Source organism: Actinomadura sp. 7K534, assembly GCF_004348575.1.
GTDB lineage: Bacteria > Actinomycetota > Actinomycetes > Streptosporangiales > Streptosporangiaceae > Spirillospora > Spirillospora livida.
Genome location: NZ_SMKB01000001.1, coordinates 113473 through 159970, shown reverse-complemented (window position 1 = coordinate 159970; position 46498 = coordinate 113473). Strand labels below are relative to the sequence as shown.

37 protein-coding genes and 2 tRNA genes are annotated in these 46498 nt (G+C 69.7%); 16 read left to right on the top strand and 23 right to left on the bottom strand.

The genetic code is table 11. From position 1 onward, the window contains the following. A partial coding sequence (locus E1266_RS00710; RefSeq protein WP_347876696.1) for an MFS transporter occupies positions 1 to 1328 on the bottom strand: 1328 nt, incomplete at its 3' end. 216 nt (positions 1329 to 1544) lie between these two features. On the opposite strand from E1266_RS00710, the gene E1266_RS00705 reads away from it, so the two are divergent. Further along, a complete protein-coding gene (locus tag E1266_RS00705; RefSeq protein WP_132042544.1) occupies positions 1545 to 1925 on the top strand; it encodes a MarR family transcriptional regulator in 381 nt (126 codons plus the stop codon). A 122-nt stretch (positions 1926 to 2047) separates the two neighbouring features. Here the strand turns inward: E1266_RS00705 and E1266_RS00700 are convergent, their stop codons facing one another. The 3 genes from E1266_RS00700 to E1266_RS00690 all read right to left on the bottom strand — a co-directional run bounded on the left by E1266_RS00700 (position 2048) and on the right by E1266_RS00690 (position 4321). Continuing rightward, positions 2048 to 2566, bottom strand: a complete 519-nt coding sequence (locus E1266_RS00700) for a hypothetical protein (protein WP_132042542.1) — start codon at positions 2564 to 2566, stop codon at positions 2048 to 2050. 135 nt (positions 2567 to 2701) lie between these two features. Further along, positions 2702 to 2774, bottom strand: a tRNA-Thr gene (locus E1266_RS00695). A 65-nt stretch (positions 2775 to 2839) separates the two neighbouring features. Then, positions 2840 to 4321 carry an alpha/beta hydrolase gene (locus E1266_RS00690; RefSeq protein ID WP_132042539.1) on the bottom strand — a complete coding sequence of 494 codons (1482 nt, stop codon included), beginning with the start codon at positions 4319 to 4321 and terminating at the stop codon, positions 2840 to 2842. Positions 4322 to 4614: 293 nt separating this feature from the next. Here E1266_RS00690 and E1266_RS00685 point away from each other — a divergent pair, with 293 nt between their 5' ends. Then, the gene (locus E1266_RS00685) at positions 4615 to 5694 is read left to right on the top strand and encodes a ferredoxin reductase (protein WP_243718144.1); all 1080 of its coding nucleotides are present in this window, start codon (positions 4615 to 4617) and stop codon (positions 5692 to 5694) included. A 13-nt stretch (positions 5695 to 5707) separates the two neighbouring features. Next, positions 5708 to 6817, top strand: coding sequence for an acyl-CoA desaturase (locus tag E1266_RS00680; protein WP_132042535.1), 1110 nt, complete (start codon positions 5708 to 5710; stop codon positions 6815 to 6817). A 10-nt stretch (positions 6818 to 6827) separates the two neighbouring features. Here the strand turns inward: E1266_RS00680 and E1266_RS00675 are convergent, their stop codons facing one another. The 9 genes from E1266_RS00675 to topA all read right to left on the bottom strand — a co-directional run bounded on the left by E1266_RS00675 (position 6828) and on the right by topA (position 19024). Continuing rightward, a complete protein-coding gene (locus E1266_RS00675; RefSeq protein WP_165965884.1) occupies positions 6828 to 7631 on the bottom strand; it encodes a GNAT family N-acetyltransferase in 804 nt (267 codons plus the stop codon). A gap of 72 nt (positions 7632 to 7703) precedes the next feature. After that, positions 7704 to 8543 carry a regulatory iron-sulfur-containing complex subunit RicT gene (gene ricT, locus E1266_RS00670; RefSeq protein ID WP_132042578.1) on the bottom strand — a complete coding sequence of 280 codons (840 nt, stop codon included), beginning with the start codon at positions 8541 to 8543 and terminating at the stop codon, positions 7704 to 7706. Positions 8544 to 8608: 65 nt separating this feature from the next. Beyond that, a complete protein-coding gene (locus tag E1266_RS00665; protein ID WP_132042530.1) occupies positions 8609 to 9619 on the bottom strand; it encodes a hypothetical protein in 1011 nt (336 codons plus the stop codon). 89 nt (positions 9620 to 9708) lie between these two features. Beyond that, positions 9709 to 10551: a fructosamine kinase family protein gene (locus E1266_RS00660; protein ID WP_243718143.1), complete on the bottom strand. Its 843-nt coding sequence runs from the start codon at positions 10549 to 10551 to the stop codon at positions 9709 to 9711. Further along, the gene (locus tag E1266_RS00655) at positions 10535 to 11035 is read right to left on the bottom strand and encodes a low molecular weight protein-tyrosine-phosphatase (RefSeq protein ID WP_132042526.1); all 501 of its coding nucleotides are present in this window, start codon (positions 11033 to 11035) and stop codon (positions 10535 to 10537) included. The genes E1266_RS00660 and E1266_RS00655 overlap by 17 nt, the downstream gene beginning before the upstream one ends. Positions 11036 to 11164: 129 nt before the next feature. Further along, on the bottom strand, positions 11165 to 12829 hold the full coding sequence (locus E1266_RS00650) for a S8 family serine peptidase (protein WP_243718142.1): 1665 nt from the start codon (positions 12827 to 12829) through the stop codon (positions 11165 to 11167). Positions 12830 to 13002: 173 nt separating this feature from the next. Beyond that, a complete protein-coding gene (locus E1266_RS00645) occupies positions 13003 to 14142 on the bottom strand; it encodes a DNA polymerase III subunit delta' (protein WP_132042522.1) in 1140 nt (379 codons plus the stop codon). 27 nt (positions 14143 to 14169) lie between these two features. Further along, positions 14170 to 16266: a dTMP kinase gene (tmk, locus tag E1266_RS00640; RefSeq protein WP_132042520.1), complete on the bottom strand. Its 2097-nt coding sequence runs from the start codon at positions 16264 to 16266 to the stop codon at positions 14170 to 14172. A gap of 28 nt (positions 16267 to 16294) precedes the next feature. After that, a complete protein-coding gene (gene topA, locus E1266_RS00635; protein ID WP_132042518.1) occupies positions 16295 to 19024 on the bottom strand; it encodes a type I DNA topoisomerase in 2730 nt (909 codons plus the stop codon). A 247-nt stretch (positions 19025 to 19271) separates the two neighbouring features. On the opposite strand from topA, the gene E1266_RS00630 reads away from it, so the two are divergent. Further along, a complete protein-coding gene (locus E1266_RS00630; RefSeq protein ID WP_021596264.1) occupies positions 19272 to 19457 on the top strand; it encodes a DUF5703 family protein in 186 nt (61 codons plus the stop codon). Positions 19458 to 19620: 163 nt separating this feature from the next. Here E1266_RS00630 and E1266_RS00625 read toward each other — a convergent pair whose 3' ends face one another. From E1266_RS00625 to E1266_RS00615, 3 genes are all read right to left on the bottom strand, one after another. After that, positions 19621 to 21474, bottom strand: a complete 1854-nt coding sequence (locus tag E1266_RS00625) for a chaplin family protein (RefSeq protein WP_165965883.1) — start codon at positions 21472 to 21474, stop codon at positions 19621 to 19623. A gap of 166 nt (positions 21475 to 21640) precedes the next feature. Further along, complete coding sequence (locus E1266_RS00620; protein ID WP_132042514.1) at positions 21641 to 22303, bottom strand: hypothetical protein; 663 nt, start codon at positions 22301 to 22303, stop codon at positions 21641 to 21643. Between the two features lie 79 nt (positions 22304 to 22382). Next, a complete protein-coding gene (locus E1266_RS00615) occupies positions 22383 to 23702 on the bottom strand; it encodes a M20/M25/M40 family metallo-hydrolase (protein WP_132042512.1) in 1320 nt (439 codons plus the stop codon). 117 nt (positions 23703 to 23819) lie between these two features. On the opposite strand from E1266_RS00615, the gene E1266_RS00610 reads away from it, so the two are divergent. Further along, a tRNA-Leu gene (locus tag E1266_RS00610) sits at positions 23820 to 23905 on the top strand. Positions 23906 to 23910: 5 nt separating this feature from the next. Here E1266_RS00610 and E1266_RS00605 read toward each other — a convergent pair. After that, on the bottom strand, positions 23911 to 25083 hold the full coding sequence (locus E1266_RS00605) for a recombinase family protein (protein WP_207945339.1): 1173 nt from the start codon (positions 25081 to 25083) through the stop codon (positions 23911 to 23913). A gap of 487 nt (positions 25084 to 25570) precedes the next feature. Between E1266_RS00605 and E1266_RS00600 the strand changes: the two genes are divergently transcribed. Both E1266_RS00600 and E1266_RS00595 read left to right on the top strand, forming a co-directional pair. Continuing rightward, on the top strand, positions 25571 to 26572 hold the full coding sequence (locus tag E1266_RS00600) for a hypothetical protein (RefSeq protein WP_132042509.1): 1002 nt from the start codon (positions 25571 to 25573) through the stop codon (positions 26570 to 26572). Positions 26573 to 26676: 104 nt separating this feature from the next. Next, positions 26677 to 28110: an ATP-binding protein gene (locus tag E1266_RS00595; RefSeq protein WP_132042576.1), complete on the top strand. Its 1434-nt coding sequence runs from the start codon at positions 26677 to 26679 to the stop codon at positions 28108 to 28110. Positions 28111 to 28237: 127 nt separating this feature from the next. On the opposite strand, the gene E1266_RS00590 is transcribed toward E1266_RS00595, so the two are convergent. Both E1266_RS00590 and E1266_RS00585 read right to left on the bottom strand, forming a co-directional pair. After that, positions 28238 to 29158: a hypothetical protein gene (locus E1266_RS00590; protein WP_132042507.1), complete on the bottom strand. Its 921-nt coding sequence runs from the start codon at positions 29156 to 29158 to the stop codon at positions 28238 to 28240. 1217 nt (positions 29159 to 30375) lie between these two features. Continuing rightward, entirely contained in the window at positions 30376 to 31305 is a 930-nt protein-coding gene (locus E1266_RS00585) for a type II CAAX endopeptidase family protein (RefSeq protein ID WP_243718141.1), read from the bottom strand. 417 nt (positions 31306 to 31722) lie between these two features. Here E1266_RS00585 and E1266_RS39160 point away from each other — a divergent pair, with 417 nt between their 5' ends. After that, positions 31723 to 32925, top strand: a complete 1203-nt coding sequence (locus E1266_RS39160; RefSeq protein ID WP_243718140.1) for a histidine kinase — start codon at positions 31723 to 31725, stop codon at positions 32923 to 32925. Beyond that, positions 32922 to 33620 (top strand): response regulator transcription factor, encoded by a 699-nt coding sequence (locus E1266_RS00575; protein WP_165965882.1) that lies wholly within the window; start codon positions 32922 to 32924, stop codon positions 33618 to 33620. The genes E1266_RS39160 and E1266_RS00575 overlap by 4 nt, the downstream gene beginning before the upstream one ends. A 125-nt stretch (positions 33621 to 33745) precedes the next feature. Here E1266_RS00575 and E1266_RS00570 read toward each other — a convergent pair whose 3' ends face one another. Continuing rightward, a complete protein-coding gene (locus E1266_RS00570) occupies positions 33746 to 35248 on the bottom strand; it encodes a cryptochrome/photolyase family protein (protein WP_132042503.1) in 1503 nt (500 codons plus the stop codon). A gap of 249 nt (positions 35249 to 35497) precedes the next feature. On the opposite strand from E1266_RS00570, the gene E1266_RS00565 reads away from it, so the two are divergent. Further along, positions 35498 to 36733: an NAD(P)/FAD-dependent oxidoreductase gene (locus tag E1266_RS00565; RefSeq protein WP_132042501.1), complete on the top strand. Its 1236-nt coding sequence runs from the start codon at positions 35498 to 35500 to the stop codon at positions 36731 to 36733. Between the two features lie 95 nt (positions 36734 to 36828). Here the strand turns inward: E1266_RS00565 and E1266_RS00560 are convergent, their stop codons facing one another. Then, positions 36829 to 37077, bottom strand: a complete 249-nt coding sequence (locus E1266_RS00560) for an aldo/keto reductase (RefSeq protein WP_243718139.1) — start codon at positions 37075 to 37077, stop codon at positions 36829 to 36831. Positions 37078 to 37227: 150 nt separating this feature from the next. After that, the gene (locus E1266_RS00555) at positions 37228 to 37413 is read right to left on the bottom strand and encodes a hypothetical protein (protein ID WP_132042499.1); all 186 of its coding nucleotides are present in this window, start codon (positions 37411 to 37413) and stop codon (positions 37228 to 37230) included. A gap of 731 nt (positions 37414 to 38144) precedes the next feature. Here E1266_RS00555 and E1266_RS00550 point away from each other — a divergent pair. The 5 genes from E1266_RS00550 (at position 38145) to E1266_RS00530 (ending at position 44608) form a co-directional block, all read left to right on the top strand. Next, positions 38145 to 38858: a Crp/Fnr family transcriptional regulator gene (locus E1266_RS00550; RefSeq protein ID WP_132042497.1), complete on the top strand. Its 714-nt coding sequence runs from the start codon at positions 38145 to 38147 to the stop codon at positions 38856 to 38858. A gap of 258 nt (positions 38859 to 39116) precedes the next feature. Continuing rightward, positions 39117 to 39848 carry a hypothetical protein gene (locus E1266_RS00545; RefSeq protein WP_132042495.1) on the top strand — a complete coding sequence of 244 codons (732 nt, stop codon included), beginning with the start codon at positions 39117 to 39119 and terminating at the stop codon, positions 39846 to 39848. A 4-nt stretch (positions 39849 to 39852) separates the two neighbouring features. Beyond that, complete coding sequence (locus tag E1266_RS00540) at positions 39853 to 41976, top strand: hypothetical protein (RefSeq protein WP_132042493.1); 2124 nt, start codon at positions 39853 to 39855, stop codon at positions 41974 to 41976. Then, positions 41973 to 43262 carry a hypothetical protein gene (locus E1266_RS00535; protein ID WP_132042491.1) on the top strand — a complete coding sequence of 430 codons (1290 nt, stop codon included), beginning with the start codon at positions 41973 to 41975 and terminating at the stop codon, positions 43260 to 43262. Before E1266_RS00540 ends, E1266_RS00535 begins: the two co-directional genes overlap by 4 nt. Further along, positions 43262 to 44608: a DUF4407 domain-containing protein gene (locus tag E1266_RS00530; RefSeq protein WP_132042489.1), complete on the top strand. Its 1347-nt coding sequence runs from the start codon at positions 43262 to 43264 to the stop codon at positions 44606 to 44608. Before E1266_RS00535 ends, E1266_RS00530 begins: the two co-directional genes overlap by 1 nt. Before the next feature lie 261 nt (positions 44609 to 44869). On the opposite strand, the gene E1266_RS00525 is transcribed toward E1266_RS00530, so the two are convergent. Beyond that, entirely contained in the window at positions 44870 to 45715 is an 846-nt protein-coding gene (locus E1266_RS00525) for an alpha/beta fold hydrolase (protein WP_132042487.1), read from the bottom strand. Positions 45716 to 45889: 174 nt separating this feature from the next. Here E1266_RS00525 and E1266_RS00520 point away from each other — a divergent pair, with 174 nt between their 5' ends. Next, positions 45890 to 46456: a TetR/AcrR family transcriptional regulator gene (locus tag E1266_RS00520; protein ID WP_132042485.1), complete on the top strand. Its 567-nt coding sequence runs from the start codon at positions 45890 to 45892 to the stop codon at positions 46454 to 46456. The last annotated feature ends 42 nt before the right edge of the window (positions 46457 to 46498 follow it).

Here is a 46498-nt window from a genome sequence, read left to right as displayed (position 1 = left end):
GTGTGGTGGGTGGGGCGGCGGCGGAGGGCGAGGAGGTTCAAGAGGAGGCCGGTTACGGCTACGGCGCTGACCAGGTTGACGCCTGGGGTGAAGTCGGAGAAGCCGTCTCCGCCGGTGGTGGTTCCGGTCGCGACCAGGGCGGTCACGACTGCGAGGACCAGGGCGGCGCCGACCTGGCCCGAGGTGTTGACCAGACCGGAGGCGAGGCCCTGCTCGGAGTCGTCGATGCCGTCCGTCGCCTGGCTCATGATCGAGCTGAACCCGAACGCGAACCCGCCGCCCAGCAGCAGCATCGTCGGCAGGATGGTCAGGACGTAGTGGGGGGCGTTCCCCGCCGTGGCCAGGAACCATCCGTACCCGAGGGTCAGGGACGTCATGGAGGTGATGATCAAGCGGGCCGTCCCGTAGCGGTCGATCAGGCGGCCGACGAACGGCGACCCGAAGGCCACGAAGAGCCCCGCGGGCAGCAGCGCCATCGCCATCTTCAGCGGCGACCAGCCGAGCACGTCCTGCAGGTAGAGCGTCATCATGAACTGGAAGCTGAGGTACGAGCCGAACAGCGCGACGATGCTCAGATTGGCCTGGACGACCGCCCCGATTCGCAGGATTCCCAGCCGGACCAGCGGGTGCCGCACCCGGTTCTCGGTGACGAAGAAGGCGACCAGCAACGCGGCCGCCGACGCGGCGACGGCGAGCGTGACCGGGTCGAGCCACCCCCGATCCGGGGCGGAGACGACGGTGTAGACGGCGAGCAGCATGCCGCCGCTCAAGGTCACAGCGCCGACGAGGTCGTGACCGCCGCTCGCCGCCGGCTTGTCCCGGGGAATCAGCGCGGCGCCCGCGACCAGGGCGATGAGGGCGATCGGCACGGGCGTGAGGAAGGTCCAGCGCCACCCGAATCCGGTGAGCAGCCCACCGAGGATCAGGCCGGACGAGTAGCCGCTGGCGCCGAAGACCGAGAACACGGACAGCGCCCGGTTGCGTGCGGGCCCCTCATGGAAGGTGGTGGTCAGGATGGAAAGTGCGGTCGGTGCGGTGAACGCGGCTGCCAGTCCCTTGACGAAACGGGTGGCGATCAGGAGCACCCCGTTGTCCACGAGGCCGCCGACCAGGGAGGCGAGGGCGAACACGCCCAGTGCGGTGAGGAAGACCCGGCGGCGTCCCAGCAGGTCGGCGGTGCGCCCGCCCAGCAGGAGCAGGCCACCGTAACCGAGCACGTAGCCGTTCACGATCCACTGCAACGAAGTCGTCGAAAGGCCAAGCTCGGCACCGATCGACGGGAGCGCCACGCCCACCATCGAGACGTCGAGCGCATCGAGGAACAACACGGCGCACAGCACCGCGAGGACCCCCCAGAGCCGGGGGGTCCAGGCCTGTCCGGCCGCATCCGAGGCGGCCGGCCCGCGGACTGCAGAAGCGGTTGAGGTGTCAGTGATAGTCACGTCGGAGGACGGTACATGCGTGTGCATCAGATGTCCACGCACTAGATTCTCAGGAATTTAATGACTGAGCATCTGATGCGTGCACATGCTAGGATGCGCGCCATGAAGGTGGAGGCTGACCTGATCGTCCGGTGGCGCGAGCTCGCGACCTGCTACAACGCGGTTGCGTGTGCCCTCGAGCGCGCCCTGCAGGACGCTCACGGCCTCACCATGAGCGAGTACGAGACACTCGACCGCCTTGTCGACCTCAACAGTGTGAAGTGCCGCATGCAGGAGGTCGCCGCGGCCATGTACCTGAGCCAGAGCGCCCTGTCCCGCACCGTCGCCCGCCTGGAGAAACAGGGTTACGTCCAGCGAGCCCTATGCCAGAACGACCGCCGCGGCATCTTCGTCGAACTCACCGACGCAGGCCGCCGCCACCACACCGAGGCCCGCGAAACCCACCTGAAGATCCTCGCCGAGCACCTGACCCCGAAGCCCTAGCCCTGGCCTTACCGCTCGCCCCTACCCCCTCACCGCCCGCCTCTACAGGCGTTGGCAAGCCACCCGACCACCTCCGTTCATGACCGGACGGGTGGCGGATGGGCCCGGCCGGCCGTTTGCGGTCACGCTTCTTGGGCCGCGAGTTCCGCGAGGCCGGGGGCGGCCGTGGGGGCGCGTAGCGCGATCTCTGCGCCGTCCTCGGTGGTCAGCCCTACGCCGTGCAGGCCTGCTGGGCCGTCGATGAACCGGAGTGGAAGCGCGGCGAACGTCTCGGGGCCCACGTGCTCCTCCAGTTCGGACGGGTCGCCACCTACCTCCAACCAGGAGATCTCGCGCAGCGGGTGCTCGTGGGTCATCGGGGCACGGCGCGCGGGGTGCTGCGTCAGGTCCTCATGGAAGTACCAGTTCGGCAGTCCCCGCGACCACGTCACCGCAGCGTCGCCCGGAGCCATGATCGTCGTTGTGGTGGTGCCGTCGGGTCGCCGGGCACCCGGGGCCGTCACCACCTCGCCGCCGAAGCGCCGAGCGACCTCTTCCAGGTCGACGCGTCTGCGGGCCCTCAGGTTCCAGGTCATCCAGTGGTTCCCGCGGCGGGTCGTCTCCGCGAACCAGGTGCGGAACGCGTCCACCCCGGGCGGCATGGCCCTGACCCGCCAGCCGGACTGACGGCCGCTGCGTGCCGGGGAGACTGACGTGGCGGTGGTGATTCGCTCCCCTCCATGCCACCCGAACAACCAGAGGCCCCTTCCGGGAGTGGAAGGGGCCTCTGACGTGGGAGCCGCCTATCGGAATCGAACCGATGACCTATTCATTACGAGTGAATCGCTCTGCCGACTGAGCTAAGGCGGCTTGCCGGGTCGGGCACGGCGGGAAAGAGTCTACCGGGTCCGCGGGGGTGGGTGTGCACTGGTTATTCAGCGGCACTTGGTTCCGTTGTCGGGCGGGTCGCCGGTGATCAGGTAGTCGCCGGTGGCCTTGGTGATGCAGGGGTTGCCCTGGAGGTAGGCGGTGTGGCCGTCGCCGTCGTAGGTGAGCAGGACGCCGCTGGAGAGCTGGTCGGCGAGGTTCTCGGACCACTTGTACGGGGTGGCGGGGTCGCGGGTGGTGCCGATGACGAGGATGGGGGCGGCGCCGTTGGCGGTGAGGGGTTTGGGTTCCTGGTCGGTCTGGGTGGGCCAGTAGACGCAGGGGATGCCGCCCCAGACGACGAAGGGGCCGAAGCGGGGGGCGACCTTCTTGGCTTCGGCGGCGGCCTCGCCGTAGGTGGCGAGGTCCGGGGGGTTGGGCTTGTCGACGCAGTTGACGGCCATGTTGGCGTCGGTCTGGTTGCTGTAGGTGCCGTCGGGTTCGCGTTCGACCATCTCGTCCGCGAGGCCGAGGAGGGTGGTGCCGTCCTTGTTCTGCATGGCCGCGGTCAGGGCCTGGCGGAGGACGGGCCAGTACTCCTTGACGTACAGGGACCGGGCGATGCCCATCACGGCCAGGGACTCGGTCACCTTGCGGGAGTCCCGGGAGCTGGTGAGGGGCTGCTTGTCGGTTTCGGCGAGGAAGGTGGAGATGCTCTCGATGACGGCGTCGGCGGAGGTGCCGAAGGGGCAGTTGCCCGTCCCGACGCAGTCTTCGGCGAAGGCGCGCAGGGCCGTCTCGAAGCCCTTGGCCTGTTCGATCAGGAGGTCGGTCGAGGAGAGGTTGGGGTCGACGGCGCCGTCCAGGACGAGGGCGCGGAAGTTCTTGGGGAACTGCTCGGCGTAGAAGGCGCCGAGGTAGGTGCCGTAGGAGGCGCCGTAGTAGGTGAGCTTGTCGTCGCCCAGGGCGGCGCGGAGGATGTCCATGTCGCGGGCGGCGTTGACAGTGCCCACGTAGGGGAGCTTGTCCTCGGCCTTGGTCTCGCAGTTCTGCGCGAACTTCTCGCCTTGGGCGCCGAGGCGGTCGGTCTCGCGCTGGTCGTCCGGGGAGGCGTCGGTGGCGAAGAAGGCGTCGAGCTGGGCGCCGGTGTTGCAGCGGACCGCGGCGCTGTCGGCGACGCCGCGGGGGTCGAAGCCGACGAGGTCGAAGCGGCTGCGGAGGTCGGCGCCGAAGGCGCGGGCGGCCTGGCGGATGAAGTCGACGCCGGAGCCGCCGGGGCCGCCCGGGTTGGTGAGCAGCGAGCCGATCCGGTTGGAGCCGTCCGAGGCCGGGAGCCGGATGACGGAGATCCCGATCTTCTCGCTGGACGGCTTGGAGTAGTCCAGCGGCACCTGGACGGTGGCGCACTCGAAATCGTCCTTGCAGTCCTTCCAGGACGGCTTCTGCTCGTAGAACGTGTCGAGCCCGGTGGGGACGGCGGACCGGGCGGTGTTCTCGCCGCCCCCGTCGCTGCACCCGGCGACCGCCGTGAACGCAAGCACGGTGGCCACGCCGATGGTCTTCGCTGCCCGCACCCTTGACCCCGTCTCGTCGTAGCGGCACGTACGCCGCCGCCTACGCTACGTCGGCGCGGGCGCCGGCGGCCACTTCCCGGTGTTCGTGTTCCATCCCTTCGGGCACGGAGTCTCAAACACCCGGCCAAGAAACCGGGGCGATGACACCGCCGGATGAAACATCAGCTGATGGTGTGATTCCGATCGCTTTAGCGGCGGATGTCTTGAAACCTCTGGTTACCTCTCCGTAGCTTACGGAACCGTAAGTTACGCGCCATCGGGGAGGCATCTTGGCCGCCGCAACCCGGAACACACCCACCACCGCGAGCCGGGGCACGGTCGCGCAGCGGCTCACGGCGTTCGCGCGGCAGCTGACCACGCCGCTGCTGCCGGAGGACTACCTCGGCCTGGTGAACCCGCTGCTGTCCACGGAGGAGCTCCGGGGCCGGGTCGAGGCCGTCCGGCACGAGGCGCCGTCCGTGGCGACCCTGCTGATCAGGCCGGGCCGGATGTGGCGGGGGCACCGGCCGGGCCAGTGGGTCAAGGTCGGGGTCGACATCGACGGCGTCCGGCACTGGCGGACGTTCTCCCTGTCGTCCCCGCCGAAGCCGGACGGCCGCATCACGATCACGGTCAAGGCGGCGCCGGACGGTTTCGTCTCCGCGCATCTCGTCCGCGAGATGCGGCCGGGCACGATCGTCCGGCTCGCTCCGGCGGAGGGCGACTTCGTGCTGCCCTCGCCCGTCCCGGCGAAGCTGCTGTTCGTCACGGCGGGCAGCGGGATCACGCCGGTCATGGCGATGCTGCGGCACCTGCGCGGCGCGTCCGACGTGGTGCTCGTCCACTCGGACCGGACGGGCGGCGACGTGATCTTCGGCGCCGAGCTCCGCCGGATGGACGGGGTGCGGCTGCACGAGCGGCACACGGCGGCGGACGGCCGCGTCAAGCCGTCCGACCTGCCGGAGATCTGCCCCGACTGGGCCGAGCGCGAGGCGTGGGCCTGCGGCCCCGGCGCGATGCTGGACGACCTCGCCGAGCACTGGCGGGCGGCCGGAGCCGAGGAACGCCTGCGCGTGGAACGTTTTCAGACCGTCCTGGCGGGCGGTACCGGTGAGGGCGGGCGCGTCACGTTCAGCAAGAGCGGGATCGAGGTGGACGCGGACGGGTCCACCCCGCTGCTGGTCGCCGGCGAGGAGGCCGGGGCGCTGCTGCCGAGCGGCTGCCGGATGGGCATCTGCTACAGCTGCGTCGGCCGGCTGTGCTCCGGCAAGGTCCGCGACCTGCGCACCGGCGAGGTCCACGGCGACGAGGGCGAGATCGTCCAGACCTGCGTCTCGGCCGCCGCCGGCCCGGTGGAGATCGAACTTTGAGAGGAGCACGACGATGACCGTCACCACGACCAAGACCCCGGAGGCCGGTACCGCGGACCGGCTCACGCCCGAGGACTACGAGACCATCGCCCGCGAGCTCGACGCACTCCGCGACGAGATCACCGAGACGCTCGGGGCGCGCGACGCCGCCTACATCCGGCGGGTGATCCGCTGGCAGCGCGGCCTGGAGGCCGGCGGCCGCGCGCTGCTGATGGCGTCCTCGCTGCCGCCCGCCTGGGTCGCCGGGACCGCGACGCTCGCCGTCGCGAAGATCCTGGAGAACATGGAGATCGGGCACAACGTCATGCACGGCCAGTGGGACTGGATGCGCGACCCGAAGATCCACTCGACGACGTGGGAGTGGGACAACGTCTCCCCCGCCGAGCAGTGGAAGCACTCGCACAACTTCGTCCACCACACGTTCACCAACGTGCTCGGCAAGGACAACGACGTCGGCTACGGCATCCTGCGGATCGCGCCCGAGCAGAAGTGGGCCCCGGTCTACATCGCGCAGCCCCTCTACAACCTGCTGCTCGCGATGTTCTTCGAGTACGGGGTCGCGGTGCACGACCTGGAGATCGACAAGATCCGGACGGGCCGGCACGACGAAGAGGTCACCAAGGAGAAGCTGCGCGCGATCGGCCGCAAGATCCGCCGCCAGTGGGGCAAGGACTACCTGGCGTTCCCGCTGCTCACCGGCCCGCAGTTCGTCTCCACGCTGGCGGCGAACTTCACCGCGAACGTCGTCCGCAACTTCTGGGCCCACATGATCATCTTTTGCGGGCACTTCCCCGGGGACGTGGAGCTGTTCGAGGAGGAGCGGCTGGAGGGCGAGACGAAGGGCGAGTGGTACGTCCGGCAGCTCTGCGGGTCGGCCAACATCACGGGCGGGCCGCTGTTCCACCTGATGAGCGGCAACCTCAGCCACCAGATCGAGCACCACCTGTTCCCGGACCTGCCGAGCAACCGCTACGCCGAGATCGCCCCGCGCGTCCGGCAGCTCTGCGAGAAGTACGACCTGCCGTACCACACGGGGTCGCTGTCCAAGCAGGTCACGAGCACGTGGAAGAAGATCTTCCGGTACGCCCTGCCCGGTGGGGCGCGCACGGCGAAGGCCGGCTGAGCGGCGCGGTTCAGCCGAGGGCCTGCGCCACGGGCAGGAAGAGGCGGGACGGGTCGTTCGCGACGGGAGCGCCGAACTCCATGATCGTGGTGGTGAACGCGGGACGCAGGCCGTGCCGCTCCGCCCAGTCGATCAGCTCAGGGTGCCGGTGGTCGATGTCGAGCCTCACCATGCCTTCGGGGACGACCTCGTCCACCAGCGTGAGCGCGGTTTCGGCGTCCTGCGCGATGACGGGGCCGATGACGACCTGGTCGCCGTTGCGCCACGCACCGCCGTAGCCGGCGATACCTGGCCCGTCCCGGACGACCCGTAGCGTCTCGCAGAACGAAGGCAATCCCTCGACCACCTGCGAGCGGTCGGCGCCGAACACCTCGGTATCGAGTGCGTGGACGGCGGCCATGTCGGCTTCCTCTACCGGCTTGGACACGCTCCCCTTGGACGACCCCCTGGACACTCCCGTGTACGTGGTGCACAGCCCCATGGACCTGAAGCCCATCCGCTCGTACAGAGGACGTCCGTAGTCCGTGGCGGTCAGGCAGATGCTGGCGGTTCCGGCCTCGTCCATCACGTGGCGCATCATCCGTCCGCCCAGGCCGCGCCGCTCGAAGCGTTTGGCGACCAGCACCATGCTGATGGCGGCGATGTCCTTCCCGTATGGGGTGCACACCACCGTCCCGGCGAGTTCGCCGTTCCCGTCGTCCACGCCGTAGACGTGTCCGACGGAGAACAGGAAGCGCCACTTGTGGTCCTCCGGCCCCCACCCCCGGTCCTTGGCTAGCCGCTGGCAGGCACCGAGCTCGTCGATTCCGAGCAATCGCACATCCCCATACACGGGACGCGACCATAGATCTGCCCCGGACCGTGCCACAACTGGATTTGCGGCCGGTCAGGTCGCGTCGCCGGTGCCTTCGCCGTCGTTGTAGTGCGCGTCGTGCTGGCGGCGCGGCGAGCAGACCGAGGCGGACGGGCAGGAGCAGCGCCCGCCGCCGTTGAGCCGGACGGTGACCTTGTCGGACGGCACGTTCCGCCCCACGACCTGCCCGGGCCCGCTGGGGGTCTCCACGCGGGAGCCGAGGGCGGGCATCCGCTCGTGCGCCTTGACGTAGAGGGGGTGCTCGTACTTGAGGCAGCACATCAGGCGGCCGCACGCCCCGGCGATGCGCAGCGGGTTGACCGGCAGGTCCTGCTCCTTCGCCATGCGGACGGAGACCGGCTCGAAGTCCTTGAGGAAGGTGGCGCAGCACAGGTCGCGGCCGCAGGGGCCGATGCCGCCCTGGAGGCGGGCCTCGTCGCGGGGGCCGACCTGCCGCAGCTCGACGCGGGCCTTGATGCCGCGGGCCAGGTCGCGGACGAGGGCGCGGAAGTCGACGCGGTGCGGCGCCGTGAAGTAGATCTTGAAGACGTTGTCGGTGTCGAGGTAGTCGACGCCGATGACCTTCATCGGGAGGTCGTGCTTGCGTATGAGCCGCTTCGCGATCGAGCGGCCCTCGGCCCGGCGGCGGCGGTTGGTCTCGTCGCGGGCGAGGTGCTCGTCGGTGGCGGGGCCGGCGCATTCGGGGAGGCCGCCGATGTCGTCGGAGACCCACTGCGGCGCCCACACGCACTCGGCGACCTCGGGGCCCGAGTCGGTCGGGACGAGGACCTTGTCGCCGACCTTCGGGGTGTGCGGACCTGGGTCGAGGTAGTAGAGCCGGCCGTAACGGGTGAAGCTGACTGCCATCACCATGCCCACGGTTTCGCTCCGTTCGCCCGGTTTCGTGCGATCCACTTTAGGCCGTCCAGGCGGGCCGCTCACCAGGCGGCGTCGGTGAGGTCCTCTCCGGGAACGGGGTGCGTGCCTTGTGGATAGAGGTCGCCGGCGGTGGCGAGGAAGGCATTGCCCATGGGGGTCGCGTCAAGGTCGGTGAGGTCGCCCTTCACGTTCTGCTGCCACACGACCTCGCCGGGCTGCCCCTCCAGCGTGTACACCTGAACGGAGAGCTGGGAGTCCTTCATGATGCCGACGGCGATGCCCTTGCCGTAGAAGACCGCCGCCGTGCCGTCCTCGGGGAGGGGCATGAGTGCCTTGCTCACCCTCAGGTCGCCCCCGGCACCGTCCGTGTCGAGCGTGCGGACCTCGTGCTTGGTCTCCTTGACCTCGCCGCCCACCGCCCGGACAGGGCTCCAGACGAACGACAGCGTCGCACCCGACCACGAGAGGCTTCCGATACGGCCGGGCGACTTCGTCGTCCACACCTTGCGGGCACCGTCCTGGAACGACACGACCTCCACGCGGGCGCGCATGCCCTTGTAGGTGACGTAGGCGAAGCGGTCGCCGTTCGAGCTCACGGCGAGTTCCGACCACTTGGTGGACGCGCCCGTGCCGGAGATGCCGGCCTTCGCGATGTCCTCCAGGGACTTGGGGCGCCCGTCCTCATCCAGGAAGAAGCGCTGGAACGTCACGTCCCGGCCGGCGTAGGACGCGACGACGTACGAGCCGTCCCGCGCGGGGGCGACGCGGTGGAAGCGGCGGTCCGGCGGCGCGGCGACGGGGAGGCCGACGTCGTCACCGGTCTGCGTGTCCCGGACGACGAGCGCGGCACCGGACTCGGTGATGCCGACGACGTAGCGCGCCGGGCTCTGCGCGGCCTCCGCCGAGGTCTTGGCCTCGCGTTCCTTCTTCGCGGCGCGCTGGTGGCTCCGCACCACGTCCACGCCCGCGCCGATGACCAGCGCCGCGGCGGCGGCGACGCCGATGGGGACGAGTCCCTTCCACGAGCCGAGGCTCGTCCCGGGGGGTGGATCCTCGCGCCTGTCGCTCATGGGGTCGACCCGCACCTGCCCTTCCGTTGCCCGTGCCCGTCGTTTCTACCTCATGCGAGCGCCGCTCCGCACCGGAGTCGCGGGCGGCGTCAGCCGAGCGCCGCCCGCGCGGCATCGACCAGGGAAGCACGATACGACGCGCCGAAGAGCGCCACGTGCACGAGGAGCGGATGCAGCTGGTGCAGCGGGACCCGTGCGCGCCAGCCGTCCGCCAGGGGCGCGGCCTCGTCGTAGGCGGCGAGGACGCGTTCCAGGTGCGGCGTCCCGAACAGCGCCATCATCGCCAGATCGGTCTCGCGGTGGCCGCCGTGCGCGGCCGGGTCGATGAGCATCGCCCGGTCGCCGGTCCACAGGACGTTGCCCGACCACAGGTCGCCGTGGATGCGGCTCGGCGGCTCCGGCGGCCCGGCGAGCGCCTCGACGTCCGCCATCACCCGCTCGACCAGCCGGACGTCGCCGGACGAGAGGTGCCGGGCGCCGCGGCGGAGGAACGGTTCGAGCCGGCGCTCGGCGTACCAGCGGGGCCAGCCGCGGTCGTCGGGCGTGTTGTCCAACGGCAGGTCGGCGATGTAGCCGTCCCAGGGCGCCCCGTAGGCCCGCGGGCGGGCGCCGGTGTGCAGGGCGGCCAGTTCGCGCCCGAGGCGCTCGGCGGCGGCCGGGGTGGGCGACGCGGACGGCAGCCAGGGCAGGACGAGCATGCCGCCGTCCGCCGCGACGACCTCGGGAACGGGCGTCCCGGGGCCCGCCTCCCCCAGCCATCGCAGCCCGGCTGCCTCTGCCGCGAAGACGTCCTCCTGGTCAGAGGCGGCTTTCACGAAGACTTCGCGGCCGTCGGCCAGGGACGCGCGGTGCAGCGTCCAGGAGTGGCTGGACCCCAGGTCGGTCAGGTCGTCGACCGGTGTTCCGAGCAGGCGCTCAAGCCCGTCCCTCACCCGGCTCAGCCTCCTTGAGCGCGGCGCGGATCTCCTCCAGGAGGCCCGGCATGGCCGCCTCCACCTGCTCCATGACGAGGTCGAAGTCGTCGCGGCCGCCGTAGTAGGGGTCGGGGACGTCGAGATCGGGGCCCGCGTCCGGGTCGAACTCGCGCAGCATCCGGATCCTGCCGCGCGCCTCCTCGTCCGGCGCCATCGCCCGCAGTGCGCGCTTGTGGCCCTCGTCCAGCGCGAGGATCAGGTCGTAGCGGTCGAACCAGTCGGCCTCGAACTGGCGGGCGATGTGCGCGGAGCGGTATCCCGCGCGCGCCAGCGCGGCTACGGTCCGCTCGTCGGCGTCGTTGCCCACGTGCCAGTTCCCGGTGCCCGAACTGTCCACCTCGACGTCCAACCCCTCCTCCTCCACGTGATGGCGCAGGACCCACTCGGCCATGGGCGAGCGGCAGATGTTGCCGGTGCAGACGAACGTGACTCGGTACGACATGCCCTCATCATGCCCGAGGCATCAAAACCGGAGCCCGCCCATGCCGCGGCCCAGGGGCTGAGCAAAGAACGCGGCCCCCGGCCACGTGGGCTGGGGGCCGCGTCCCTGGGGTGGGTCTCAGGCCAGGGTTCAGCGGACGGCGTTAAGCGCGTCCACGATGCCGTTGCCGAAGAAACCGTTCCTCTCCTTCGACCCTTCACAGGTCTGGGTCGAGGTCCGCTTCACCCATTCGTCGCCCGACCGGGCGTACCAGACGTACTCCACCGTCCGGGGGCTCGGGCAGGGCTTGGCGGTGGCGGTACCGCGCAGGACCTGCTCGACCCGGCGCGGGCTGAGGGTGAGGCCGCCGTTGCGGCGGTCCCGGTGGCCGTACTTGCTGACGATCAGCGCGGCGACGCCGACGGCGTGCGGCGACGCCATCGAGGTGCCCTGGATGGACTGGTAGTAGGCGCAGTCGTCGCCCTTGCAGCTCTGCACGAGGTACGGCACGTTCGGCGTCCCGTCGGCGTTCAGCTCGCCGCGGGCCTTCGCGAGCCGCTCGGGGTAGGCGGCCCAGATGCCGGCGCGGTCGTCCGGACGCTGGTCGGCGGTGTCGACCTTGTCGCCGCCGGGCGCCGCGACCGCGACGTAGCCGTCGCCGAAGCTGCTGTAGTACGACTTGCGGCCGCTCGGGCCGGTCGACGACACCGGGATGACGTGGTCGCCCTCGGACGGCATCGACACGCACTCCGGCGGGATCGTCCGCTCGTACGGCTCCTCGCCCGGCACGGACGGGAAGCCGGGGCTGCCGCTGTCGGTGTTCGTCTTCGTGTAGTCGACGAAGTCGTTCCCGGCCGCGGAGATCAGCGTGACGCCGCGCTCGTGCGCGAAGTTCAGCGCCCGCTGCGTCGCCTTGATGATGGTGCTCTGCTCGAGCTGGGCCTCGGGGCTGTCGGCCGGGTTGCTCACGCAGTTCCAGAGCCAGGGGTCGACGTAGTAGCTCATGTTGACCACGTCGATGCCGGTCTTGCCCGCGTAGGTGAGGCCGTCGACGGTCGGCTGCAGGAAGAAGTAGCCGGAGTCCTGGCCGACGCGCAGGTTGACGAGCGAGACGTTCGGCGCGACGCCCGCCATGCCGAGCCCGTTGCGGGGCGAGGCGATCGTGGACGCGACGTGCGTCCCGTGGTCGTTGTCGTCCCAGTCGTCGGGGTCGACGCACGACTCGAACTCGCAGGGCCCGTCTAGCTCGTCGCCGTTCCCGTCAGTGGGGATGTCGCGGGTGAAGTTGCGGCTGAGCTTCCGGTTGAAGTTCGGCTTGATGTCCGGGTGGTCGCCGTCGACGCCCGTGTCGAGGATGCCGACGAGGACGCGCTTGTCGCCCGGCTCCCTCTTGTACGAGCCGTCGGCCGTCGCGTGGATCTGCTTCATGTCCCACTGCAGGTCGGCCAGCGGTTCGGTGTCCTTCGACGGCTTGCCAGTCAGGGAGACGGTGGCCTTGTTGCCGACGGTCTCCTCGACTTTCGCGACCTTCTTCTTCGGCGCCTTCGGCGCCTTTCCGATGATCCGGTTGTGCGCGACGCCCTCCAGTTCCCTTTCGCGCATCGCGGCACCGATGAACTGCGGATTCTTCGAGCGGACGGTCGCGACGCCCACATCGCGGTTCTCGTGGACGACCTTGCCTCCGGCCTCCTTCACCGCCTGACGCGCTTTGCCGGGCTGCACGCCCTCCCGGTAGAGGACGACGTACTCCGACTCCTCGCCGTTCGCGTGCCCCGGATTCGGGGCCGCGGACGCGGGGAACGCGAGGGCCGTCACTGTGGTGACGGCACACGCGGCGGAAATCAACGCTCGCCGCAAAGCAGAACCTCCTGGCCGTTGGGGGGATAGCCCGGTTCGGTCGATGATCAGCCAGGTGACGTTACTCGTGTGTTTGTTGAGAGGTGCGTACGGAAATGTAACGAATGGGAGCAGCTTTTGTAAGGCTCACGTCATCCGGTACGCAGAGTGAGCGTCAGCGCTTCGAACGCCAGCAGCGGATTGACGTTGGCGTCCAGCCGCTCCCGGCACATCATGATGGCGTCGAGGCGTTTCAGCGTGTCCTCAGGGCGGCCGTTCTGCGCGGCCGTCCGCAACTCCGGGCCCAGGTCGATGTTGACGAGGTCACTGCCCGCCCCCAGTTGCAGGGTCAGCACGTCCCGGTAGTAGGAGGCGAGGTCGAGGAGCGTACGGTCCAGCGCATCGCGCAGCACCCGCGTCGCCCGCGACTTCTGGCGGGCTTCGAGATCCTTGAGGGCGCCGGCCGTCCCGCGCGGCATCCGCCCCTTCTCGCTCTCGCCCAGCGCCTTGCGCAACGCGGACGTCTCCGACTCGGCCAGCTCGGCCGTCTGCGCGTTCCGCTCCGCCTCGGCGGCCTTCACGAGCGTCTCCGCCGCCGCGACCGCCGGGCCCACCCCGGTCAGCCGGCGCGGAACGGCCACCACGTCGTCGCGCACCTTGCGCATCCGGGGGTCCGAGGCGAGCCGCCGCGCGCGGCTGATGTGCCCCTGCGCGGCCCGCGCCACCACCTCGGCGGTGTCCCGGTCGACACCGTCCCGCTGGACGAGCATGTCCGCGACCGCCGCGATCGGCGGGGTCCGCAGCGTCACCAGCCGGCACCGCGACCTGATCGTCACGAGGAGGTCCTCCGGCGACGGCGTGCACAGCAGCCACACCGTCCGCTGCGGCGGCTCCTCGATCGCCTTCAGCAGCGCGTTCGCCGCGCCCTCGGTGGCCCGGTCCGCCTCCTCGAAGAGCACGATCTGCCAGGCGCTGCCGCTCGGCGACGACGACGCCCGCAGCACCAGTGCGCGCGCGTCCTTGATCCCGAAGGACAGCCCCTGCGGGCGGACGACCTCCACGTCCGCGTGCGTGCCCTGGAGGACCTGGTGGCAGGACGCGCAGTACCCGCAGCCCCGCGGCGTCTCCCTGCACTGCAGCGCCGCGGCGAACGCCCGCGCCGCGGCGACGCGGCCCGACCCGGGCGGCCCGGTGAACAGCCACGCGTGCGCCGGGGCGGCCGGTCCCGCCGCGGCGGCCGACAGCTCCGCGACGACGGGCTCCTGCCCCACCAGGTCATTCCAGACGCTCATGGCAAGAGGCTAACCGCGCCGCGGCGGTCAGAAGTCCCTGATGACCGGGAAGGTGCTCGTGGCGTCCTCGGTCCCGGCGGGGACGGGGTCGGGCAGGATCTCGCGGATGCGGTACTGGATCTCGCGGCTCAGCTCCCCCTGCGGGCGGCTCGCGTCCAGGATCAGGTACCGGTCCGGGTCGGCCTCCGCCAGCGCGCGGAACCCGGCGCGGACCCGCTCGTGGAACTCCTGCGACTCCGACTCGATGCGGTCGGCGGGCGCGGACAGCCGGCCGAGGCCCGTCTGCGGCGGCACCTCCAGCAGGACGGTCAGGTCCGGGACGAGCCCGCCGGTCGCCCAGGCGTTGACGCGGGCGATGTCCTCGACCGCCTGCTGGCGCCCGAACCCCTGGTAGGCGAGGGACGAGTCGACGTACCGGTCGCTGACCACGATCACGCCGCGGTCGATCGCCGGCTTGATCACGTTGGCGACGTGGTCGGCGCGGTCGGCCGCGTACAGCAGGCTCTCGGCGCGGTCGGACAGGCCGGTGGTGTCGCGGTCGAGCAGCATCGCGCGCAGCCGCATGCCGATCTTCGTGGCGCCGGGCTCGTGCGTCGTGACGACGTCGTAGCCGTGGTCGCGCAGCCAGATCGCGGCGAGCCGCGCCTGGGTGGTCTTCCCGGCGCCCTCGCCGCCCTCGAACGCGATGAACACGCCGCGCTCGCGCCGGACGGGCTGCTGCTGCGCCGCGGCGGCGGCCTGCTCCGGCGGCGTGTAGATCTCGCCGTGCAGCGCAGCGCGCAGGTCGGGGCCGAGGGGGATGCCGCGCCGGTCGTCCAGCCGCCGGTACGCGACCGCGCCGAGCAGCAGCGCGACGACGGCCGCGGCGAGCAGCGCGGCGCCGGACCCGTCGACGTCGTAGACGGCGCCGCCGAGCTCGAGGCGGTGCGAGCCGATCACCCCGGCGATCAGCGGGACGGCGGCGAACGCGACCACGGCGGTGACGAGCACGACCGCGCGCAGGTAGGCGGCCGGGCGGCTGTCCTCCGGCGCCTCCGCGTCGGCCGCGCCCTCGCGTGCCGCGGCGGTGCCGGTCGACCACGCCGCCCCCGCGAACACCCCGAGGAATCCGGTCACGAAGACGACGACGACGAGGTTCTGCACGACGGCGATCACGACGAGCGCGAGCGCGGCGGCGATGACCGCGAGGCCGTTCAGCCGCCGGCGGCTGAACGGGACGAGGGCGCGCGGCCCGAGGAACAGCCCGAACGCCAGCCCGAACGCCAGGCCGGCGAGGACGCTGCCGTAGCCCGCGTCGCCTCCGCCCAGCTCCCCGGTGTGCACGCGGGCGACGGCGACGACGGCGCCCGCGGTGAGGGACGCGGCGGCGACGGCGAGGCCGAGCCCGCGGGCGGCGGCCGTGCCCGGCCCCTGGAAGAGCGACTTCAGCGGCGCCGGCACCGGATGCGGCATCTCCGCGGGGATCTCCCGGATCATGGCGACGGCCGCGGCCGCGGCGAGGAACACCGCGGCGGTCACGTACAGGGCGAGGTCGGCGCGGGAGCCCCGGCCGAGCGTCCCGTCCGCGACCAGGGCGAGGACGGCGAACAGCGGCGCGGCGACCAGCGCCGGACCGAAGATCGCGCGGGTCGCCTGCCGGCGGGCGCCGGGACGCAGGTCGTCGTGCGCGACCATCGCGGGCAGCGACACCCGTGCCGTGGGCGTCCACAGCAGGTTCAGGCAGGCGACGAGGAACGCGGCGGCCAGCGTCCACGGCAGCAGGTCCAGCAGCGGCACCGTCACGATGACCACCAGCCGCAGCACGTCGGCGATGAGCAGCATGAGCCGGCGGTCGGCGCGGGCGGCGAGCGTGGCACCGACCGGGGCGAGCAGCACCGCCGGCAGCAGCATCAGGGCCAGCACGCCGCCCACCGCCTGCGCGCGGGTGGCGGCGTCCTCGTCGCGGGTCAGCGCCGCGGCCATCGCGGTCAGCGCCGGGACGGCGAGCCACAGGCCGAGGGCCGACAGCGACAGCGCGAACCGCAGCCGCCGGAACGGCCCGTCCGCCGAACGTGACGAATGTGACGAAACACCCGGCGGCTGGGACGCTGCGGGGTACGGCCGGGGTGCGCCCGTTCTGGTCATGTCGGTCAGGGTATCGGCGTAGATGTCCCTAGGAGCCGGACTTCGCGGAGGTTCGGCGACGCGTTGTGGTCTTCTTTGCGGGCTTCTTCTTCCCGCCGCTCGCCGCCACCTTCTCGCGCCGCTCGGCGAGCAGTTCCGCGGCCCGCTGGATGGTGATCGACTCGACCTCGTCGCCCTTGCGCAGGCTCGCGTTCGTCTCGCCGTCGGTGACGTACGGGCCGAACCGGCCCTCCTTCACCACGACCGGCTTCTCGCTGGCCGGGTCGGTGCCCAGCTCGCGCAGCGGCGCGGCGGCCGCCGCCCGGCGCCCCCGCTGCTTCGGCTGCGCGAACAGCTCCTTCGCCTGCTCCAACGTGACCGTGAACAGCTCCTCTTCCGAGCCGAGCGAACGGCTGTCGGTGCCCTTCTTGATGTACGGCCCGAACCGCCCGTTCTGCGCCGTGACCGGCTCGCCGTCCAGTTCGCCGAGCGTGCGCGGCAGCGACAGCAGCTTCAGCGCGTCGTCCAGCGTGATCGTGTCGAGCGACATCGACTTGAACAGCGAGCTCGTGCGCGGCTTGGCGGCGTCGGCCTTCTTCGTCCGCTTCTTCTTCTCCCCCTCGGCGGGCGGCGCCGCCTCCGGCAGGATCTCGGTGACGTACGGGCCGAACCGCCCCGACTTGGCGACGATCGTGTGCCCGGTCTCCGGGTCGGTGCCGAGCTCCCGGTCGCCGGACGGCTGCGCGAACAGCTCCTCGGCCTTCTCGGCGGTCAGCTCGTCCGGCGCGATGTCGTCGGGGATGTTGACGCGCTCGCCGTCCCGGTCCAGGTAGGGGCCGTAGCGCCCGACCCGCACCATGATGTCCGTGCCCTTGATCGGGAAGGAGCTGACGCCCTTGGCGTCGATGTCGCTGATGTCGCTGACGAGCTCTTTCAGGCCGTCCTCGGAGTTGTCGCCGTCGCCGAAGTAGAACCGGCTCAGCCAGCGGACGCGCTCGGCCTCCCCGCGCGCGATCTCGTCGAGGCCGTCCTCCATGTGGGCGGTGAAGTCGTAGTCGACCAGGTTGCCGAAGTGCTGCTCCAGCAGGTTCACCACGGCGAACGCCAGGAACGACGGGACGAGCGCCGTGCCCTTCTTGAACACGTACTCGCGGCCCAGGATCGTGCCGATGATCGCGGCGTACGTCGACGGCCGCCCGATCTCCCGCTCCTCCAGCTCCTTGACCAGGCTGGCCTCGGTGTAGCGCGCCGGGGGCCGGGTCGAGTGGCCCTCCGCGTCCACGGCGGCCGCGGTCAGCGGGTCGCCCTCCGCCAGGTTCGGCAGCCGCCGCTCCTGGTCGTCGCGGTCGGTGGCCGGGTCGTCCGCGCTCTCCACGTACGCCTTGAGGAACCCGTGGAACGTGATCGTCTTGCCGGTCGCGCTGAACTCGGCGCGCTCGTTCTGCGTCGACAGGCCGGTCACGCGGATCGTGACCGACTGGCCCGCCGCGTCCTTCATCTGGGACGCGATCGTCCGCTTCCAGATCAGCTCGTACAGCCGGAACTGGTCGCCGGACAGGCCCGTCTCCGCGGGGGTGCGGAACGTCTCGCCCGCAGGGCGGATCGCCTCGTGCGCCTCCTGCGCGTTCTTCACCTTGGAGGCGTACACGCGCGGCTTGTCCGGGACGTACTCGGCGCCGAACAGCGCCGCCGCCTGCCGCCGCGCCGCCGTGATCGCCGTCTCCGACAGCGTGATCGAGTCGGTTCGCATGTAGGTGATGAAGCCGTTCTCGTACAGCTTCTGCGCCACCGACATCGTGTACTTCGCGGAGAAGTTCAGCTTGCGGCTGGCCTCCTGCTGGAGGGTGGTCGTCCGAAACGGGGGGTACGGCTTGCGCGTGTACGGCTTCCGCTCGACGGACTTGACCTCGTACGGCCGGTCGCGCAGCCGCTCCGCCAGGCCGCGGGCGGCGCCCTCGTCCAGGTGCAGCACGTCCCGCGCCTTCAGGGTGCCGTCGGACGCGAAGTCGCGGCCCTGCGCCACCCGCTTGCCGTCCACGGACACGAGCCCGGCCTTGAACGCCTTCGGCTCCGAGCCAGATGAATCAGACGCCGCGCCGGTGTCGAACTGCGCCGCGATGTCCCAGTAGTGGGCGGGGACGAACGCGATCCGCTCCCGCTCCCGCTCCACGACCAGCCGCGTCGCCACCGACTGCACCCGGCCCGCCGACAGCTTCGGCATGACCTTCTTCCACAGGACGGGGCTGACCTCGTACCCGTAGAGGCGGTCCAGGATGCGGCGCGTCTCCTGCGCGTCCACCAGCCGCAGGTTCAGCGACCGCGGGTTCTGGGCGGCCTGCTGGATCGCGTCCTTGGTGATCTCGTTGAAGACCATCCGGTGCACGGGGACCTTCGGCTTGAGCACCTCCTGGAGGTGCCAGGCGATCGCCTCGCCCTCCCGGTCCTCGTCCGTCGCGAGGTAGAGCTCGTCGGCCTCGGCGAGCAGCTTCTTCAGCTTCTGGACCTGCTGCCGCTTGTCGGAGTTCACGACGTACAGCGGTTCGAACTCGTGCTCGACGTTCACGCCGAGCTTGGCCCACGGCTCGCCCTTGTACTTGGCCGGCACCTCCGAGGCGCTCCCCGGGAGGTCCCGGATATGGCCGATACTGGACTCCACGATGTAGCCACGACCCAGGTACCCGGCGATCGTCTTCGCCTTCGCGGGCGACTCGACGATCACCAGACGGGTACCGGCGCCGTTGCCCCGGCCACTGTTCGCGGTGCCGTTGTTGGCTGGCACAGTCGCTCCAACCTCGCTGTCTCGGTCCTCTAACACAAGCTCTTTCTTACCGGCTTGGTACAACGTCGCAGGACGGCACGTTCATGCCCGCGGTCCGCATCCGCCGCCTCACCACAGTCATTCCGCCCCGGGACGGGATTCTCATCGCCGCGCGCCCCAGACAGGATGACATGCCCCCGGACGCCGCGCGGACCGGGTCGCCACGGTACGGTGCCGCATCCCGGTGGACCAAGTAATAATGGTCCCAATGGCGGAGTACACATACCTCGTCCTGTCACTGCCCCGTGGAACGACACGCGACACGGCGCGGCAGATCCTGACCGAGCACGCGGAGCGCGGTGGCTGGGAGATCGATCGGCTGCGCCTCTACCCGGACGGCCGCCGCCGTATTCAGCTCCGCCGCAAGGTCATCCGCGCCGTCCGCACGTTCTGAACCGTTCCCACCGGTCCGCCCGGAGCGTAGCACTACGTACGTTCCGAATGACGCAACGTGAACATAATTCCTGATGAAAAGGCTTCGCCCGCCCCGGGCCGCGCCAACCGGGACGGGCGAAGCGTCTCTCACCGCCGCATAGCGCGGCGGTTCCGGCTCCGGCTCAGCGTCGGCCGAGCCTGAGCCTCCGGGTCAGCCCGAGCGCCCCGGCCATGAAGGCCAGCAGCGCCGCGGCCCCGAACGTCCACGTCGCCCCGGCCGAGTCCTCGGCGGCGATCGCCTGCTCGGCCGACACGTGCTGCACCGGCCCGACCCCGGCCGGAAGCTCGATCCCGCCGTCCTCCGCCAGGCCCACCGCCTGCAGGGACGGCACGACCGGCGAGCCGGGCACGACCACCCCGCCCGCCGTCCCGGGCACCTTCCCGTCCAGTCCGCGCGCCACCGGCAGCCGGACGACCTCCGCACCCTCCGAAGGAACACCGACCACAGGCCCGTGATGCGAGTTCGCGCGCGCACCGGCCCCCGGCACCCCGGCCAGCGCGCCCGCCGCAGGCAGCTCGACCACCCTCAGGTCGCCTGCCCCGGGAAGGGCGCCGACCGGAGAAGAACCACCCAGCCCGGGAACCCTGCCACCGGTGGACCGCTTGGTCAGTCCACCCGTCGCGGGGAGCTTGACCACCTTGAGGTCACCGGCCCCGGGAAGCGCACTGACCGGAGAGGAACCGCCCTGCCCCGGGATTACATCTTCTGCGGACCGCGCTCCGGGCACGCCCTTCACCTCGGTCAGGTCAGCCGTCGCAGGGAGCTTGAGCGGCTTGAGGGCACCTGCGTGGTTCGGCTTCGTCCGTGCGTCGGACGCGGGGACGCCGAGCTCCGGGAGTGCGCTGATGGGGGACGTACCGCCCAGGCCAGGGAGGGCGTTGAGCGTGACCATGTCGCCCGCGTTCGGCTGGGCGTTGAGCAGCGGGAGGGCGGGCAGCGTGGTCGTCCGGTAGCCGCCATGGTCTCCGCCGCCGTGATCGCCGTAGCCGCCATGGTCGCCGTGGCACAGGGCGGACGCCTGGCCGACCAGTGCGGCGGCGTTGCCGCACACGTTCGCGGGAATCTTGGCCGGTGCGTGGGCCTGGTTGCCGGCGAGGATCCCGGCCGTTCCGGACGTGTGCAGGTCGCCGCCCGAGGGACTGCGCACGTGGGAGCCGCCCTCGCAGAACGCGCCCGCCTGCCCGACGATCGCGGCGGCGTTGCCGCAGACGTTGATGGGGAGGCTGATCGGGGCGTTGGCCTGGTTGCCCGCGATGACGCCGAGGGCGCCGTTGGTGACCTGGCGGCCCGTCCGGTGCCCGCCGTTGCGGACAGACGCGCCGCCGTCGCAGGCCGCCGCGGCGTTGCCGACCGCGTTGCCGCAGATGTCGACGGGAATGGAGATCGGCAGGTTCGCCTGGTTGCCGCTGCCGACGCCGAGGACACCGGACGTCTCCTGCCCCGATCCCGTCTGCCCGCCGTTCTTGACCTTGGCGCCGCCCTCGCAGCCGGCGACCGCGGCACCGGCGATCGCCGCCGCGTTGCCGCACACGTTGACGGGGAGGGAGATCGGCGCGTTCACCTGGTTGCCCGCCAGGATGCCGCCCGACCCGCCGGTGGCCTGGTCGCCGCTTCCGCCGTCCTCGACCTTCGCGCCGCCCTTGCAGCCCGCGTCCGCGTGCCCGAGGACGGCGGCGCCGTTGCCGCAGACGTTCACCGGCAGGGAGATGGGGGCGTTGATCTGGTTTCCGGACGCGATGCCGTGGTTGCCGGAGGTCTGCTGCGCGCCGCCGCCGGTCTTGCGGACCTTGGCGCCGCCCTTGGACGCGGCGTGGCTCGTCCCGAGCAGGGAGGCGCCGTTGCCGCTGACGTCGACCGGCACGGAGACCGGTATGTCGATCTGGTTGCCGCTCAGCACTCCGCCGTTGCCGCTGGTGACGTCGGCGTGGGACGGGGTGGCGGTGACGCCGAGGGCGACAAGGCCCGCGGCGACCACGGCGGCACGAGATATGCCTTTTGCCCGCGTTCGCATGATGCTCCGTTCGTGAAGGGGGGACGCACGTTGCACGTGTGTCTGGGGGAAATCGCCGTGCGAGGGCACGGCGGATGGCCGGATCGGCGCGCCCGAGCCGCACGGGCACGCGTCCGGAGAATCTGGGGTGTCAGTCAGGCGCGAAGGACGGCTCGTCCGCGGCGGTGCGGACGGCCGGAGGAACCACGCTGAAGACGTTCAAGCCCGATGCGCGCGGCGGGGCGGAGGCCCACGCGGCGACGTTCGGGACGGCCGCCGTCACACCGGAGAAGGCGGAACCACCGGCGGCCGAGGGCTCGGCGGGACGATCCGGCGCCGGCATCGGAGCCGGAGGATCTTGGACGGCCGGCGGCGAGATCTCGTCCTGGGTCGCCGGGGCCTTGACGGCCGCCTCGGCGCGCTCACGCTCGGGGGCGCGGCGCTGCAGCTGGAGCCTCTGCACGGGAGCGGCCGAAACGCCGGACTCGTGCACTTCGGGAGCCGCCGCAACCGGCGGCACGTCCCGTACCGCTTCCGTCTCGCGCGGCTTCTCCGCCACGGCCCGGACGACCTGGCGCACCGGTTCGGGCCGGTGGACGGTCTTGACCGCGTCGCCCAGCACGGGCGCCTCTTCGATGATCTTCGAGGGCTCGACGGGCAGCTCGCCGGCATGCGCGGTCTGCGCCGCGCTCCCGAGCACCCAGGCCGCGATCAGCAGCCCGCCGAGGGCCAGCAGCCGCCGGACGGCCCGCGAGGCGGCGACGCGGCGCAGCCGGACGGGAACCGTCCCGAGCCGCGCCGCATACCCCACCACCCGACGACCTCCGTAGCGCCTGCACCACCCTCAACGAACGGTGACGATAGCACCACGCAACGCAATGGCGTCGGTAAATTCAAGAGCGATCAAGGAATTTGTCGAGCACCCTGACGCCGAATCGAAGGCCGTCCACCGGAACGCGCTCGTCCACCCCATGGAACATTCCGGAAAAGTCCAACTCTGGGGGCAATCTCAGCGGCGCGAAACCGAAGCAGCGCATGCCGAGGCGCGCGAACGACTTGGCGTCCGTCCCGCCGCTCAGGCAGTACGGGACCGGCAGGGCACCCGGGTCCTCCGAGGTCAGCGCCGCCTCCATCGCCGCGACGAGCGCACCCTCGTAATCCGTCTCGACCGCATGGTCGTAATGGACGAAATCCCGCTTGACGTCCGGACCGAGGAGTTCGTCCACCACTGCGAAGAACTCAGCCTCGTGCCCGGGCAAGAAGCGGCCGTCCACCTGAGCCGTGGCGCTCTGCGGAATGACGTTGGTCTTGTAGCCGGCGTCCAGCCGCGTCGGATTCAGCGTGTTCTTGAGCGTCGCCCCGATCATCCGCGCCATCGGGCCGATCTTCTCCAGGCACTCCTCCGGCCGCTCCGGATCGAACTCCACCCCGTACGCCATGCAGACCCGCTCCAGGAAGGCCCGCACCGACTTCGTCAGCCGCACCGGAAACTCGTGCGACCCGAGCCTGGCGACGGCCGCCGCCACGGCCGTCACCGCGTTGTCCGGATGCACCATCGACCCGTGCCCCGCGGTCCCGTCGGCGGTCAGGTTCATCCACGCGATGCCCTTCTCCGCCGTCTCGATGAGGTACATGCGCCGGTCACCGGGCACCGTCAGGCTGAACCCGCCGACCTCCCCGACCGCCTCCGTGCACCCCTCGAACAACCCGGGATGCTCGTTCACGAGCCACTGCGCGCCCCACTTGCCCCCGGCCTCCTCGTCGGCCAGGAACGCGAGCACCACGTCCCGCGGCGGCCTGCGCCCCTCCCGGAGCCGCTGCCGCACCACCGCGAGGATCATCGCGTCCATGTCCTTCATGTCCACGGCCCCGCGGCCCCAGACGCACCCGTCCGCGATCTCCCCGCCGAACGGGTCCCGCGTCCAGTCCGCCGCCTGGGCCGGCACCACATCGAGGTGCCCGTGCAGCAGCAACGCGTCCCGCCCCGGGTCCTCCCCCTCGATCCGCGCCACGAGACTCGCCCGCCCCGGATGCGACTCGAAGATCCGCGACTCCACCCCGACCTCGTCGAGCTTCTCCGCGACGTACTCGGCCGCAGCCCGCTCCCCCGGCCCCGAATGATCCCCGGGGTTGCTGGTGTCGATCCGGATCAGCTCCTGGCAGAGCCGGACGACCTCGTCCTCAGCGGTCGGCTGCTGGCCCACAGTGATCACCTTCGCGCCTAGTCTCCACACCTACCGTCCCCATGGTGCCCCGCCGATCGACTTCGCCGCGACTCGTCTCCTTTGGTATGGTGAACCGGCCGCAGCGCAGCCTGCGGCCTGCAACCGGTCCGGGTGGCGGAATAGGCAGACGCGCTAGCTTGAGGTGCTAGTGCCCTTTACGGGGCATGGGGGTTCAAGTCCCCCCTCGGACACAGGATTACCCCATGGGTGACGCGAAGAGCTCGATCTGGGAGGTCGTTCCTGGAGCGGGCTCTTCTTCGTTGTTGCCGACCACGGTGCAAGATGACCTGTCGCAGACTATGGCGAGATCGTTGCGCTTGAGGTGTGCGACAAGTTCATGCGGCGAGCGGGCTTCGCCTCGTCGTGGTGAAAGCTGCCGCAGCAACTCGTCGAGCAGGTGGTCTTCTCGGAGGTAGAGGTTCTTCGGCGCGTCGCGAGAGCGCGGCTTGGTGCTGTTGTAGCCGTGGCGGCAGCGATAGCCGTTGCGTCCGTTGACCCAGTGGGAGTCCATCCGCCGACGGCACAGGCCGCACAGGAGCAGGCCGGCCAGGAGGTATACGCGGACGCTCCCATCGCGGGTGGGTCTGGCGGCGCGGATCGTCTGCGCGGCGACGAAGTCGGCGTCGGAGACCAGCGCCGGATGGGCGGGCTTCTTGGAGATCGCCCATCCGGCGGTCGTGTCGTCGACCCCGGCTTGCCGGTCCCAGACTTGACGGCCGGTGTAGCGGGGGTTCTCCAGGATCGTGGCGACCGTGTTCAGCGTCCAGCCCTGCCCCGACCGGTGGGGATTTCGCTTTCGATCGACACGGGACGGGCAAGGGATGCCGCGTTCGTTGAGTTCGCGGGCGATTCCCGCCACGCTCACGCCAGAGAGGCGGCGCGCGAAGATCCATCTCACGTGCGGAGCGATCAGCGGGTCGGGATCGAGGCGCCGCAGGCGACGTCCCCATTGGGCGTGCACCTGGTTCGGGTGCGGACCAGCGTCCACAAGCCGGTACCCGTAAGGGGGCCGGCCGCCGAGGTAGCGGCCCTGTTCGCAGGCTTGGATCCGCATCGCGGCCAGGACGCGATGCCGCGCACGCAGCACCTCGCGCCGCGACTGCGCGCCCAGCATCATCATGAGCGCACGGTGCGCCGACTCGTTCATGCCGATGGGACCGAACGCCTCCGGCAGCCACAGCCGGACGCCGTGGGCGTCCAGGAGGGGAGCGAGCGCGGCGAACTGGTTTCCGGAGAACGCGCGTTCGTACTCCCCAACCACGATGGCATCGAAGGTGCGGGCCGTCAGGGCTTCGAGCAGTGCCGCCGCCTGTGGACGTCGTGACCACGGCACCTCGCGTGAGCATCCGGCGTCGAAGTAGTCGGCCACGATCGCGCCTTCGCCGGTGATAAGAGAGTCGGCGGCTTCGCGCTGCCACCCGTGATGTCCGCCGATCCTGGTGACCGGTGGTCGAGGTCCGCCCATAGAAGGCGAAGCGCAGGCCGTTCCCGGCCGGTCGGGCACCGCTGGTGACCTTCCGGCGGCCAGCCTGCCCCTTGCGCTTCGCCCACTCGCCGAACGGGTCATGGGACGGCTGTTCTCGGATCGCCATCGTGGAGGCCTCCCGGGGGATGAGGTGATACGCCGATCTGACGTCATGACTCTTCGGCTATGACGCCGAAACATCGGCGTCGTCCCGGACGCGGTGCCTTCCGCCTTGCTCGCCTGATCCGACCCCTGATCGCCGCAACGTCCCGCCCCTGCACTGCGGCTGCCGTTGCCGTCCTCCCCCACCCCTGACCATGCCGCGCCCGGCGGCTGCGCTAGTCAACGGACGGAGGGCGCAGGCAAGTTCCAGCGTTTACGATCGACGGTCGTGGCGACGAAGCGAATGAACAAGGACGCGTTCTACAGGGAACTGGCCGGTCTCAACGATGACGCCTTGAGAAAGCTGCTGTGGACGTTGTACTGGCGGGGCACCAAGCAGTTCCGGGAACGCATCGAGACCGAAATCCAGCCCGCCAACACCAAGCCGACCGTTGCCGACAAGGAGCGGATCGACCCCCAAGAGGCCTTGCGCGACGTCACCGACTTCGTGTCACTCGCCCGCGCGGGCGCCTACATGGCCGGGGATCGGCGCGTATCACCCAAAGAACGCAGTCGGTGGCGCTTCACCTTCCAGCGTCTGGCCAAGGACGCACGCTCCGCACTCGCTCTCGACGTCCCGACCGGCGCCGCCGCACTTGAGCAGCTCATCGACCTGGCTTGCGAGATCAAGAGCTACGATCTATTCCATTCTGAGGATCCCGTGGAGGCTGCCGGCTTCGTCGTCTCCGATGCCGTCGCCACACTGTGGCAAGGTCTGCGCGGCCACCACGGGTCCACCGGTTTCGCACGGCTGGCCGCGCCGCAGCTCATCCGCTGGGAGCAGGAGCACGGATGGACCCGTTCCGGGTGGGGCAGCATCAGCGAGAAGGAGACCACCCTCGCCACCGTTCTGCGCGGGATGCTGCGGGGCAGCGACGCCTGGGCCGATTTCGCGGGCCACTACCTGACCGCACTCGACCAGGCCCGAACTGCCGCCCCCAGGATATACGGCGTCGACGCCGATTACTCCCGCACAGAGCGCACCGGTGATCTCGCGGAGTGGCATTTGCTTCTGCTCGAACGCCTGGAAGGCACCGACGCCGACCATCTGCTCAACCTGCTCGTCACCCATCCCAACCTCGCCGGTCCCGAACTCACCTACATCCAAGCCCGCCGCGCGATCCAGACCGGCGCTCCAAACAGAGCTCGTGCCCTGATGCGCGACTGTCTGAAGGAGTTGCCCGGCCATGAGGGCTTCCTCGCGTTCACGAAAAGGATCAGCGCCCAGTGAAGCCCACCCACGTTGCCGACGCGCAGCTGAGCGGACGACCACCCCAAATGCAACTGAACCTGTGGCAAATGTAACCACATCTCCGTTACATTTGGCCCGTGAGCATGAATCTGGACGACCTGGTGGAACGTCTGCGCACAGCGGGCGGCGACTCGTCGGACGTGGAGGTCAAGTCGGCCGCCGGCGGGCTGCCGCAGTCGTTGACCTCGACACTCAGCGCCTTGGCGAACCTTCCGGGCGGCGGCACGATCATCTTGGGGCTCGATGAGGCGACAGGCTTCCGACCCGTACCGCTCACCGATCCGCAGAAGCTCAAGCAAGGCATCGCCGCAAAGGCACGCTCGTTCACCCCACCCGTCCGGATCACCGTGGAAGACGGGGTTGTCGAGGGAATGCCGGTCGTCGTCGCGCACGTTCACGAGTGCGATCCCTCGGCAAAACCGTGCCGCGTGACCGGATCCGGCACAGCCTACCTGCGCGGGTACGACGGGGACTTCGAACTGTCGGCCCTTGAAGAGCAGGCATTCCTCGCCGCACGGCAGCCACCCCTGTTCGACCGGGCCCCGGTCGACGGCGCCACCCGCGATGACCTCGACCGTGATCTCGTTGAGGGCTTCCTGCGGTCGGTGCGCGAACGGGACCCCCACGGGCTGGGCCGTTTCCGCGACCGCGCGGAACTCCTCCGCCGCGCGGGGGTGACGACGCCCGACGGGACGCCCACGGTCGCCGGCCTGCTGTCCCTGGGCGTCCACCCACAGGAATGGTTCCCGCGGTTCGTCATCCAGGCATCGGCCGAACCACTCCCGAACGACCCTGCGGGCTCACGCGCCCGCAACCAGGCCACCATCACCGGACCGATCCCCCTCATGCTCGACGAGGCACTCGCCTGGGCAAGACGGACCTTCGACACCGCGATCGTCTCGGCACCCGACGGCACCGTCCACGACGAACCGGCCTTCCCCCTCATCGCCTTCCGCGAAATCATCGCCAACGCGCTCGTGCACCGCGACCTCGACCACTGGTCGGCGGGCATGGCCGTCGAGGTACGCCTGCGCCGTGACCGCCTCATCGTCTCCAATCCCGGTGGTCTCTACGGCATCACCGTCGAGAGACTCGGCCGCGAGGCCGTGACCTCGGCCCGCAACGCCCGGCTCGTCGCCATCTGCCAGCACGTCCGCACCCCCGACGGCGGCGCCCGCGTCATCGAAGCCCTCGCCTCCGGCATCCCCATCGTGACCAGAACCCTCACCGAAGCGGGACTCCCACCCGCCCACTACATCGACGCCGGTATCCGCTTCACGGTCCTCCTCCGGAGGGCCGCCTCCACCACGCGGCCCGGCGACGACCTCAACCAGACAGAACTACGCGTCTACGACGCACTGGCGACCGGCGCGCGTACCGTGGCGGAACTCCAAGGGCAGCTGGACCTGACCGCCCCCAACATCCGCAAGGCCCTCCGCGAGCTACGCCGCCGCGGACTTATCGAACAGCACGGAGGAAGAGGCCGAACGACCACCTATCACCGGCCGACGGACTAGCAGCCCGAACCTCCCGACCGCGATCCGGCACGGACCACCGATCGCGCACCTGCGAGGCCATGTGCTCGGGCACATATCCCCATAAGGCTGGGCGAGTGAGGAGTTATTCGGGCATATGCGGACCGCATCATGCGGCTCCGGCTTCGCCTGAGCCCAGACCCGGCCACTCGTCCGGGAACGTCCACCCCATGCGCTGGCGCACCTCCTCGCGCACTCGCGCCTGTCCCCAACGCAGGATCGGGTTCAGGCAATACTCGCGGACGGCCGGATGCTCACTCGGGTCCTTGCACATCAGGCACGCGAGCACACGCGTCGGCCAGATCAACTCGAACACGTCCTCGGTGGCGGGCAGTCCGGCCGCGCGCGGCAGCAACTCGAAGACCAGATCCACCGCCCAGTGCACCATGTCCTGGTAGGGCAGGATGCTCGCCCAGATCGGCGAGTGCGGCGCGTTCCCCTCGGTGAGGGCGTCGACGACAAACTGCTCGGCTCTCTCGTATAGTCCCCGGTACTCATCCAGCGCCCGGACGGTCTGCGCGAACAACTCGCACCAAAAATGCGCCTCGACTGCCCAAGCCTGGAACTCCGCCACCCGGGACGTATCGAACTCCTTGACCAGCCGTGGAAGAACGTGCGCCTCGACGAACTCGCGTTCCTCCTCCGGCTTTCGGGGGCGACGGCGAGGTCTGCGTCCGCCGCCAGCGCGGCGTTCATCCTGTGGCTTGCGGCGCAGCGGTTCCCCTATGGCCTCCAGTTGTCCACGCAGATCACCGTCGCGGTGAAGCCATGCAGTGACAGCGGCCAACGCGCCCTTGATCGCCGCCCTGCGCGCCTTGCCGGTCGGCTCGCCACCAGCGTCCCGGATACGTGCGAGTCCCTCCCACTGTTTGTCCGCCGCCCGCACGAGCTCGGTCAGTCTCCGGCCGGACGGGTCGGAGGCGATCCGGACTGCGCCCGGCCAGCCGTGTTCGGCTCCACCGCAGCCCTTGCACACGCATTTGGGCTGGGTGGCATTCTCGCAGTTAATGGAATGCCGTCCTTCTCCCACCGGCCCTCCATCGTCACACGTTCCTGGAAAGTTGAGTTTCCAGCGGAGCGCGCATTCAGTAAAGGATGACGTTAACCAGGCGGAAGTTCGGGGTGTCCAGCAGGTGATGTGGTGATCGCTCTTGGTTTTACCGAAGTCCTGGGATTGGGTACGGCCCAATCGGCCGATTCGGCACGCCCTTTGAGCCATAAGTGCCGTCCCACTTGCACGGACGGCATGCACCTCGGCCGACCCGGCTAAACCGGCGCGGACGGGTGGCCTGCTCCGGCCACAGCCCCACTCGGTGCATGCTCTCTTCGAGCACCGCGCCTGGGCGTCCGGCCGGGCACGTACGCTCGCGCGGGACGCCCCGGCACCTGACCCCGAGCCGGGATCCGCAGCCCGCACTCGACCAGCGTCCTGAACGCCTTGGACCCGCACTGATCGCCCACCAGAACCAGCGCAGCGCGACCGGCATGATCGTCACCAATCTCCCGGTCTCACAGTTCAGGCCTGTCACCCCGCAGGCTCGGCCCGGCTCCTCCTTGCCCGCCAAGACCACCAGCGCCTGCCCGCAAATGAGCGCGCTGACCTAGTCCGGCCGACCGGTGGGGCGGAACGACCTGGCGTGACCAACCCGCGCCGTACTCAACTTTCGCAGGGGCCAGGCTCAGGTGCGCAACAGATTGCGGCAGTACGTGGTCAGGTGTCCCGTTATCGCTCGTTCCCGAGACGGGCACCGTAGTCCGCCAGGCCAGACACACCTGGGTGAGCCCATCCTTTCACCTGCTGGAGGAACCCCGGGTCCCGTGACGTCCGATCTACCTGGTGCCGGTTGGCGCTGGCGTGTTGGTCGAAAGGTAGGGGATTGCCTCGTATACGACAGGTGGCGCATTGCCGAATAGTTGAGCCCGCACGCAGGCGTCTGAATCTTCACTGAGGTTACGCGCCGACCGGAATGCAGTAGGGCGCGCCGAGCGGGGAATTGGCGGGCCATGTGCTGTCGGGGCGTGTCGCCCCTCGGACACGTACCAATCGCACATGTGGAGGCACCGCGATCACGCGGGCCTCCGCTTCGTGTTTCTGGGGCCAGTAGAGCATCGTCCGTCCCAGTTCCTTCGGGCTCGGCGTTCATGGTCGGCTGCGCTCGGTGAACGGTGCCTTGTGGCGATGGTGGGGAATGTGGAGGGACGTGCAGGTTGGTTGCACGCCCCTGGGCTTGTCTTGATGGTGCGATGTCAGTGTTGTTGTTTTGCCTTGGCCAGGTCGGTGCGGGTGTGGATTCGGTTGCGCTGCTTGGCGATGCGGAGGAACAGGACGGTGGGGACGATGCACACCAGGATGGCGAAGATGCTCGCTTCGGGGCCGAAGGCGCCACCGGTCAACACCTGGGGGCCGTTGACGGACGCGTCCAGGAGGCCGCCGGCGCCGGTACCGGAGCCGGAGACGCTGGTGCCGAAGATGCCCTGCTCGGCCACGTTCCAGGCCAGGTGGACGCCGATCGGCAACCACAGCGAGCGGGTGGCGACGTAGATCGCGCCGAGCATCAGTCCGGCCTCGATGGCGATGGCCAGGGCGCCCCAGATCGTCGCATCGTCGTTGACCAGGTGCAGGCCGCCGAAGAAGATTGCGGAGACGGCCAGCGCGCCGTACGTCCCGGTCTTCTCCTCCAGCAGCCGGAACAGCACGCCGCGGAAGGTCAGCTCCTCGACGACCGCGACACCGGCCATGACTCCCAGCGTGGTCAGCGCGCCGCCGATCGAGCCCCAGCCGTGAACGTCGTAGCCGCCGAACACCGCGACCAGCGTGATGGTGACCGTGAACAGGCCCAGGCCGAGGGCGGCGCCTCGGTACAGTCCTTGCCGGGCCTGTGCGGGGGGCAGTTCCTCGATCGTGCGGCGGCCCTCCAGGTAACGCACCGCCCAGACGTAGCCGGCCAGGGCGAGTCCGGCGCAGGCCACGCCGGCGATCAGGGCGGTCAGCGGAGTGGCGTCGGCGGCGCCGTTGATCGCGCTGATGATCGAGGTCACGACCAGCATCAGCACGAACAGCAACGGCAGCCGCACCCACACTGACGCTGCCCAGCGCGGGGCGCGTCCGGCGCTCTTCTCGGTCGGGTGGACGCCGGCACCGGCCGGTCGCGGTGACTGCTGGTCGCTGAATGTCATGGCTTCCTCCTCAAGGCCCCGCTCGCTGCGGGCGGCTTTCGTTCTCGACACCGAGAAGCTACGGCCGATGAACACTGTGAGTAGTCACCAGCGAGTAAGCAGTTGCCGCGCCCGGGAGTCCCCCGAGCGAGCTACCCGCTGCCCTCTTCTGGGAGGACGTTGGCAGCCGGCATCGGGCGCTACGGTCAATGTGCGAGTCCGTTCAGCAGGGTCGATGCCGGACGGGCGTACTTAATGGAGTGAGCCGCCGACCATGACGTGTTTCTCGCTGTACCTACCGGATCTTGAATGGTGAAGGAAGACCAGGCAATTGGATCGCCTGCAGCGACGGATGACGTCCTCCGCGGTGGACGGCCGGGAGCCGTCCGTCCCGGGTCGGCGTCGTCCGAGGCCACTCGGGACGGCCGCGCGAGGCTGGTGGCCGCCGTAGTCGTCCGGCTGCGTGCGCTGTGGAGCTGGTGGAAGTCACGCTCGGCTGCCACCAGGGACGGTGAGTTCGCGGTCGTCTTTGCCCTGCTGTCGTTCGCGGCGCCGCTGTCGCAGGTCGCGCCGCAGTTCGGGGACCTTCCCACCAACCCCGCATCCGCCACGAGCGTACTGTTGACGCTGGGGATGACATTGCCGATGGCGGTGCGTACCCGCTGGCCAGGCGTCTGCCTGGCGTTGGCGGGGACGTCTTTCGCGGTGTACGCGTGCCTGGGCGGCCCGCCGAGTTTCGGCAGCCTGGGGCTGTACATCGCGCTGTACTCCGTGGGCGCCCACCAGAACCGCCTCCGGCCTGTTGTGGTGGCAGTGGCGACGACCGGTTACCTCGTCTTCGCCGTCGCACTACACGAGCTGGGCTCGCCGGCCGGTTTGACCGACTACCTGCTCTTCTACATCGTCCTGGCAGTGGCGTTCGGGCTAGGTGCCATGGTCCGCGGGCGAAAGGCGCGCGAGGCCGAGCGGCGGTACCTGTACGCTCAGGCCGCGATCGCCGCGGAACGCAGCCGCCTGGCCCGGGAGCTGCACGACGTGGTGACCCACCATGTCACCGCGATGGTGGTGCAGTCCGGGGCGGCGCAGTACCTCACCGAGTCGCCGGAGAGCGTCACCGAGGCCCTCGGCGCGATCAACGGCACCGGCCGCCGCGCGCTGGCCGAACTCCGCTTCCTGCTCGGCGTGCTGGAGGCGACCGGCGAATCGGCGTCCTCGGACCTGACACCGATGCCGGGCCGGGTGCCTGATCTGGTGGAGCAGGTACGAGAGGGCGGGCAGCCGATCGAGCTGATCAAGGACGGGGAGCAGCAGGACATGGCCATAGGCGCCCGGCTCACGGCGTATCGCGTCGTGCAGGAATCGCTGACCAACGCCGTGAAGTACGCCGCCGGACGAGACACCCTGGTACGGCTCGCGCACACGCCCGAATGGACCGACGTCGAGGTCACCACCGCCGGGACGTCCGGCGGCGCCCCCGCCTCCTCCGTCCTCCGCGACGGCGGTCCGGACATCTCGGGAGGCCGCGGCCTGGCCGGGCTGCGCGAACGGGTGGAGATGCTGGGCGGCGAGTTCACGGCGGGGCCCGACCCGGACGGCGGGTTCCGGGTGCGTGCACGCATCCCCACGGGAGGTACCGCGTGAGCGTTCCCCCTGCTCCGATCAGGGTGCTGGTCTGCGATGACCAAGCCCTTGTGCGCGCCGGCTTCGTCACGATCCTGTCCTCCCAGCCCGACATGGAGGTCGTGGGCGAGGCCGGAGACGGCCGGGCGTCGGTCCGGAAAGCGGAGGAACTGAACCCGGACGTCGTCGTCATGGACATCCGTATGCCCCTGCTCGACGGGATCGAGGCCACCCGCCGCCTGGCGGGCCCCGAATCCGCCAACCCGGTGAAGATCCTCGTCGTGACGACCTTCAACGTCGACGGGTACGTGTACGAGGCTCTGCGCGCCGGTGCCAGCGGCTTCATGCTGAAGGACGCCGCACCCCCCGAACTGATCAACGCGGTGCGCACCGTCGCGCGCGGCGAATCCCTCCTGGCGCCCGTCGTCACCCGCGCCCTGATCGGCCGCTACGCCGGGCATCTACGTCCCTCTGCCGCCGCCCCGTCTCCCGAGCGCGACCGCCTCAAGGTCCTTACTCCCCGCGAGCACGAGGTCCTCCTTCTCATCAGCGAGGGGCTGTCGAACGCCGAGATAGCCGCCGAGCTGGTCATCGGCCACGAGACCGTGAAGACCTACGTCTCGCGCATCCTCACCAAGCTGGACCTCCGCGACCGCGTCCAGGCGGTGGTCCTGGCGTACCGGGCGGGCGTAGCGGGCAACGAAGACCGAACCTGACGACCTCCGCTGGACGGCAATGGGCGCGCCGAGACGACATCGCGCTCGGCGGCTCATCCGCCGAGGGGCACGATCAGGGGTGCAGGTGAAGGTCAGGTAGCACGAGACTTTCCACGGCGCCTCGGTCAGGGTGCGGCGTTCGGGTCGCGGTGGTGGGCGTTGCGCAGCACGTCGTCCAGGTCGTTGAGGCGGTCGAGTTGTTTGACGGCGCGGGCGGTGCGGTGGTTGTGCGCCAGCCGTTCGCGGTGGCGGTGGATGAACTCCCAGTAGCCGGCGGTGTAGGGGCACGCCCGCTCGCCGACGCGCTCGGTGGGGCGGTAGGCGCAGGGGCCGCACAGGTCGCTCATGCGGTTGATGTAGGCGCCGCCGGAAGCGTACGGCTTGGTGGTGATGAGGCCGCCGTCGGCGTACTGGGACATGCCGATCACGTTGGTGAGCATCACCCAGTCGTATCCGTCGACGAAGCAGCGGTGGAACCAGTCGGTCACCGCCGCCGGGTCCCAGCCGCGCTGGAGGGCGTGATTGCCCAAGATCATCAGCCTGGGTATGTGATGCACCCAGCCCCGGTCGCGGACCTGCGCCAGCGTGGTCGACAGGCAGCGCGCCTGCACGGCGTCGGCGTCCAGGTGGGCGAACCAGTCCGGCAGTGGCGCGTGGTGCCCCAGGGCGTTTGACTCGCGGTAGCGGGGCCCGAGGTACCAGTAGAGATTCCACATGTACTCGCGCCATCCGGCGACCTGCCGGATGTAGCCCTCGACGGAGTTGAGCGGTGCCTCGCCCGCACGGTAGGCGTTCTCGGCGGCCTCGACGCACTCCGCCGGATCCAGCAGCCCGAGGTTGAGCGAGGCGGACAGCAGGCTGTGGCTCATGGCCCAGTCCTCGGCCAGCACCGCGTCTTCCCACCGGCCGAAGGTGGGCAGGCGCTTCTGCACGAATGCGCGCAGGGCTCGCCGGGCCTCGGCGCGGCCGGCGGGGAAACGGCGTGGTCCGTCCCGGCCGACGAACGATACCTCCCCGCGCCGCTCCCACCGGTCCAGATCGGCCCTGACCTGGTGGTCGATGGCGTCTTCGCGCGGCCGGTAGGGTGCCGGCACCGGCAGGACCGCGGCGTCCTTTGGCGGGGCCTCGCGGTTGTCGGTGTCCAGGTTCCACTTCCCGCCCGCGGGTTGTTCGCCGTCCATCAGCAGATCGTGGGCCCGGCGCACGTGCCGGTAGAAGTCCTCCATCCGCAGGTGCCCGGCGGAGTCCGCCCATCGGCCGAACGCGTCCGGTTGCACGAGGAACCCGCGCGGCGGCAGGACCTCCACCTGCTCCAGCTCCTGCACGAAGCGAAGGGCACCGTGGGACGTGGGGTGGTGGACGGTCACGGGCGCGTCGCCGACCACTTGGTTCAGGCCGTCCCGGTAGGTCTCCGCCTGGACGTAGCGCACCCGCTCACCGAGTTCGGCCGCGCGGTGCCGCATCGCGGACAGCAGCAGGTGCGCCTTGGCGCGGTGGAAGCGGCGCCGGCGGAAGACCCCGCGCGACTCGATCATGACGATCTGGCTGTCGGGCCGCAGGAAGTGCGGGCCCAACTGGTCCCCGAACAGCCAGTGGAACGGGGCCTTCGAGCGGTCGTGCGCCCCCATGCGCATCCTCCCCCGAGATGCCTGGACGTCCGCTCAGTGTGGCGCACGAGCCGTCGCGGGCACAGACGGCGCGCTGGCGCGCGAGGCCGACCAGACCTGCACGCGTTCCCCCGGTCGGGGCCAGGCTCGGAGTGACCACGGACATGGCGGGCATGGGGCCCCATGAACGGATGTCGCCGAGTCGATCGCGCTGAGCAGGAGAAACAGCGCCGGGTGGCCGGGACGGTCGCTCCGGGGGAAGGGGAAGCGATGCCCGAAAGCGTCGTCATCGTCGGGGCGGGACTGGCCGGGTTGGCCTGTGCCGTGCGACTGCACCAGGCCGGTGTGCCGGTTCGGATGCTGGAGGCGTCCGACGGGATCGGCGGCCGGGTGCGCACCGACGTGGTGGAGGGGTTCCGCCTCGACCGCGGTTTCCAGGTCTTCAACACCGCTTATCCCGAGGCCCAACAGGTTCTGGACTATGCGGCTCTGGACCTCCAGCCGTTCTCGTCCGGTCTGCTGGTGTTCCACCGAGGCCGCCGGGAGCGGGTGATGCTGCCCTGGAAGCATCCCGAGCACGCGTTGAGCGGTGCCCTCGCCGATATCGGCACCGTCGGCGACAAGGCGGCGCTGGCGGCGATGACCGCCCGCGACCTGGCCGCCTCCGGTTCCTGGCTGCGCGACTGTCCCGAACGAAGCACCTACGACGAACTCCGGCTGCGGGGCCTGTCCGATGTGATGATCGACCGGCTGCTGCGCCCGTTCCTGTCCGGCGTGCTGCTGGAACGCGAACTGGAGACCTCCAGCCGGTACTTTCACCTGATCTGGCGGTCGTTCGTCCGCGGCACCATCACCCTCCCCGCGCTGGGCATGGGCCGCATCCCCCAGCAGCTCGCCGACCGGCTGCCCGAAGGGACGATCTCGCTCGACACGGCCGTCCAAGAGATCACCGACGGCGGCGTGCGAACCGGCGACGGTTCCACCGTCGAGGCCCGCGCCGTGGTCGTCGCCACCGACCCCGTCCAGGCGGCCCGGCTGCTGCCCGAGGTCGAAGCACCCGTCATGCGCGCGGTGACGACCTTCTACCACGTGGCTCCCTCCTCGCCGCTGCGTGAGCCGATCCAGATCATCGACGCCGAGGGCGTCATCGCCGACACGCTGGTCCTCACCGACGCGGCCCCGCGCTACTCCCCGGACGGCCGCGCGCTCATCTCGACGTCCGTGCTCGGCCTCGACGCGGACGAATCACGCGTGCTGGAGCGGTTGACCGAGATCTACGGCGACACCTCCGGCTGGCGGCTCATCGGGACCTATCCCGTCGAGGCGGCGCTCCCCGCGATGCCGCCGCCGCTGCGGATGCGGCAGCCGGTGCGGCTCCGGCCCGGACGGTACGTCTGCGGCGACCACCGCGACACCGGCTCCATCCAGGGGGCCTTGGTGTCGGGACGCCGCACCGCCCAAGCCGTCCTCGCCGACTCGCGCCTACGCACGACCGTCCCGACCTAGGGTCGGTCGCGTCCCGGCGGGAGGTTGAGGTCGAGTGCGCCGTGGCCGAGCGGCCCCCATGCGGCCACCGTGAGGCCGAGGGACTCGGCCATGGGCTACAGGTCGATGTAGTCGGTCTGGAGGCGGCGCAGACTCTCCTCCAGGGACGGGACGAGGTTCTTGCGGTGGTTGGCGGCGGCGTTCGGATCGGTGGGGTCGCGGGTGACGGTGTACTCGCTGGCGAGGACGAGGCGGTCCCGGCGTCCGGTGAGCAGTTCGCCGACGATGCGTTCGCTGTTGCCGTCGCCGTAGAAGTTGGCGGTGTCCACGACGTTGCCGCCGGCGTCGGTGTCATGGTCGAGCACCCGCCGGGCGTCGCTTCGGACAGGCCGCCGTCCGGGGCGCCGTAGGCCATCGTGCCGAGCAAGAGTTCGGAGACGCGCAGGCCGGTGTTGCCCAGTAGTCGGGATCGCAATTCAGCTCCTGGATCGGTGTGGAAGGTACCCCGGGCGAAATCACGTCTTGCTGCGTGATCGCAGCGGGGCCAGCGCCCCTGCCCACGCGACCAGTTGGTTCAGCATCTCGGTGAGGTCCTCTTCCTGGTGCGGCAGGGGACGCAGCTGCTGGAGTTCCTCGAAGTCGGTGACCAACCCGAGCCCGACCTGGGCCGACACGTCGGCGATCTGGAGCTCGCCCATCATCGACCGGCATTCGGGAAGCAGACCGCCTTGCCGATGCTAGAGGCCGGTCGCCCCTCGGACACACACCGACCGCACATCGCGCTGGGGGCCGGCCCGCCCTACGGGTCGCGCTGACGCTGATATCGCTGATCCGCCGGTTGCCCGAGTTGGCTGGCCGGGCACGACCACGGGTTCGCTGATCGGCACGATCTCGCATGGCGGGCGGGGCGCCTACAGCACGATTCTGGTCGATTGGTGAGCGGCAGTCCCACCTATGTGCTGGCGTACCGGGCGGCCGACAGGCTGGCCGGGGTGATTGAAGAGGTAGAGGGCCACGGAGTGCCACAAGAGCGCCGATTCCGCGCACAAGAAGAGCGAATCGTCCCCCCGGTGTGGTCACAGCTGATGGAGTTCTTCCACTACGGGGGCCCGGAAAGTGGACGCACAAAAGTGGATCGCCCGCCCGACGGTCAAGATCGCGGTGCTGCAGTTGCCGCCAACTCGCAGGAAGTGACGGGCTCCTCGGCACGCGGAATGAAGATCCACGTCGAATCGGCTGCCGACGGCGGGATTGGTGCCCTGCACCCCCTGCTCATGTCAGGCCCGACCCGTTTCGAATCGGTCCCACAGCGAGCCACCATGGCCAGTTGTCGGTGTGCTGCACCTGCTGACCGCTCCCTCCTCGGAAAGATCATTTCCGCGCCTGCCGAGAAACGCGGACCCATGGCGTCGCGGGCGGGGATAGTGGTGATGTGGTCGAATCAGGGAGAGAGCACTGGCCGATCGGAACATTCCTGGCGGGTTTGAAAGCGCCGCTTCGGGGTGAGCTGTTGAGGATCGCTCCCGAGCAGCGCGTAAGCGCGGGGCAGACGTTGATGGCGCAGGGTGCGTCCACCGACCAGGTACTGGTGCTGAGGGCCCGGGGAAACAGGTCGCCAGCGTGTGTGAAGGTGATCGGGTGCCTGGAGAACGGCGCAGAGGTCCTTTTCGGTATCAGGGTCAGCGGGGATCTGGTGGGAGAGTTGGCAGCGATCCGTGACACCGATCGCTCCGCGACCGTGATCGCGTGCACGGACGGCGCCGTTCATCGGTTGCCGAAGGAGCGCTTCCTGGGTTTCCTCGACCGGAATCCCGAAGCGTGGAGACTTCTTGCGACCATGCTCGGGGACCGACTCGACTGGGCCAACCAGCGGCGTCTCGACTTCGCGGGCTACCCAGTGGATCAACGGCTGGCCCGGGTAGCCGTCCTACTCGCCGACCGTCACGGTTATCCCGTTGAGGGGGGTATCGACCTCGGCATCGAGCTCACCCAGGAAGAGTTGGGGAAGCTTGTCGGTGCCGCGAGAGAGTCGGCGGTCAAGGCCATCAAGCAGATGCGTGGTGCCGGTCTGATCAGGACGGGCTACCGGCGGATCGTGGTGGCGGACCTCGAAAGACTGAGAGCTTACGCGATGGTCCGCGGGTAGCCCAGCACGTCCCTTGGGGTAGGGCGACCATCGCATCGTACGCGGGCTGAGCGCCCGCGGATTCGGCGTTCACACCCTCTCCCGGGTTGCGATTCTTCGCTGACCTCGCCAAATCACCCAAGTCTCCCACAGTCAGCCCTTATGCCAGTGTCGGGCGACTTAGACGAGTTAGGGAGAACAGGTATTTTGGCTGCTTCTTGTGCCGCCTGGCATGCAAGGATCCCGTTTCCCGATTCCAACATGCCAAGGGGGCAGCAGGTGGCAGGGGTTTTCGAACGGCGACCGATGATCTCAGTCGACGCCACGGGGTACGGAAGCGGCGATGATCAGCGGCAGTCGGGCATCCAGACCGGCCTTCTCAACGCCTTGGACCAAGCCGCAGCCTCGGCGGGACTGGATCGCAGCAGCTGGGAACGGCAAGCCGCCGGCGACGGGGAGTTCTCGGTCCTCCTCCCGCAGACCGCCGAGGGGCGCCTGGTCGGGGACTTCCCTCGCCACCTCGCAGCCTTCCTGGAACGGCACAACGGGGATACCCCGTGGGAGAACCGCCTTCGACTGCGGATGGCCGTCCACTACGGCACGGCAATCGCCGATGTGAACGGACGCAGCGGTCAAGGTCCCGTCGAGGTCGCCCGGCTCTGCGACAGCCCCCCGTTGCGTGTCGCCCTGAAGGAGTCCAGGGCCGATCTGGCAGTCATGCTCTCTAACCGCATCTTCACCGACATCGTCCGTCATGGCCACGCGCTCTCCGTCGCCCCCGAGGATTTCCGAGAGGTGGAGGTGAACGTCAAGGAGTTCAGCGAGCGCGCCTGGCTTTGGATTCCGCGGGGCCGCAATGTCCATTCTCTTCCTCTTTCCCTCCCAGCGGACGCCCCGCCCGCGCCAGGGGACACAGGCGATGGCGCGTCGACGAAACCGTCCGCCTCGGTGCACAACGAATTTCACGAGCGGGTGGATGCGAGGGGTGCGAACTTTGGTTTCGGGGGCTGACCTGATGTCCGAGGACATCCCCGCCGAAGGCGTGCACACCGACGACGACGGCCAGCCGTTCCAGCCCGTCGACAACCCGTCCGAGACGGACGGACGCAGGGCTCCTCCTCCCGCCGAGCATGCCCCGGTCAACCAGCTGATCAACGTCTTCCACAGCGATGTGGAGGCGGTGGGCGCGAACTTCGGCTTCGGTGGAGCAGCGGGCTGGACCAGGCGTCAGGCGGTGAGCGGACCGATGCCCCGGGAACGGGTGGATGCGCTGATCCGCCATTTCGTGAAGCCCGAGCCGTTCGAGGCCGCGATCGAAGCGCTGGAGAGGCATTCGGTCGTCATGTTGTGCGGACCCGAAGGCAGCGGCAAGCTCACTGGCGCGGTGAAGCTCCTCACGCGCGTGCTCAGCGGGAAGGCGCCGATTGTCAGGCTGTCCTCGGCCAGGAGCCTGAGGGAGTTGGCCGACCACCGGTACGACGCGGGCACCGGCTACCTGCTGCCCGGCTGGTTCGGCACCGTTGGCGGAGAGGCCGAGCTCCACTGGGAACGAGTCCAGGGGGAATTGCGCAAGCGGAGCTCGTTCCTGGTGTTGACCTCCTCGGAGGAGAACCGCCGCACGGCCGTGACCTCCAGGATCGAGTGGTCGCCGCCTGAGGACTGGGGCGCGGTCATCCGTGCGCACGCGGGCGATGGTCTGGCGGACGCGGATGTCACAGAAGTTGTCGAGGGGTTACCCGAAGCCGTGACGATGGCGTCCCTTGTCGAGATCACAGAGCTGCTCGTAAAGGGTCTGCCGCCCGAGGAGGCGATCTCGTCCGTCCTGCGGGAAGCGGCGAAGGGCCAGGTGCGGAACTGGTTCAACGAGGGGCCGAGCCGGGAGCAGGTGCTCGACGTCACCGTGCTGGCGTTCTTGCCGGGCCTGTCCGAGCGGCGGTTCGGGGACGTCCGAGAGTCGTTGAAGGCCACGCTGGCGGAGATGGTTCCCGAGGAGCCCGCCGGGATCGTAGCCGCGGATCGGCCGGCGATCCCAGCGGAGCCGGTCTTCCCTCAAGCCAGAGGGAGACAGCGGGAGAACCCGCTGATCCGGATCAGGCAGGTGGTCGTCGACGGACGGCCCCGGCGGCTGATCGAGTTGCGCGATCCGGAGGCGCAGCGCTTTGTGTTCGCCGAGATGATCGATCGGTTCGATGAGCACTTCTGGGACGCGGTCCGCATCTGGCTCGAGGGCGTCCTGATCGAACCGGAACTGTCCCTCCACATCGCGGCGGGACTGGCCCGGCTTGCCGCGTCCAGTTTCGACGAGGTCGAGGGGTCGTACCTGGACCCGTGGTCGGTCGCCACCGGGCGCGGCGAACCGGTTCGTTCGCACGCCCGGCAGAAGCGGCTGACGACCGTACACGTGCTGTGGTTGATGTGCTTCGACGAGGATCTGGCGCCGGTCGCGCTCCGGGTCGCCTCAGCGTGGGCTGCGCAGGGCAGTACGCATGGGCAGAAATACAACGCGATCATCACTTTCTCGGGTGTTCTCGGTCGGCTGTACCCGATCGAGGCCGTGAAGAGCCTCTGGCGGCTGGCGGGCAACCGGGGGGCCGTGCTGGGGCCGCTCGCCATCGAGGCTTTCGGCGGGCTGTTCCTGTCCCAGGAGGACGCGGCGGGACGTGAACGCGTCATCCGCTTCCTGGAGAACAAGATTAGGAAATTGCGTGGAGTGCCCAACCGGATCGAGATGTACGGGACCGCGCTGCGGGCGATGCTCGCCGTATACCGGACGGATGACCAGCGGGGCCGGCCGCTGACGGCGGAGTTGCTGTGCATGCGGCCCGACCTGGCGAACACCATCGGGTACACGTGGTCGGTGCTCCTGGTGAACCGGCCGGTCAGGCATTCAGCGCTGGCCATGCTGCACGCCAATCTCGATGCGTTGCGATACCACGCTGAGGAGCCAGAGGTGATTGCCCAGCGGATCGGCGGCGTCCTGGGCGGCCTGTTGTCGAAGGACCAGCAGGCAGAGCTGGTCGCAGATTTCACGGCGTTCGCCGAACGCCCTGCCAACCGGCGTGAGGGAGCGAACCCGGTCGCCACCGCCCTTTTCGCAGCCATCGAACGAGCACAACGTCGCGTGGGAGGAGAAACGTGACCTATCCGATCATTAGTCAAAAGATCCTGTCGCCAGTGCCCAAGTCCGGGTTTTTCGGGCTGCGTTCCCGGAGCCGCGAGACCTCGGAGATCCCACCTTCGACGGCGGGGCAGGTGCTGGTGCTCCGTTCCGGCGGCAGATACGTGCTCGACAGCGGACGCCTCGGCTTGGACGACGAAATCGTCCTGGGGGCGACGCACGTAAGCGTCGTCGACGTGACGGAGAACAAGCAGATCAGGACCGAGTTCACCGTCCCCTCCGCGGAGGGGGGCGAGTTCACCGTCCTCGTCGACTTCACCTGCAGCGTCCATGACCCGGTCGCTGTGGTGAAAGCCGGGCTCGGCGACGTCCGGGACTCCCTGGCCGGATACCTGAGGGCACACGAGGACGTTTTCAAGGCGGGGGCGAAGTACAAGCTCGCTGACTTCTTGACCGCCCGGACGGAGGTCCGCGCCGAACTGCAGGCGTACCACCACTACCTGCCGGTCCGGCTTTCCGGGATGACGGCGGTTCTGGGCAACGTGGAGATCCCCGCACCGTCGGAGATCAAGGACTACGTGGACAAGACCGTCCGGGACGAGCTCGATCACAAGGACCGGCTCGCGGGTCTTGCGAGGGGCGGAAACTACGACCGGGCCGAGGCTCTGGAGGAGACCGAGACGAGGCTGCACAAACTCAAGTTGGAGGTCCTGAGCACCGAGCAGGAGATCAACAAGCTCCGCAGCGACCGGCAGAAGGAGGCACAGCGGGAACGGGATGAGGAGGCGGCGCTGGCTGCGGCGCACCGCAGGCGCGACTTGGAGACGACCTTCGGCATCGATCAGGCCGCGAAGGTCACCGCTGCCGTGGGCGATGATCCCCTCAGGGCGTATGCCCTCGCCGCCGAGCGGGGCGAGATCGGTGCCAAGGAACTGGCCGAGTTCTACCAGCAGGAGGCCGACCGGCTGCACGTGCTGGAACGGTTGCGTGAGGACCGCGCTTACGAGGACGCGGTCAAGAATGCGCAGTTGTCCAGGGAAACGCACGTGCAGGGTGTCATGCTGCGGCTCGAGATTCTCAAGGAGATGGTGCGCAAGGGCCACCTCGACGAGCGGGGCGTGAAGGAGATCGACGGCATTCTCCATGAGCTCACCACCGGGCAGCCGTCCGTACCGCCGGTCAACACGGAACCTGACCGGGGGATCGAGGCGGCGGCCGAGCCGGCCCGTAAAGAGTTCACTGCCCCGCCGGCGACCCCCGCCGCCGACCCCGGTGACGATGTGCCCTACCGGGAGGAAGACCTCTGATGGCGGCGGTTCAGACTGCCCCTGCCGTCAAGGTGGAGGGGGAGCCGCCCAGACGGCCCGTGCACGGCCCGAAAGGGCCGGGCGCGTGGCTGCGTTCGCTGATCGGCGTGGACGAGTCCGTGCTCAGCATGGCCCCGCTGGACCGCGGACGCTACACCGCGATGGCCCTGATCGTGGTGAACGCGGGGATCCTCGCGGCCGTGTCCATGTTCATCATGATCGAGAAGTTCGCGGACGTGCCTCTCCTGGCGGCTCTGCCGGTCGCCCTGTTCTGGGGCTGGGTCATCTTCTCGGTGGATCGCTGGCTGATCGCCAGCTCGCACGGGACGCAGAGCAGCCGCGGGGTGTTCGTGGCCCGGGTCCTCCTGGCCGTCGTGCTCGGATTCGTGGTGGCCGAGCCGTTGCTCATCAAAATCTTCGAGCCCGCAATCCACCGGCAGGTGGCGGAGGACAGACGGGTAGAACGGGCGGCGAAACTCAGCGCGTTGACCGCATGCAATCCCGTCCCTTACCGAGTGCTCCCCGCGAAGGACATCACGTCCTGCAAGGATCGGGGCCTGCTCCTCACCGTCGGCGCCAATCCGGTGGCCGCGGCGGCCACGGTGACTTCGCTCAACGCGCAGGTGTCGACCTTGTCGAAGGCGATCGATAAGGATATGGCGGCGCTGCGAAGGCTGGAGCGGCTGGGGCACGCCGAATGCGGCGGCGAACGCGTCGGGAACGAGACCACGGGCGTCATCGGCGAGGGACCGAACTGCCGACAGATCCGAAGCGAGCGGGCGTCGCTCCTGCGCACGTCCAAGCTCCCGGATCGCCGGCAGCAGCTCGCCGATCTCCAGGCGAGGGCCAAGAACGCCGTCGAAGCCCAGGGCGTGGTCAACGCCGGATACTCGACCGAGATCGCTCGCGAGATCGACAAGCAACTGCCCCGTCCCGAGGGCAAAATCGGCATCCTGGAGGAGGACGACGCGCTCCTCGCCCTGCAGGGCAAGAACCTGATGGTCTTCTTGTTCGTCTGGCTGCTCCGCTTGGCACTGATCACCTTGGACTGCATGCCGATCCTGACCAAACGCCTCGCCGGCCCCAGCACCTACGACCGTCAAGTGGCTGACCACGCCGCAGCCGACATGGAGACGCACGAGGTTTTCCTCAAACACGCCAAGACTCAGAACATCCAGGATCGAGTCGACGCCCTCCATCTGCTGGACGAACAGGAACGACACCGCCGTTTGCACAGGGAACGCCACGAGAGCGAGGCGCGCAATGAGCAGGATGAGCAGGTGAAACAGCAGATTCGGGACCTTGCCGCCCGCCTCAAGGGGAGACCCGGCGCGGCCCCCGAATGAAGGTGACGCCCCAACGGAGTGCGACTCGCCGAGGCCGATGCGGGTGTTGTGGGGGCCGGGGGCGGTTGCGGTGATGGCCACCTGGTCGCCGTCCTCGAGCCCGTCAGCGGTATGCGGGCGTCCTGGAGGGCGGCCAGCGGTACGTACTCCCAGGCCTGGCGGAATTTGCAGGCCGCACTTGACCACCCTCCTGAACGCATTGGACGCGCGCTGATCGTCCATCCGGACGATTCGGCCGCGTGGGCGAAGTTCGGCTTCGGGTCAGGCGAGGGAAGTGATGATGTCGGCCAGTTCGTCGGGCATTGAGAGGAACGGCGAGTGGGAGGCGTCGAGCGGGACGACGGAGATCGGGTGGTCCGGGAAGGCCGCGTCGGCCTCGGCGATGAACCTGGCCTGCAGGGCCGGACCGATCGCCCTGTCCTTTGTGCAGGTGAGGTACGTGCGCCGCACCGATCCCCAGCCGTCTCGGGTCAGCGTGGTGGTGCCGAGCATGATGCCCATCGGGCCGTCGGGCGTCAGGAGGCCGGTGGCGGCGTCGGCGAGGGCCGGGTCCACGTCCGCGTAGAACGCCTCGTAGAGCCGCTGCCGGTAGGCCGCGTCGTCCGTCGCGAAGTCCAGCCGCAGCGCGCCTATCTCGGCCGGGTCGCCCCGCAGCAGTGGCGCGACCTGGTCACCGGCGGCCTCGGGCATCTGCGTGTACGCCGCGGCCGGCACGTCGGATGCCGGCATGTACGCAGTGAGGTACGCCGCGTGCGCCACCAGTTCCGGTGCCTGCTGGGCCACTCGCGTCAGTACGGGGCCGGCCGCGCTATGGGCGACCACCGTGACCGGCTCGCCGCCGCCGATCCTCTTGATCTGCGAAGTCAGCAACTCCGCCGCATCGTCGAGATCCACATCCGCGACGGGCGAGACCTCCGGGCCGACCGCCTCGGGGTCGTAGGGCTGTTCGGTGAACCACCGGGGACGGCGGGCGTACAGCCCGTGCCCCGCCATGTCCACCGCGACGGCCGGACGACCGGCGGCCACCACTCGTGGGATGACTTCGCTCCAGCACCAGGAGCCGTGCCAGAAACCGTGAACTAATACCAGCGTGGAAGTGATGGACATTGGTTCTCCCTGGTTGGGGGGCTGCGTCCAGTGAGCGAGGTGGTCGCCCCGAGCGTGTGCGGGTGATCACCGTCCCCAGTGTCCCCTCCTCGCACCGGCTGGGCCAGGGAGAGGTGATCCCTGGCTAAGGGCGCGCTTGCACCGGTCATTGGAGGCTGGTCTACTTGCCGTGTCATGGGGACGGCGGGCGCAACTCAACCTTCGCGTCGTCCGGAGCAGACCCGGCGAGCGATCACCGAGGCTCTCCTCGATCTGCTGCGGGAACGCGGCCGGGTGCCGACCGCCGCCGACATCGCCGCCAGGGCCGGGGTGTCCCGCCGCAGCGTGTTCGTCCACTTCGCCGATCTGGACGAGCTGTACGTGGCGGCCGGGCAGCGCCAGGCCGAGCGGCTGCTCGCCGCGATCGAGCCGATCGACCCCGGCCTCCCGCTTCCCGAGCGCATCGACCGGTTCGCCGGCCGGCTCGAACGCGTCTACGAGACCATGACGCCGGTCCGGCGCGTCGCCATCGCCGCCTCCGACTCCGGGGTGGTGGCCAAGCTGGTCAACGAGGGCGACGAGTGGCTGCGGCACATGCTCCGCGAGGTGTTCGCGGCGGAGTTCGCCGGGCGGGACCCGCTGCTTCCGGACATCGTGGACGCCGCCGTCAGCTGGGGCTCCTGGTACCACCTGCGGCGGCTCAGCCTGGAGGACAGGCGCCGCTGCTTCCGCGACCTGCTCCGCGCCCTGATCCCCGCCTGACCGGCCGCCGGGCACATGGGCCTTCCGGCCCGCGTACGCACA

What these genes read in the sequence shown, in the direction of transcription:
- E1266_RS00705 (WP_132042544.1), top strand. Translation starts at nt 1,545, where the DNA reads ATGAAGGTGGAGGCTGACCTGATCGTCCGGTGGCGCGAGCTCGCGACC.
- E1266_RS00700 (WP_132042542.1), bottom strand. Translation starts at nt 2,566, where the DNA reads ATGCCGCCCGGGGTGGACGCGTTCCGCACCTGGTTCGCGGAGACGACC.
- E1266_RS00680 (WP_132042535.1), top strand. Translation starts at nt 5,708, where the DNA reads ATGACCGTCACCACGACCAAGACCCCGGAGGCCGGTACCGCGGACCGG.
- ricT (WP_132042578.1), bottom strand. Translation starts at nt 8,543, where the DNA reads ATGGTGATGGCAGTCAGCTTCACCCGTTACGGCCGGCTCTACTACCTC.
- E1266_RS00665 (WP_132042530.1), bottom strand. Translation starts at nt 9,619, where the DNA reads ATGAGCGACAGGCGCGAGGATCCACCCCCCGGGACGAGCCTCGGCTCG.
- E1266_RS00655 (WP_132042526.1), bottom strand. Translation starts at nt 11,035, where the DNA reads ATGTCGTACCGAGTCACGTTCGTCTGCACCGGCAACATCTGCCGCTCG.
- E1266_RS00645 (WP_132042522.1), bottom strand. Translation starts at nt 14,142, where the DNA reads ATGAGCGTCTGGAATGACCTGGTGGGGCAGGAGCCCGTCGTCGCGGAG.
- tmk (WP_132042520.1), bottom strand. Translation starts at nt 16,266, where the DNA reads ATGACCAGAACGGGCGCACCCCGGCCGTACCCCGCAGCGTCCCAGCCG.
- E1266_RS00630 (WP_021596264.1), top strand. Translation starts at nt 19,272, where the DNA reads ATGGCGGAGTACACATACCTCGTCCTGTCACTGCCCCGTGGAACGACA.
- E1266_RS00595 (WP_132042576.1), top strand. Translation starts at nt 26,677, where the DNA reads ATGAATCTGGACGACCTGGTGGAACGTCTGCGCACAGCGGGCGGCGAC.
- E1266_RS00585 (WP_243718141.1), bottom strand. Translation starts at nt 31,305, where the DNA reads ATGACATTCAGCGACCAGCAGTCACCGCGACCGGCCGGTGCCGGCGTC.
- E1266_RS00570 (WP_132042503.1), bottom strand. Translation starts at nt 35,248, where the DNA reads ATGGGGGCGCACGACCGCTCGAAGGCCCCGTTCCACTGGCTGTTCGGG.
- E1266_RS00565 (WP_132042501.1), top strand. Translation starts at nt 35,498, where the DNA reads ATGCCCGAAAGCGTCGTCATCGTCGGGGCGGGACTGGCCGGGTTGGCC.
- E1266_RS00555 (WP_132042499.1), bottom strand. Translation starts at nt 37,413, where the DNA reads ATGATGGGCGAGCTCCAGATCGCCGACGTGTCGGCCCAGGTCGGGCTC.
- E1266_RS00540 (WP_132042493.1), top strand. Translation starts at nt 39,853, where the DNA reads ATGTCCGAGGACATCCCCGCCGAAGGCGTGCACACCGACGACGACGGC.
- E1266_RS00530 (WP_132042489.1), top strand. Translation starts at nt 43,262, where the DNA reads ATGGCGGCGGTTCAGACTGCCCCTGCCGTCAAGGTGGAGGGGGAGCCG.
- E1266_RS00525 (WP_132042487.1), bottom strand. Translation starts at nt 45,715, where the DNA reads ATGTCCATCACTTCCACGCTGGTATTAGTTCACGGTTTCTGGCACGGC.
- E1266_RS00520 (WP_132042485.1), top strand. Translation starts at nt 45,890, where the DNA reads ATGGGGACGGCGGGCGCAACTCAACCTTCGCGTCGTCCGGAGCAGACC.